Raw genomic sequence first — 57671 nt, 5'->3', positions numbered from 1 at the left:
CTTGGCCATGCCCCCCGACCCCCGTAGCAGCATCGACCAACTGGGGTCGAGCCGGCTCCCGGCGATGAGCTGGGCGATCGCGGTGTAGTCCGTGTTGTACGCGGTGAGGACGCCGCCGTCGTTGACGACCGTGTTCACCGATTCAATGGCAGCGGCCGAGGGATCCATCGCATCCACCAAGGCGATGACGCGCTCCTTGTACGGCATCGAGACCGCGCACCCACGGATCCCCAGTCCCCGCACTCCGGCGATCGCCTGCTCGAGGTCGGTGGGCGCGAAGGCCTTGTAGATCCAGTTGAGCCCGAGCGCCTCGTAGAGGAAGTTGTGGAACCGCGTCCCGTTGTTGCTCGGGCGCGCCGAGAGCGAGATGCACAGGGTCATGTCTTTGTTGAGGATCGGCACGACCCAAGGCTACCGGGGTGTCCGAGGCCGGGCCCGGAGCCGAACCAGCCGCACCGGCTATGGCCCGCGGGATCATGCCGGTGTCCAATGGTCGCATGCCGGACACAGTGGCGAACCAGGTGCCGCCCCGCGTGGGGATCGACGAGTTCTCGACGAACAGCGCGCTCGTCGACGGCGTTCGTCGGTACGGCGCCGGGTGGGCTGGGGGCGCCCTCGCTTCGATCGGCCGGCTCGTCGGATCTGCCGAGTTCCAGGAGAATGCGCGGCTCGCGAACCTGCACGCCCCCATCCTGCACGCGCTCGACCGCTACGGGGAACGGCTCGACGAGGTCGAATACCACCCCGCCTACCATCGCATCCTCGGAGATGCCGTGGCCCACGGCGCCCACACGTCCGCCTGGGCGGACCCCCGCGCCGGCGCGCACGTCGCGCGAGCCGCCGCGTTCATGCTGTTCGCCCAGATCGAGCCGGGCCACGCGTGCCCGGTCTCGATGACGCACGCCGCCGTTCCCACGCTCTCCCGGGAACCCGCCGTCGCCCGCTCGTGGCTTCCGCTCCTCTACGGCACCGGCTACGAGCCGCATCTGGTTCCGGCCTCCGCCAAGCCGGGGGCCTTGGTCGGCATGGCGATGACAGAGCGCCAAGGCGGTTCCGACGTGCGCGCGAGCACGACCACCGCCGTCGACGACGGCAACGGGACCGCCCGCATCACGGGCCGGAAATGGTTCTGTTCGGCTCCCATGAGCGACGCGTTCCTCGTGCTCGCGCAGGAACCTCCCGGGCTCTCATGCTTCCTGGTCCCGCGCGTGCTCGACGACGGATCGCGGAATCCCCTCCACCTCATCCGACTCAAGTCCAAGCTGGGGAACCGGGCCAACGCGTCGGCCGAAGTCGAGTTCGAGAGGACGCTCGGCTGGCGGATCGGGGAGGCAGGCCGCGGGATCAGGACGATCCTCGACATGGTGCATGAAACCCGTCTGGACTGCGTGCTCGGGACCGCCGCAGGGATGCGGCAGAGCGTGGCCGAGGCGGTATGGCACGCGCGGCACCGGCGTGCCTTCGGCAAGCTCCTCATCGATCAGCCAGCGATGGCCGCGGTCCTCGCCGACCTGGCCCTCGAGGCGGAGGCATCCATCGCGCTCGGGCTACGCCTCGCAGCGGCGGACGACGCCGCGCGGCCGACGGGAGCGGGCGGCACCACGGGCGCGCGGGCCGACTCCGGCGTCCCGGGAGCCGATGCCGCCCGAGAGAGGGGCTTCGCCCGGATCGCGACCGCCGTGGCAAAGTTCTGGGTCTGCCAGCGTGGCCCGGCGCACGCGGCCGAAGCTCTCGAATGCTTGGGCGGCAACGGCTACACCGAGGACTTCCCCCTCGCGATGCGGTACCGCGAGCAGCCGGTGATGGCGATCTGGGAGGGCTCCGGGAACGTGGTCGCGCTCGACGTCCTCCGGGCACTCTCCCGCGAGCCGGACTCCGCCGAGGCCCTCGCGGACGAGCTCGAGCTGCAGCGCGGAGTCGATCCGCTGCTGGACCGGCAGCTGAACCGGGCCCTCTCGCTCATGTGGGACGCGAGACGCGAGCCAGAGGCGGCGCAGGGGTGGGCGCGACGGCTCGGGGAAGAGCTCGCACTCGCTCTCGAGGGCGCGCTCCTCGTCGGCCACGCGCCGTCGTCCGTCGCCGAAGCGTTTCTCGGAGCGCGTCTGGGCGACGAACGGAGCCTCGGCTTCGGCTGCCTTCCCGACGCGGCCCGGACGGCGGAGATCCTCGACCGGGTACAGTGAGAGCCTCTCGGACTCTGGGGAGGGCGCGGCTGCCCTAGACTGGGCACGTTCTGTATCTGGACGCTGCGGCCCTGCCGGAGCCTGAGCTCGGAAGCGGGGGCGGACCATGCACATCGACTTCGCGCCCTCGAAGCAGTCCACGATCGGCATGGAATGGGAACTCGCGCTCGTGGACCGGCACGGGGGCGAGCTCGTCTCGGCGGCCCCCGACGTCCTGCGCGGCGTTTTCGCGGAGCACCCCGAACTCAACGCAGACTGCCCACGCGTCCACCAGGAGCTCCTGCTCAACACGGTCGAGATCGTGACCGACGTCCACAACACCGTCGGCGGAGCGAAAGACGACCTCGCAACCACCATGGATGCCGTCCGCAGCGTCACCGACCGTCTCGGCGTCGAACTGTTCTCCGCGGGAAGCCATCCGTTCAGCCCGCCGCGCCTCCAGCCCGTGACGGACAAGGACCGCTACGCGAAGCTCATCGACAGGACCCAATGGTGGGGCCGGCAGATGGTCATCTACGGCGTTCACATCCACGTGGGCCTCGACCGGTGCGACAAGGCCATGCCCGTCCTCGACGCGCTGGTGAACTACTTCCCGCACTTCCAGGCACTCTCTGCCTCGAGCCCTTACTGGGGCGGAGAGGACACGGGGTATGCGTCGCAGCGAGCGCTCATGTTCCAGCAGCTCCCCACGGCGGGCCTCCCGTTCCAGTTCTCGGACTGGAACGGCTTCGAGGGCTATGTCCAGGACATGCTCACGACCGGCGTGATCGACGTCATCAGCGAGATCCGCTGGGACATCCGCCCAGTCCCTCGGCTCGGCACCATCGAGATGCGGGTGTGCGACGGTCTCTCGACCCTCGAGGAGGTCGGCGCGATCGGCGCGCTCACGCAGTGCCTCGTCGAAGAGGCCTCGCGAACCCTCGACAGCGGCGGCACCATCCCGACCATGCCGCCGTGGCATGTGCAGGAGAACAAGTGGCGTTCCGCCCGGTACGGTCTCGACGCGATCATCATCCTCGACGCTGCCGGGCGCGAGCAGCTCGTCACGGAACACCTCGCTGAGACCCTCGATCGGCTCGAGCCCATTGCCCGCGACCTCGGCTGCGAGAAGGAGCTCCGCGACGTCGAGGGCATCGTGCGCCGGGGCGCGGGCTACCAGCGGCAGCGGCGCACTGCCGCAGCCCACGGCGGGGATCTCCGCGCCGTGGTCCTGGAGGAGGCGCGTCTCATGCGGGAGGGCCACCAGGGGTGAACGAGCCCCCAGCACGGCGGCGCCGCTCGCCGGGGCGAGTCCTGTTCGTCGCTGCCGTGCTTGCTGTGGTCCTTGCTGTCACGTCTCACACACAGGCCGCGCTGCTGGTCGTTGTCGGGGGCTTGGTCTATGGAGGGGTCGAAGCCGCCTTGGCTTGGCGGCGGCGGTAGCGTTCGACACAATTCAGGCGCGCTTGAATCGCTTTTCGGCTCGGTTTGCCTTCGAGTTGTGGCGAATCGAACCGTTAGCGGCATCTGCCACGACTTCGCTCACCCAAGCCCTCTGGAACATGATGTGCTCCCAGCTGAACCGCAGGACGACCCACCCGTCGCGGACTAGTTCGTTGTAGCGGGTGCAGTCGCGGTGCAGAGCTTCGCGGCCGCCATGCCACTCGAAGCTGTCGGCCTCCGCAACCAGCCGGTGGACGACCGAAGCATGGTCCACCACGAAGGTGCCGCCTCGGGTCACGATCCGGAGCTGCGGGACAACCGTCACCGCGGCTTCGATGCAGGCCGCTCTGAGCCCGGATTCGAAGGCATTCGCCGCCCGGCCGTCCATGTGGGCAAGCACCCGCTGCTGGCGAAGCCTGTTTCGCCCGATCCATCCCTGGGCTGCCGCGAGCAGTTCGCTGTGCCCGACGAGACCGAGACGCAGGGCAGAGTCGGCAATGGCCAGGCCTTCGGCGAACCCGAGGTGTGCGGCACAGTCCAGAACGGTGCGGACGGGCGCAGTTGCCCTGACTGCGCCCATGCGAACGAGGTCCTCCCCGGGAAGGAGGCGCGTGACGATGCTCGCCCTCGGATGAGACCGGATCTTCGTGCCCCTCGGCACGGCGACCTCGACCTGACGCGGCCGGTGCAGAACCCCCATACCGTGGGCCAAAGCGGCGGACCGGCCGTAGAGCACTCCGCGGCACTCGAGGGCCGTGTGATGGGCTTCCGCCAACGACCGCAGCGCATACACGCCTTTCCGTGGGCGGACGAGGTCCCCGGATTCAACGGCCCGCATGAGCTGCTTCTGGCTGAAGTAACGCCGCAGCTCGCAGGCCGCGGCACTGCCCCCAAGGCTTGGCAAGAGCAGCGCTGGACCGTCCACAGCACCAGCCTGCCGCGCCTCGGAGCCACGGCGCGGCCGAGACGGCCCGAATGTGGAAAAGATGCAGGTGCCAAAAGCCACAACTCGCAGGCAATTCAGCCTCTTGCTGAGGCACACTGCCCGCCAGTTGTGGCGAATCGAACCTATGGGATCAGGCGGACACCGTCGTCACGGGCAGGGACGAGTCGGGTGCGAACGAGAGCTCGCTGGGCGAGCGGCCGTCCATGATGACCCGCGCCGCGAGGGCCGCGACCATCGCTCCGTTGTCCGTGCACAGCGAAAACGGCGGCACGGCGAGCGAGATCCCGGCGGCGGCACACCGCTCGGCAGTGAGCTCGCGCAGCCGAGAGTTCGCGGCTACGCCTCCGCCGAGCAGGAGGTTGCGCAGGCCGTGCTCACGGCACGCGAGGATCGCCTTGGAGGTCACGACGTCGACCACGGCCTCCTGGAACGAGGCCGCGATGTCCGCGACCGGCACCGGCTTCCCCGCCGCCTCATGCTGCTCCACGCACCGGGCCACCGCCGTCTTGAGCCCCGAGAAGGACCAGTCGTAGCGGTGCGGTCCGGGCGACTCAGGCGACCCCATGTACTTCGGCTGGGTCAGGCCGCGGGGGAACCGGAAGGCTCGGGGGTCGCCATCCTTGGCCAGCCGGTCGATGGCAGGGCCGCCGGGGTAGCCGAGGCCGAGGAGCCGAGCGACCTTGTCGTAGGCCTCGCCTGCGGCGTCGTCGATGGTTGACCCGAGCAGCTCGACGTCGGAGGCGATATTCCGCACGCGCAGGACCTCGGTGTGGCCCCCGGAGACGAGCAGCGCCCCGAGGTCCTCCGGGAGCTCTCCGCCGTAGACGCCGCCGTCGAGGAGGCCGACCCCGACGTGCGCGACGAGGTGGTTGATCGCGTAGAGGGGCTTGCCGGTCGCCACGGCGAGGGCCTTCGCGGCGCACACGCCCACCATGAGCGCGCCGGCCAGGCCGGGGCCGGATGTGACGGCGAGCGCGTCGACGTCCGCCAGGGTGACGCCGGCCGTTTCGAGGGCCTCCGCAAGAGTGGGCACCATGGCGTCGAGGTGGGCGCGGGACGCGATCTCCGGGATGACGCCACCGAAGCGGACGTGCTCGTCCATCGAGGACGAGACCGTGTTCGCGAGCAGTCTCGTGCCGCGCACGATCCCGACTCCCGTCTCATCGCACGACGACTCGATCCCGAGTACGAGCGGCTCCTTCACTGGTCCCTTCCCTCCGGCCGCCCGAGCGGCAGCTGCATGATGTGGGCATCGACCCCGTCGCGGTAGTAGCGGCGGCGCGTATGGATGTGGGTGAACCCGAAGCGGCGGTACAGCGCCTGTGCCCGGGGATTGTCGGCGCGCACCTCGAGCATGACGTCCTCCGCGCCACGCCGTCGGGCCTCGGCGATGAGCTCCGTGAGCACAGCGGCTCCGATCCCACGGCCCTCCCGCTCGGGCACGACCGCGATCGTCTGCACATCCGCGATCGGCGGTACGCACATGACACCGGCATAAGCGATGATCCGCGGCTCACCCTCGGGGGTCCGCTCCTCGGCGACGTAGTACCGCCTCGTCTCCGGCTGCGAGAGCTCGTCGCGGAACATCCGCTCGGGCCACGCGTCGACGGGGAACAGCGCCTTCTCGAGCGAGTGGACGGCAGGGACGTCGGCCTCGGTCATGTCGCGCAGGTGGACACCGTCGGGCAGCGACTGGGCGGTCACAGGGCCCTCTTCCGCGGCCCGGGCACCTTCGCGTCGGATTCCCGGAGGTAGCGCGGGGCTGTGTCGAGCAGTTCCTCGCCCCGGGCAAGGCGTTCGACGGCGGCGAGCCCCAGGGAAGCCGCTGTGGGCTGCGCGCTCTCGAACTCGCCCACGACGACGGCGTCGGCCGCCTCGAGCTTCTCCCGGTAGATCCCGCCGCCCGCGCCGTAGACCGGCAGGGCGGGGAGCGCGTCGGGATGGGCGACGTGCGGCCCCTCGAGGAGGACTCCCCGAGCGGAGTACCTGGCCCAGTACACCTCGCGCCGCCGCGCGTCAGTCGCGACGACGAACTCCGATGCGGGGGGCCTGGCTCCCGCAAGGACGTCCCATGCGATGGCGTCGAGGCTCATGAGCCCCGCGAGCGGTGTGCTCCACGCGAAGGCGAGGGCGCGGGCCGTGGCGATGCCGGAACGCAGGCCGGTGAACGGCCCCGGGCCCACACCGACCACGATCCGGTCGATGTCCGAGCCGCTCAGCTCCTGTTCGAGGAGCAGCGCGTCGATGCCGGGGGCGAGGACCTCGGCGTGCGACTTGGTGTCCTCGGTCGCGAACTGGGCGAGGACGGCGCCCCAGGGCTCGTCCTCGTGCCATCGGATGATGGCGGCGGAGGCGATGGCGGACGTGTCGATGACGAGGAGGATCACTCTGCACCCTCCACACCGTGGGCCGCGACCGCGCCGGGCAGGGCCGGAGGTTGGGTCCACCGGGGACCGAACCCGCGCACGACGACGAGCCGCGGCTCGTCGTCGTCGTATTCCTCGTCGACGCCCGCTTCGGCGCCCTCGGGATCGAAGTCGACTTCGGGGTCCGCCGCGCTCGCACTGGCCCCGGGGAAAGGCAGGGGACCCCGCTCGAGCTCGATGTCGAGCCAGGACTCGGCGAGTCCCTCGACGAGCCCGCGGCCCCACTCCACGACGGTCACCGAGGTGTCGGCCCAGTTCTCGAGATCCAGGTCCTCGACCTCGCCCTCCCCCTCGAGCCGGTAGGCGTCGACGTGCACGAGGTCGGGGCCGCCCGGGCGTGGGCCGTCCGGCACATTCGGGTGGATGCGTACGAGGACGAACGTGGGCGAGATGATTCCGCCGCGCACTCCGAGGCCAGCCCCCAGGCCTTGGGTGAACGTCGTCTTCCCCGCGCCGAGGGCGCCCGTGAGGACGACGAGGTCACCCGCGTCGAGGACGCGCCCGAGGGCCGCGCCCAGCGCTTGGGTCTCCTCCGCGGTCGTCGGCGTCGCCCTCAGTTCCCACGCCGCCCCGGAGGTCTGCCCAGCTGCGCTTCCAGCGCTCACGCCTGCCCTCCCACGGCGGTCGCGACGGCGCCCGGGGTCGCGCCGGCCACGGTCTCGCGGGCGGCCGAATCGACGTGGATGCGGGGGACCCGCGGGCTGATGCGGGTCACGATCTCGTAGTTGATGGTCCCGGCGGCGCGGGCCCAGTCGTCGGCGGTCGGGCCGCCGTCTTCGCCCGGCCCGAAGAGCACGGCCTCGCCGCCGGCGATCGCCTCGACATCGGCGTCGGGCCCGAGGTCCACCACCATCTGGTCCATGGCGACACGCCCGACCACCCGATACGTCGTACCCGAAATGCGCACGGGGCCGCCGTTGGACGTGCGAGGGACCCCGTCCGCGTACCCGAGCGGGATGAGCCCCAGTGCGCTCTCTCCCGGCGTCCGGTAGGTGAGCCCATAGCTCACGCCCTGCCCCGCGGGGACGCGCTTGGCCTGCGACACGAGCGTGCGCAGCGTCATCGCGGGACGCAGGCCGAGGTCGGACGAGGACTGCTCGGGGAACGGCGAGAGCCCGTAGATCGAAATCCCGGCGCGCACGAGGTCGAAGTGCGTGTCCGGGCGGGAGAAGATCGCGGGCGAATTTGCGATGTGGCGCACCTCGAGGTCGCATCCCGCGTCCTCGGCGAGCGCGACGGCATCGCGGAAGACCCCGAGCTGGACGTCTGTCTCAGGCCGGTCCGGCTCGTCGGCCACCGCGAGATGGCTGAAGACCCCGACAACGCGGAGCAGTCCTTGGTCCTGGTAGTCCGTGGCCTCGTCGAGGACGGCCTCCCAGCGGTCCGGCGTCACGCCGTTGCGTCCGAGCCCCGTGTCGATCTTGAGGTGCACGCGGGCAGGGCGCTGCTGCTCGCGCGCGGCGTCCGCGATCCGGCCGAGCTCCCAGCCGGAGCATCCGAGGTCGACGCCGGCGCCGACCGCCGCCGAGAAGTTGCTCTCAGCCGTGTGCAGCCACGCGAGGGTCGGCGCCTCGATCCCCGCGGCGCGGAGGGTGAGCGCCTCGCCGATGTGCGCAACCCCCAGCCACGCCGCGCCCGCCTCGAGTGCCGCGCGGGCGACGGGCACGGCGCCGTGACCGTAGGCATCCGCCTTCACGACGGCCATGACGCGCGCGGGCTCCGCGACGGTCCGCACGACGCGGACGTTGTGCCGGACAGCCTCGAGGTCGACGACGGCGGCGCGTTCGGGCAGGCGTTGTACTGCAGGGTCGGGCGTGGAAGTCACCCCCCGAGTCTACCGGCGGCGTTCGGAGCGGCCGGCTCGGATTCGCGCGCCCGGAGTCACAGCTGCGGGGCACTGCCGAGGAAACCGTAGCCTTGTAGCGTGCAGCACCAGGACCGCGTGGCGATGATCAGCCTCCACACGTCACCCCTCGAGCAGCCCGGAGCGGGCGACGCCGGCGGCATGAACGTGTACATCAGCCACCTCGCCCGCGCTCTCGCCGAGGACGGCCTCGGCGTCGACATCTACACGCGCGCGACCGACCCCCTGCAGCCCGACACGGTCGCCCTCGCCCGGGGCGTCAGGGTCCACCACGTCGAGGCGGGCCCCCGCCGACAGCTCGCGAAGGAGCAGATGCCGCCCATAGCGGACGAGTTCGCCGAGGGCGTGCTCCGGCGGATGCACGGCCTCCCCCGCCCGCGGGTGGTGCACAGCCACTATTGGGTGTCCGGCCTCGCAGGCCTCCACGCCGCGTCCGAATGGGACGTGCCGCTCGTCCACACCATGCACACCATGGCGCGGGTCAAGAACCGTCACCTCGCCGCGGGCGACCTGCCCGAGCCGACGTGGCGCGAGCGCGGGGAGCAGCTCATCGCCGACGGCGCGACGTGGCTCACCGCGAACACCGCGGCCGAGCGGGACGAGCTCGTGCGGCACTACGGCGTCGACGAGGACCGCATCGACATCGTGAACCCGGGCGTGGACCTGGGCATCTTCCGGCCGGCCTTCCGCTCACGCTCACGGGTCGCCTCGGGGGTGCCGGCGGCGACGTTCCACATCCTTTTCGCGGGCCGGCTCCAGCGGCTCAAAGGACCCCAGATCCTCGTCGCGGCGGCGGGCGAGCTCCGGCGTCGTCGTCCGGACATCCCCCTCGCGGTGACCGTCATCGGCGCCCCCAGCGGTTCCCTCGGCCTGGACCTCGACGAGCTTGCCCGGGAGGAGGGGCTCGACGGCGTCGTCCACCGCCGGCCCCCGGTCCCGGCCGCCGTCCTCGCGGAGTGGTTCAGGTCCGCCGACGTGGTCGCGATGCCGAGCTTCTCGGAATCGTTCGGGCTCGTGGCGCTCGAGGCGCAGGCCTGTGGGACGCCAGTCGTTGCGGCTCGCGTCGGCGGTCTCCCGAAGGCGGTGTGCGACGGGCGGACGGGATTCCTGGTGGGGGGCCACGATCCCGCGGTGTGGGCCGATGTCCTCGAGCAGCTCTACGACGACCCGTCCACGCGCGCGGATCTGGGCCGGGCGGCGTCGATCTATGCGCAGCGCTTCGGCTGGGAGCAGACGGCCGAGGGGACGCGCGCGGCGTACCGGCGGGCCGTCCGGGCCCACGCGACGGCACGTCCTGTAACCACCTGACCACGGGCCGGGCTAGCGGTAGGGTGAGGCTCATGAGCGCCACGGCCGCGATGCCCAGCGACCTCGAGATCGCGCGGGCCGCCACCCTCCGCCCCATCGGAGAGATCGCCGAGTCAGCCGGGATCCCAGAGGAGGCGGTCGAACCGTACGGCCGCTACAAGGCGAAGATCGACGTCGCGCAGCTCCCGCCGCCTGGAACGCTCGGCCAAGTGGTCCTCGTCTCGGCCATCTCGCCCACGCCCGCCGGCGAGGGCAAGTCGACGCTGACTGTAGGCCTCGCGGACGCCCTCGCAAGGGCGGGCAGGCGCACCATGATCGCCATCCGGGAACCCAGCCTCGGCCCCGTGCTCGGCATGAAGGGCGGAGCGACGGGCGGCGGACGGTCCCAAGTGCTGCCCATGGATGACATCAACCTCCACTTCACGGGCGACTTCCATGCGATCACCTCGGCCAACAACGCGCTGTGCGCGCTTGTCGACAACCACATCTTCCAGGGCAATGAGCTGGGCATCGACCCGCGCCGGATCACGTTCCGACGCGTCATGGACATGAACGACCGGAGCCTGCGCGAGATCGTCGTCGGGCTCGGAGGCCCGGGACAGGGCGTGCCACGGCAGGACGGCTTCGACATCACGGTGGCCTCCGAGGTCATGGCGGTCTTCTGCCTCGCCACGTCGCCTCGGGACCTCACCGAGCGGCTAGCGCGGATCACACTGGGCTACACGTACGACAGGCGCCCCATCACGGTCGCGGACCTCGGGGCGCAGGGCGTCATGGCGATGCTCCTCAAGGACGCGATCAAGCCGAATCTCGTCCAGACGATCGCCGGGACGCCTGCGCTCGTCCACGGCGGCCCGTTCGCGAACATCGCGCACGGGTGCAATTCGGTGATCGCCACCACGACGGCGCGCCGACTCGCCGAGATCGTCGTGACGGAGGCCGGGTTCGGGGCAGACCTCGGCGCGGAGAAGTTCGTGGACATCAAGGCGCGGTGCGCGGACGTGGCGCCTTCCGCCGTCGTCCTCGTCGCGACGGTGCGCGCCCTCAAGCACCATGGAGGCCTCCCCCTGGACCAGCTCTCCGAGCCGGACGTCGCCGCCCTCGAGCGGGGGATGCCCAACCTTGCCCGGCACATCGCGACCGTGCGGAAGTTCGGGCTCGAGCCCGTGGTCGCGGTGAACCGCTTCGTGTCGGACACGGACGAAGAGCTCGCCGCAGTGCTCGCATGGTGCCGCCAGGGCGGGGTGCGGGCGGCGGTCGCGGACGTCTGGGCCCGCGGCGGCGGGGACGACGGCGGCGACGACCTCGCGCAGGAGGTCCTAGGGGCACTCTCGGCGCCCGGGACCTGCCGGCAGCTCTACCCACTCGAACTGCCCGTGGAGGAGAAGATCCGCACGATCGTCCGCGAGGTCTACGGCGGTGCCGACGTCGAGTTCTCCGAGGCCGCGCGGCGCCAGCTCGCCCAGATCCGGGAGAACGGGTGGGACGCCCTGCCCGTGTGCATGGCGAAGACCCAGTATTCGCTCTCCGACGACCCCTCGCTCCTGGGCGCCCCCGAGGGGTTCACCGTCCACGTCCGCGAGCTCCGGCCCCGGACCGGCGCCGGGTTCATCGTTGCCGTGACCGGCACCGTCATGACCATGCCCGGACTTCCCAAGAGCCCCGGAGCCCTGCGCATGGGCCTCGACGGGCAAGGACGGCCCGAAGGCCTGTTCTGAGCCGCACCCTCGTTCCGAACGCGCCGAGGCGCGTCGCTCGGGCAGCGCAACGAAAGGCCCCCGGGGCAGTTTGCCTGCCTCGGGGGCCTTTCGTCAGGAGAGGGACGACGGCGCGCTCGGCTGAGGCGCCCGTCTCGTCTAGCGCTCGACGTCGCCGCGGATGAACGCCTCGACCTGGGCGCGCGCGATGTCGTCTGCGCGCTGCTCGGGCGGGGACTTCATGAAGTACGCGGACGGCGAGACGAGCGGCCCCCCGATGCCGCGGTCGAGGCCGATCTTCGCGGCGCGGACGGCGTCGATGATGACACCTGCCGAGTTCGGCGAGTCCCACACCTCGAGCTTGTACTCGAGCGACACGGGAGCATCGCCGAAGTTGCGGCCCTCGAGGCGCACGAAGGCCCACTTGCGGTCGTCGAGCCACTCGACGTAGTCGCTCGGCCCGATGTGGACGTCGCGCGGCGCCAGCTCGGCCTCGACGTTCGACGTCACGGCCTGCGTCTTCGAGATCTTCTTGGACTGGAGCCGCTCACGCTCGAGCATGTTCTTGAAGTCCATGTTCCCGCCGACGTTGAGCTGGTACGTGCGGTCCACGGTGACGCCGCGGTCCTCGAACAGCTTCGCGAGCACGCGGTGCGTGATCGTGGCGCCGATCTGGCTCTTGATGTCGTCGCCCACGACCGGCACCCCGGCCTCGGTGAACTTCTGCGCCCACTCGGGAACGCCGGCAATGAAGACCGGAAGGGCGTTGACGAACGCGACGTGGGCGTCGATCGCGCACTGCGCGTAGAACTTCGCCGCCTGGTCGGAGCCCACGGGGAGGTAGCACACCAGCACGTCGACCTTTGCCTCGCGCAGCGCAGCCACGACGTCCACGGGCTCGGCGTCCGACTCCTCGATCGTCTCTCGGTAGTACTTGCCGAGCCCGTCGAGAGTGTGGCCTCGCTGCACGGTGACGCCGGTCGGCGGAACGTCGGCGATCTTGATCGTGTTGTTCTCGCTCGCGCCGATCGCCTCGGCAAGATCGATGCCAACCTTCTTGCCATCGACGTCGAACGCGGCAACGAACTCGAGATCGCTCACGTGGTACGGCCCGAACTGGACGTGCATGAGGCCTGGGACGGTCTCCCCGGGGTCCGCATCGCGGTAGTAGTGCACTCCCTGGACGAGGGAGGCGGCGCAGTTGCCCACGCCGACAATGGCAACACGGATCGGGTTCTCAGACACGGTTCTCCTTGCAGATCAACTGGCACCGGCGAGGATGCATCCGACGCCGGAGAGCAAATTCATCCTACCCAACGCCTCATTGCGGCGTGTCAGTGCCGCCCGGTCAGTGCCCCTCGAGGATCCGGTCGATCTCCGCGAGCTCCTCGTCGAGGAACTCCGGCGCGTTCAGCGCTCCGAGCGAGTCCTCGAGCTGGCCCACCGAGGAGGCCCCGATGAGGGCCGAGGTCACGGGGGAAGCGCCGGAGGGCTGGGGCCGCAGCACCCACGCGATCGCCATCTGGGCGAGCGTCTGGCCGCGTTCGCGGGCCACCGCGTCGAGAGCGCGGACCATCTCGACCTTGTCCTCGGTGATCGACGAGGACTTGAGGAACTGCTCCTTCGCCGCGCGCGAGTCCTCAGGGATGCCGTGGAGGTAGCGGTTCGTCAGGAGCCCCTGCGCGAGGGGCGAGTAGACGATCGATCCGGCGCCCACCTCGTCCAGGGCCTGGTAGAGGTTCGGGCTGCCCTGCTCGGTCCAGCGGTCCGCCATCGAGTACCTGGGCTGGTGGATGAGCAGGGGCGTGCCGAGGTCGCGCAGGATCCGGGCGGCCTCGAGGGTCTGCTGCGGCGAGTAGGACGAGATGCCCGCGTACAGCGCCCGGCCCGAGCGGACGGCGTAGTCGAGCGCCCCCATCGTCTCCTCGAGCGGAGTGTCCGGGTCCGGGCGGTGGCTGTAGAAGATGTCGACGTACTCGAGGCCCATACGCTTGAGCGATTGGTCAAGGCTTGAGATCAGGTATTTCCGGGATCCCCATTCGCCGTAGGGCCCGTCCCACATGAAATAGCCGGCCTTGGTGGAGATGATCAGCTCGTCGCGGTATGGCCGGAAGTCTTCCCGCAGGTGGCGGGCGAAGTTTGACTCTGCGCTGCCCGGAGGCGGGCCATAGTTGTTCGCGAGGTCGAAATGTGTGACGCCGAGGTCAAAGGCGCGCCGGAGGATGGCGCGCTGCTCCTCGAAGTTCTTGTCGTCGCCGAAGTTGTGCCAAAGCCCGAGGGAGATGGCCGGCAGCCGAAGACCGCTTCGGCCAACTCGGTTGTACTGCATGGACTGATAACGGGTCGAATCTGCGATGTAGGTCACAGTGCACCAGTCTATAAAGATTCGGCATCGTCTCGATGGCAACGGTGACGGCCGTATACTCACGGTGTTAGAACAACTGAGTCAGCGGGGAATACGTAGTTCTACCGAACGCGCACCAGCAAAGGAGAATAACGTGGGGTTCATCGGATTTCTGATCCTCGGCCTGATCGCCGGGGCAATTGCAAAGGCCATCCTCCCCGGTCGGCAGGGAGGCGGCTGGATCGCAACTCTCATCCTCGGCGTCGTCGGCGCCTGGCTCGGAGGCCTCATCGGTGGCCTGATCTTCGGCTTCAACACGATCGGCACCTTCTTCGAGATCCGCACGTGGATTACCGCCATCGTCGGATCGATCATCGTCCTCCTCATCTGGGGCGCCATCATGAACCGTCGCAGGGCGTAGTGCCCTGACATACGAGAGGCCCCGTCCGGCGCTGCCGGACGGGGCCTCTCGCGTTCGGGGCGTCGGTCTCGCCCCCCCAGGTTGTCTAGTCCCCGAGCACGACGGCGCCCGGACCGGGGAAGGCAACGATGTCACCGTCCACGCGGATCGCCTCGTCCGTCGAGACGACAACGCGGCGGCCAGCACTGGCGGGCAGCTTGAACTCGGCGGAGCCGGGGCCGAGGCTGACCGCCACCGAAGCACCGGGGCGGGTCCATGCGATCCATCGGGCCCCGCCGCCACCGCCTGTCACGACCTCGGTCTCGTCAAAGCGGCCGGACCACAGCCCGGGAAGTTCCCGGCGCACGGCGATGAGCCGCCGGTACAGCTCGAGGAGCCGCGCGCCGTCGTCCGTCTCCGCCTCGCTCCAGTCGAGGATCGAGCGGCGGAGCGTCTCGGGGTCCTGCGGATCCGGGACGAGCGACGGATCCCAGCCCATCTTCTCGAACTCCTTGAGCCTGCCTTCGGCCGTTGCGCGGGCGAGTTCCGGCTCAGGATGGGAGGTGAAGAACTGCCAGGGTGTCCGGGCACCGTACTCCTCCCCCATGAACAGCATGGGGGTGAAGGGAGAGGCGAGGACGAGGACTGCCGCGACCGCGAGGTGGTCGTAGCCCAGGGTCTCGCTTGGGCGATCGCCGGCAGCGCGGTTGCCCACCTGGTCGTGGTTCTGGCTGCACACGACGAGCTGGGTGGGCACCACACGGTCGGCGTCGATCTGCCTTCCGTGCGAACGCTCCCGGAAGCTCGAGTACGTGCCGTCGTGGTAGAAGCCGCCGCGGAGGACCTTCGCAAGCGCCTCAGGGTCCGAGAAGTCGGAGTAGTACCCCTCGTCCTCGCCCGTGAGCGCGACGTGCACGGCGTGGTGGTAGTCGTCGCTCCACTGGCCATGCACGCCGAAGCCGCCGTGGTCCCGGGGCGCGATGATGCGAGGGTCGTTGAGGTCGGATTCCGCGAGGAGCACCTTGGCGCGGCCCGTCCGCTGCTCGACGTCCCCCGCGAGTACGGCGAGATCCTCGAGCAGATGGACCGCGCGCCTGTCGACGAACGCGTGCACGGCGTCGAGCCGCAGCCCGTCCACCCGGTAGTCCTCGAGCCATAGTCGGGCGTTGTCGAGGATGAATGAACGCACTTCGTCTGACTTCGGCCCGTCGAGGTTGACCGAGTCGCCCCACACCGTGCTCCCGCCCTCGAGCAGGTACGGGCCGAACTTCGGGAGATAGTTCCCGCTCGGTCCCAGATGGTTGTAGACGACGTCCTGGATGACGCCGATCCCCTGCGCGTGCGCGGCGTCGACGAAGCGCTGGTAGGCGGCGGGGCCGCCGTAGCCCTCGTGGACGGTCGACCACAGGACGCCGTCGTAGCCCCAGTTGTACGGCCCGTTGAATGCGTTGACGGGCAGCAGCTCGACGAAGCCGATGCCGAGGTCGGCGAGGTACGGAAGCCGCTCGGCAGCAGCGTCCAGGGTTCCCTCAGGTGTGAACGTGCCGATATGAAGCTCGTAGACGACCGACCCGGCTAAGTCGAGCCCACGCCAGCCGTCGTCGGACCATTCGTGCGCGGACGGATCGAAGCCGGCCGAGAGCTCGTGGACGCCCTCCGGCTGGCGGAGGGAGCGAGGGTCCGGGAATGGCCCCTCGCCATCGACGACGAATCCGTACCGCTCGCCGCGCGCCAACGCCGCACGCACACGCGCCCTCTCGGCTTCCGGCACGATCCGCCATCCGTCGTCCTGCTCGACGAGTTCAAGCCGATCGCCGCCGAGGACGAGCTCAACCTCTTTCGCTGCTGGCGCCCACACGTCGCCCGGCTCATGGGCCATGCGGCCTCCAGCCTGTCCCAGTTCCGTCATCAGTCCTCCTCCGGTACAAGCAGGGCAACGGGCAGCTCGGCCAGGACCTCGGCGAGCGGCAGCCGGCCGGCCTCGTGGACAGCACCCGTGAATGCATTGCGGGCGGGCCACGGAAGCACGACGGACGTGTCCCCCCAGCCGCCGCGCTGCTCGAGCCCCCGCGGAAGGCGGGTTGCGAGCACGACGGCCCCGCGCGCTCCCCGCCTGAATCCCACCGCATGCTCCGCCGCTGGCCCGGTCGCCTCGAGCGGGACGTACCCCTCGAAGAGCTCGGGGCGGTCCCGCCGAAGCCGGAGCGTCCGGGAGACGACGAGCAGCTTCGCCTCCTGCGCGGTCGGAGCCGGTACAGCCGCAGCGGCATCGAGTCCCGCCAGGGCGGCGTCCCGGGCTTCGAAGTCCACGGGCCGACGATTGTCGGGGTCCGTCAGGGAACGGTCCCAGAACTCGGTGCCCTGGTAGACGTCGGGTACTCCGGGGCCCGCGAGCTGCACCAGCTTGGCGGACAGTCCATTGGACGCGGCGTACGGTTCGATTCCTGCGACGAAATCCTCGACGAGATTCCGCGTCTCATCATCCGAGACTGCTGATCGGACGAGTGCCTCCAGCTGTCCCTCGAACTCTGAATTCGGGTCCGTCCAGGTCGTGTGGAGCGCGCCCTCGCGAGCGGCTTTGAGCGCGTAGCCCGTGAGCCGTTCGACGTCTGCGGGCCACGCTCCGACGATGGCCTGCCAGACGAGATTGGCGAGCGAACCGTCGGGAAGCTCGGCGCGCTCGAGGAGGCGCGGGAGAAGCTGCGACCACTCCTCGGCCACCTCGGCCAGGACGGAGATGCGCGCACGCGCGTCCTCGCTGCGCTTCGTGTCGTGCGTGGTGAGGGTGGTCATGGAGAGCGGGATCGATGCCTCCCGCTCGCCCATCCGCGCGTGGAACTCGTCGAGGCTCACCGCAAAGCGTCCCGGATCCGTTCCGACCTCGGTGAGGGTTCCGAGCCGTGAGAGGCGGTAGAACGCGGTGTCCTCGACACCCTTCGCCATGATCATTCCGGTGGTCTGCTGGAACCGGATGCAGAGTTCGGTGGCTGGGTCGGTGAGGAGCGATTCGAGGACCGTGATGGTCTCGGCAAGGTCCGGACGCTCATCCGCAGCTTCCTTGCAGGCCCCCCGCACAAGGTCCGCCTCGCCCGGAATGTGCGGCAGATACGTGCGGTACACCGGGTACGCGACGGCGATCTCCGCGATCGAGTCAGCCACCTCGTCCGGAGACGCAAGGGGAGCAGGCAGCGCTCCCGCCTCCACCAGTCCGTGCGCATCTGCTGCGGCAGGCACGAGGCGTGCGAGCCGCAGGATCTCCGCCCGGAGCGGCCCAGCGGTGATCATCCTCTTGGCGATCCGCGCCTGTGTGTCGACGTCGTAGCCCGCACCTCCTGCGTCGGCGCCCGCCCCTTCCGCGTCATTCCGACGGCGGAGGGCTGCGTCGAGCTCGTTGAGACGGCCCTCACCAGCGGGGTCCACGAAGAGCCGGTCGACGACGCCGAGTGCGTCGTATCCCGTGGTGCCTTCGCAGGGGAACACGGACGGGAGCCGCTCGTCCGCCTCGAGGATCTTCTCGATGACCGTGTACGAGTTCCCAGTCAGCTCGCGCAGGCGCCCGAGGTACTCGACGGGATCGGCGAGCCCGTCAGGATGGTCGATCCGGAGCCCATCCGCCAGACCCTCCTCGAACCAACGGCGCACCTCCGCATGGGCCGCGTGGAACACCCACGGCACCTCGACCCGGACGCCAGCAAGGCTCGTGACCGTGAAGAACCGCCGGTAGTTGAGCCGGGTCTCGCCCTCGCGCCACGGGATGAGCTCATAGTTCTGGCGTTCCGCGACGTCCCTCGGTGTGTCGCCCTCGCGCACGCTGCCTTCCGCGACGGGGAGCGCCATCTCGCCGAGGTACAGGCGGTCGCCCTCGAGCCGGAGGGTGTCGAGGTCTGCCTCCGAGCCCAGGAGCGGGAGGAGGACCTTTCCGTCCCCCGCCGCCCAGTCGACGTCGAAGGCCTCGGCGAACCTTGAGTTCCGTCCCTCCCGCAGGAGGGACCACCACCACGGGTTCTGCTCCGGCACATCGATGCCGAGATGGTTCGGAACGATGTCGACCAGAACGCCCATGTCCGCCTCGTGTGCCGCGGCGGCGAGCCGAGCGAGCCCCTCCTCCCCTCCCCTTTCGGGGTCCACTCGGGTCGGATCGGCGACGTCGTAGCCGTGCTCGGACCCTCGGACGGCCGCGAGGATCGGTGAGAGGTAGACCCAGCCCACGCCGAGGCGGCGCAGGTACGGCACGAGGCGCGCCGCGTCGTCGAGCGTGAAGCCTGGGCGGATCTGCAGTCGGTAGGTTGACGACGGGTAACGCATATCAGTCCTTGCCCCTCCGCGGGCCGGGGTTGGATCGCCTCTGCTTGGAGGGGCGCTCGGAGGCTTCCGGCACCGCCTCGGTCTCCTTCGCCGGGGCACCTTCCTCTGCCGATGCCGCCCCGCCATCCTCAGCCGGGGCCTCGTCAGCAGGCACCTCTTCAGCCGAAGCGGGCTCGGTCCCTGTCTCCTGCGGCTCCGTCTCCTCCGGCTCCGCATCCTCCGGCTCCGCATCCTCCGGAGACCGTCCCTCGCTCTCCGCGAGCGCCGCGAGCGACGCCGCGACGGAGTGGTCGGCCTCGGTGGCCGCGGGCTCGTGGGCGCGCAGCACGGCGAGGCTCTTGGCCGCGATCCCGATCTCGGCACCCGCAAGCACCTGCTTGCCGTGCGGAAGCGCACCTGACGTGTCGATGAGCACATCCCACCCCGGCGCGTACTTCCGGGAGGGAACCCGGAAGGTCACCTCGCCGTCGTGCGCGTTGAAGTACAGGAGGAAATGGGCATCGGTAATCGCCTGCCCGCGTCGGTCGACCCCGTTGATCCCGTTCCCGTTGAGGAACACGGCGACCGATCGTCCGAAGGCGGTGTCCCAGTCCTCGGGCACCATGGTCTCGCCGTCCGGCCGGAGCCACACGATGTCCGGCAGCCGGTCGCCCTCTTCCTGCCGCACGGGCTTGCCGATGAAGAACTTGCTGCGACGGAACGTGGGGTGCTCTGCCCGTAGGTGCGCCACGGCAGCCGTGAACTCGACGAGTGGACCGTCCATGGCCTCCCAGTTGATCCAGGTGAGTTCCGAGTCCTGGCAGTAGGCGTTGTTGTTGCCGTGCTGCGTGCGCCCGAGCTCGTCTCCGTGGCAGATCATGGGAACGCCCTGAGACAGGAACATCGTCGCGAGGAAGTTCCGCTGCTGGCGGGCGCGCAGTTCGAGGACCTTCTCGTCCTTCGTGGGGCCTTCCGCGCCGCAGTTCCACGAACGGTTGTGGGACTCGCCGTCGTTGTTGTCCTCCCCGTTGGCCTCATTGTGCTTCTCGTTGTAGGAGACGAGGTCACGGAGGGTGAAGCCGTCGTGAGCTGTGACGAAGTTGATGGATGCGACAGGCCGGCGCCCGTCACGCTCGTACAGGTCGGCCGATCCGGTGAGCCGCGAAGCAAACTCGCCGAGCGTGGCCGGCTCGCCGCGCCAGAAGTCGCGCACCGTGTCCCGATACTTGCCGTTCCATTCGGTCCATTGCGGCGGGAAGTTGCCCACCTGGTAGCCGCCGGGTCCCACATCCCACGGCTCGGCGATGAGCTTCACCTGGGAGACGACGGGGTCCTGCTGGATGAGTTCGAAGAAGCTCGAGAGGCGGTCCACGTCGTAGAACTCGCGGGCGAGCGTCGAGGCGAGGTCGAAGCGGAAGCCGTCCACATGCATCTCGGTGACCCAGTAGCGGAGCGAGTCCATGAGCAGCTGGAGGGAGTGGGGCTGCCGGGCGTTGAGCGAATTGCCTGTGCCGGTGTAGTCCATGTAGTACTGCGGGTCGTCTTCGACGAGGCGGTAGTAGCGCGCATTGTCGATGCCCTTGAGGGACAGGGTGGGGCCCATGTGGTTGCCCTCTGCCGTGTGGTTGTACACGACGTCGAGGATCACCTCGATGTCCGCCTCGTGCAGGGCGCGGACCATCGCCTTGAACTCCTGCACCTGGGAGCCGAGGTCGCCCGCCGAGCTGTATCCCGCATGCGGCGCGAAGAAGCCGATGCTGTTGTATCCCCAGTAGTTGTGCAGGCCCTTCTCCTGGAGCGTGCTGTCGTCCACGAACTGGTGGACGGGCATGAGCTCGAGCGCCGTCACACCGAGCTTCTTCAGGTGGGCGATGACGGCGGGGTGCGCGACGCCCGCGTACGTTCCGCGCTGGGTCTCGGGAACCTCGGGATGCAGCTTGGTGAGCCCCTTGACGTGGGCCTCGTAGATGATCGTGTCGTGGTACGGGATGCGCAGCTGGGCGTCCGCACCCCAGTCGAAGAACGGGTTGGTCACCACGCCGAGCATCATGTAGGGCGCGGAGTCCTCGTCGTTGCGGCTCGACGGATCGTCGAAGTTGTACGAGAAGAGGGGCTGGGACCACTCGGGCTGCCCATGCACGGCCTTCGCGTAGGGGTCGAGGAGGAGCTTGTTCGGATTGCAGCGCAGCCCCTTGCTGGGGTCGTACTCGCCGTGCACGCGGTAGCCATACAGCTGTCCGGGCTGAATGTCGGGGAGGTAGCAGTGCCACACGAACCCGTCCACCTCGGTGAGCTCGACCCGCGTCTCGTTCCGGTCGGCATCGAAGAGGCACAGCTCCACCTTGCTGGCGGCCTCGCTGAACAGGGCAAAGTTGGTCCCCGTTCCGTCGAACGTCGCGCCCAAGGGGTAGGGGGTGCCGGGCCAGATCTCCATGTAGCTCCTCTGTCTGTGATGGATCACACCGGTCTCGGTGCCTCGCATCATAGCGATGGGTGGTGACGACGCCGTTATCTTCCGCCGTTCACTCCGTGACGGCCTCGAGCACGACTGAACTGCGAGCGGGCACTGCGAAGCGCTCCCCCGCACCAGTCCTTTCCCCCACCAGCCCGGAACTACACGTCGTGAGCATGGTCGTCCATTTGTCGGGAAAGTGGCCGGCAGGGATGAGGTAGTCGACTTCGTTGTCGGAGGCGTTGAGGATCACGAGCATGTCCGAGTCGCGCGGCGCGCCGTTCACTCCGGGCACCGCATTGCCGTTGAGGAAGAACGCAAGGGACTTGGCCCAGTCCTCGTCCCAGTCGTCGCTGCCCATGGTGGTCCCATCGGCGTCCAGCCACACGATGTCGGGCAGTGGATAGCCCTCCGCGGGCGCGACAGGAGTCCCGTCGAAGAAGCTGCGGCGCCGGAAGACGGGGTGCTCTCGACGCAGGCGCACAAGGCGTCGCACGAAGTCGACGAGCTCGCCGTCGGCGTGCTCCCAATCGATCCACGTCGTCTCGTTGTCCTGGCAGTAGGCATTGTTGTTCCCGCCCTGCGTCCGCCCGAGCTCGTCTCCGTGGGAGAGCATGGGGACGCCTTGGGCCAGCATGAGGGTGAGGAGCAGGTTCCGCTGCTGGCGCGCGCGGAGCTCGAGGATGCGCGGGTCCTCCGTGGGGCCTTCGACGCCGCAGTTCCACGATCGGTTGTCGTCGGTCCCGTCGCGGTTGTCCTCGCCGTTGGCCTCGTTGTGCTTCTGGTTGTACGAGACGAGGTCACGGAGCGTGAAGCCGTCGTGGACGGTCACGAAGTTCACGGAGGCGGAGGGCCGACGCCCCTCCTCCTCGTAGAGGTCCGCCGAGCCTGAGAGCCGCGTCGCGAGCTCCCGCAGAGTCCCCGGCTCGCCTCGCCAGAAGTCGCGCACGCAGTCACGGAACTTCCCGTTCCACTCGACCCACTGGGGCGGGAAGTTGCCCACCTGATAGCCGCCGGGCCCCACGTCCCACGGTTCTGCGATGAGCTTGACCCGCGAGAGGACTGGGTCCGCGGCGACGAGTTCGAAGAACGGTGAGACCATGTCCACATCGCCGGCCTCCCTCGCGAGCGACGCCGCGAGGTCGAACCGGAATCCGTCCACGTGCATCTCGCTGACCCAGTACCGCAGCGATTCCACGACGAGACGGAGCGTCAGAGGGTGCCCCACGTTGAGCGTATTGCCCGTGCCGGTGTAGTCCATGTAGTGGGACTCGTCGCCCGGAACGAGGTGGTAGTAGGCGGCATTGTCGATGCCACGGAACGAGAGCGTGGGACCGAGGTCGTTTCCCTCACCCGTGTGGTTGTAGACGACGTCGAGGATCACCTCGATCCCGGCGCGATGGTAGGCCTTGACCAGGTCTTTGAACTCGGCGATCTGCTGGCACTGCTGCCCGTCTGACGAGTAGCCGTTGTGCGGCGCGAAGAAGCAGATGCTGTTGTACCCCCAGTAGTTCGAGAGCCCCTTCCCGGCAAGGACCGGGTCCTCGATGAACTGGTGGACCGGCATGAGCTCGAGGGCCGTGACGCCGAGGGAGACCAGATGGTCGACGACGGCCGGATGGGCCGCGCCCCGAAAGGTACCCCTGAGGTCCTCGGGAACCTCGGGATGCAGCTCGGTGAGGCCCTTCACGTGGGCTTCGTAGACCACGGTCTCGTGGTACGGGCGCCGTGGCGGGCGGTCGCCCTCCCAGTCGTAGTTGCGGTGGTCGCAGACAACGGAGAGCATGGCCCGTCCGAGCGAGTGCGAGGTGTCCTTCTTCTCCGCATCGCCGAGGTCGTGGCCGTGGAGCTCCTGCTCGCCCCCGAGGGTCCCCGCGGCGGAGAGCGCGTAGGGGTCCAGGAGCAGCTTTGCAGGGTTGAACCGCAGGCCCCGCTCGGGCTCCCAGGGGCCGTGCACGCGGTAGCCATAGAGCTGGCCTTCGCCGACTCCCGGGACGTCGCCCTCCCAGCGGACCGCGCCGTCGGCCTCGCCTAGCCGCGCCAAGTCCGCGCAGGTCTGCACGCCGTCGTCGCCGACCAGGCAGACCTCGACGCGCTCCGCCTCTGGCGCCGTCGCCAGCACAAAGCGCGTTCCCCCCTCGGCCAGATGCGCCCCGTAGGGCTCCTGTTCCATGGAGCGACACTATCCCACGGCACCGACGCTTGCGGGGCGAGCGGAAGCCGGTCCGTGCCGCAGGCCTTTCGCCTCCGCCGCGGCGCCGCCGCACGGGCCCGTCACATCCGTGAAGCTTCAGTAACAGCCATGACATTCCCTTTGCGCAACCGCTTACACTGGTGCTCATAACTCAGCGCGGATGCAAGCGGGGATGCAGTTGTTAGGGGTCACCATGGGCTTCCGGAGCCTCGCGCTTGGGGACAAGGTCACGTTCCGTGACACCGGTCCGAAACCCTTCAACGTCCGCGCCATCTCCCCCGATCAGCGGATCGTCATCCTGAGCCGTCCCGTGGAGGGGACGAACGCGGTCGAATACACGATGATCGACTGGGATCGGGACGCGCGCGGTCTGGACGGGACGTTCGGCCGCGGCCACGCGGTGGGGTCAGGGGTCCACCGCAACCTCTGGCGGTTCTTCCGCGGGGTTTCCACCGACGCGCCGACCACCACCCAGACCGTGATGGACTTCACGCGCTGGGTCTCGCTCTCGATCTCCGCGGTGAACGGACGCCCCTAGCCGTTTGCCTTCGTCCCTGCCTGCCAGAATGATGGAACCGTGGGGGGACTTGAGACACGAACGCATCCGCATCCGGATGCGCCGTTGGCCGATCTGCCGCTGGGCGACCGGATCCAGCTCGGCCACGCACTCGTCGAATGGCTCACGGCCGAAGCCGGGATCGACCTCCTGCACATCAAGGGCTACGCCGCCGAACCCGGCCTCTACCCCGCCGGGCGGGCGAGCACCGACGTCGACGTCCTCGTGCGGCCCGCGCACGCAGCCCGGCTCGCCGAAACGCTCGTGGCCCACGGGTGGGAGGTCACGACGACGTTCCGCAGCGGCTCGGTCTTCCACCACGCCATGACGCTCTGGAGCGAGCACTGGGGCCACGTCGACGTCCACCGCAGCTTTCCCGGCATCGGCATCGCCCCCGAGGTCTTCTTCGAACGCCTCTGGGACCGGCGCCGGGAGTGGGTCATCGCCGCCTGGCCCTGCCGGGTTCCGGCCCTCGACGACCAGGCCCTCCTGATCGTCCTCCACGCCGCCCGTGACCCGCTCCGAGGCAGCGCCGACGTCCAGTCGGTGCGCGAGGCGGTCGGTTCCGAGAAGTGGGAGGAGCTTGAGGGCGTGGCCCGCACGCTCGGCGCAGGTGTCAGCTGGGCCGCCGCCACGGGTCAGCTCGACGAGTGGCGGGGGCACCCCGAGCGCGGCGTCTGGGAAGTGATCTCGCGCGGCGGGTCCCGTGTCGAGCTCTTCCGGGCCCGCTGGCGCGCCTCGCGCGGCTCGGCAGAGCGCTGGGAACTCCTCCGCTCGCTCCTGTCCGTCAACCGGGACCACCTGCGGATGAAGCTCCTCCGCGAGCCGCGGACATACGACTACGCCCAAGAGCTCCGATCGAAGGCGGCCGACGTCGTGCGGTCCGTGCTGGGTCGTCGCCGGAGCGGCTAGGTTCCAGCGAGAGCGGCGACTTCGGCAGCGAGCCGTGTGCCGAACCGTTCCTCGGAGAACCGGCCGACGTGCTCCCGGATGGCCGAGGCGTCCCAGTCCCGCTCGCGGACGGCGACGACGCCGGCCCGGATGGCCTCCGCCGTCGGCCGCTCGATGAAGTGTCCGGTGACGCCCTCGGAGATCGTGTCGAGATAGCCGCCGGCGCGAAGCGCGATCGTGGGCTTCCCCCAAGCTCCCGCCTCGAGGGGCGTGATTCCGAAGTCCTCGTGGGACGGAGCGACGAGGGCCGTCGCGGAGGCGTACGCCCACCGGACCTGGGCGTCTGTGACGAGCCCCGCAAACCGGACATTCGGGGGCCGTGCGGCTTCGAGAGCCCGAGCGAGCGGCCCGCTGCCTACCACCAGCAGACGCTCGTCCAGTCCGCGGAAGGCCTCGACGGCCCGGTCGACGTTCTTGTACGGGAGGAGGCGCGACACGAGCAGGAAGTGGCCCCCGTCGCCCACGAAATCCTCGAGTTCGGGCACGGGATCCCGCGTAGCTGTCACATCGACGCTGTGTGGGGGGTGAAGGATGTCCGCTTCGACGCCGTAGACCCGGGCGATCCGCTCACGGACCACGCTCGAGTTCGCGAGGTAGCGGTCCGCACCCCATGCCGCCCGCCGATCCCAGCGCACGAGATGCGGCCTGAGGGCCGCGAGGGCAACCCCGCGCGCGCCCCGACTCGCCGCGCTGCCGAGGTACTGCTCGGCGAGATACAGCCAACGGGCTGGCGAATGGCAGTAGGCAAGAACGCGCCCCTCCGTGCGGAAGCCGTGCGCCCAGCCGCTCGTCGAGGCGATGACGACGTCGGCTGGCACGGTGAGCGCGCTGGCCGCGGGCGCGAGCAAGGGGAGGGCCGCCCGATGATGCCTCCGCAGCGCTCCGAAGCGATTGAGCCGGGACGTCACAATCCGGGCCGTGCGGAACTCCGGATACGTACCGTCCGGATCGTAGAGCGTCGTATAGATCGTCGCCTCAGGAAACGCCCTGTGAATCGCGAGCACGACGCGCTCGGCCCCGCCGCGCTGCGTGAGGTAGTCGTGGGCGATTGCCACGACAGGTCTGGTGTCCCCCAAAACGTATCTCCCCCATCGGCCAAAACGTGTCTCCCCCACCGGATCCTGCGATCGCCCCGAGGCGACGACCGGTGCTTGCTGCGGCGTTAGAAGCTCCCCCGCGCCCGCTCGGGATACCTGACGCCCGCGGTCCCGGCCGATTCGACGGCGAGCGCGATGAGCTTCTCCCCTACGCCCGCAGGCAGGGCGCGAACCGCCACGTCGGCGAGCGTCCCGTAGGCACGCAGCGTCCGCTCGGTGGCGACCGCGCTCGCGCCCCGAACGAGCCTGTCCCACAGGCTGCGGGAGGCCCGCGACCGACTGCCGTCGAACTCCCGAATGGCGGCCTCGCCGTGCACGGTCACGAACGTCTCGCGTGCGGCGCCTGAGTGCAGCGCTCGAACGGCGCGTGCCGCCGTCGTCGTCGAAGCGCCGTGGTGGACCGCCATGAGTTCGGGGGCGACTACAACCGGAAGGCCGGCTCGGTGCAGGCGATAGCCGAAGTCGACGTCTTCCCAGCCGTATCGGCGGTAGCGCCCGTCATAGCCGCGGAGCTGTCTGTGGAGGGAGGCAGGGACCGAGACGTTGGCTGACCAGAGCCGCCAGGTCCGGTGGGCAGGGAGCGCGAGCGCAGCGGCGATGGCTCGGGCATCGGCCTTGCGCCCGTACGCCCTCGCGTAGGGGGTGTCTGGGAAGGCATTGGTCGTCAGGCCCACCACACCGCACGCCTCTGCCGCGTGCCGGGCAAGGTGCCCCGAGATGAAGTTCGCGCGCGGTTCTAGGTCGTCGTCGCAGCGGACGAGGACGCGCCCGGCCGCCGCCTCGGCTCCTGCGTTGAGAGCGGCCGCGCGGCCGCGATTCTGCGGGAGCACGACCGGTTTCAAAGGCAGCTGCCCGGACCAGCGGCGGAGGACGTCCTCACTCCCATCGACGTCCCCGTCAACCACGGGGACCACCTCGAAGTCCTCCGTGTCCTGGGCCGCGAGCGCGGCGAGCAGGACCGGCAGCCGCCCGGCACCCCCGCGCGTCGGGATGATCACGGACGCCGCTGGCTTGTTCATGGTGTGCTCCCCGCTTGCTCGACCCGCTTCTCCTCGGGCGCGAGCCCGAGCGCGGACAGAAGGCTCCTGACCGACTCGCGACCCACCTCCGGTGAGAACAGCTCCACCCAGCGCCTGTGGGCGCGTTCGACGACGTCGTCCGCCGGCAGCGCGGTGGCCGCCGCAGCGATAACGTCTGCAAGGGAGTCGGCGTCGCCGGCGCGGGCGATCCAGGGGTGCTCGTGGCCTACTACCTCCGGCAGGGCGCCCGCATCGGTCACGACGACGGGAACACGCGCGGACATGGCCTCCGTGACCACAAGTCCGAACGACTCGTCGCGGACGGACGGCACCACCAGGATGTCGATCGTGCCGAAGAACTCGTCCGCGACCATCCATCCGAGTTCTTGGACTGAGCGCCCGAGGGACCGGATGCGGCCTTCGACCACGACCCGCTCTCGGGCGTCGACAAACCGCGGCTCACCGGCGATTCGGAGGAAGTAGCGGAGCGGAGCGCGGTGCCGGAGGCGCGCCATAGCGTCGGCCAGGACCGGGATGCCCTTCGCCTCGGACGGCCGCCCAAGGAAGCCGAGGCGGACGGGACCGTTCCCCCGCGGAACGAGCACCCGTTCGAGTTCCGGGGACCAGTTCGCGAGCACCCGCGCGCCTCGCACCTTCGAGGCCATGAATTGGGATGGAACGAGGGTCGCCAGAGCCCTGACGCGAGCAGCGGAAACGATGAGCTGCTGCGGCCCCAGCGGGAGCTGATGGAGGTGGACTATTCGCTGCGGCATCCCCGCGGTCGCCGCGGAAGGGATGAGTCCGTTGCACCAGAGGACCCCTTCGGGGTGCGCCTTCCGCCAGCGCCGGAGCGCCAGCATGTACTCGGCCCGCCCTCGGCACGGGAGCGCATCGACGTTGAAGCCGCGCTCTCGCGCAGCTGCAATGAGGCCTCCCGGGTGTTCCGGGCCGAGCACGAGCACGTCGACCCCGATTTCCCTGAGGACCTCGGCGATCCCGAGGAGCATGACCTCCCCTCCGCCAATCTCACCGTTGTTGGCCGCGAGAACGATGTGCGTCATGTCCCATTCCTCCTGAACGCTGAGTCTCTACCGAGGGAACGGCCGCCGGGCCGGACCGCGGAAATTGGGTGATAGCCGCATACTGCATCGAAATGCCCACCGCGACCGCGGACGACACGGTCATAAGCACCTCACCGAGATTGATCGCACACACCGCGATCCCGATGAGGCTCGCTTCGTACAGCGGGACACGCCGGGGACGGAGCCTGACGAGGACCGCGAACGTCGCGAGGAGAAGGCCGACGACGAGCATGAACGCGATCCATCCGCCTTCCGTCCGCACCGAGAGATAGGAGCTGTGGTAGAAGAACGAGAGCCCGTCGACGACGGCGCGGGCTGTCCCGGCACCGTGGCCGAACCATGGACTCGACTCCACGTCCGCGAGCGCGGCCTCGTCGATGCGGGCCCTCAGTGCGTCGGACCCAGCCCGTCCGGCGAAGGCGTCAGCTCCGAGGCCCTGACGCGTGGCATTGACGACCCAGAGCGTGCCGACCGCGAGGAAGCCCAAGGCAATCCACGGGTTGAAGCGCAGCCGGGCCATCACGATCCAGACGATCATGGCGCATGCGGCGAGGAGTGTGGTGCGCGAATCCGTGAGCAGGACCCCTGCAAGCGCGGCCCCGGCCACGACGAGTTTGCTCACTCCCCTGCGCAGCACCGGAAGAGCGAGGCCCGCGCACGTGACAATGATCAGCCCGGCCGTGTTCGGGTCGCCGAAGATCCCCGTGAGGCGATTGACGTAGGTGCTCTCCTTGAATGTCACCGTCCCCCAGGCCACCCCGACCACCATTCCGAACGCGAGGCCGCGCCCCAGGGCCGCGCGGTCGAGGCGGCCGGCTGCGACGACGACGATCGCGGCCGCGTCGAGGGCTAGATGGCTCAGCCGCCTGACATCCGGGCTGCCGAGCGCGATCGAGACTGCACCGATCCACAGGACGCCCGCGAAGGCTAGGACCGGCATCCACCGGGGAAGCGGTGCACCGTTCGGCCTGGAGCCGAGTCCCACGAGGACCGCCAGCCCTGTCGCGACGGAGTCGACGGGGAAGCCGAGCCCCGGCACCTCGAGCCCGCCCACGACGAAGCCGGCCGCACACAGGAACGCCAGAAACGTCGAGGTCCCGGTACCCGGCGTCCCGCTCTCGCCTGTTCGGCGGCGCCCTCTTCCGCCGACCGCCCGACACGGCGCAGGTCCGGGCAGCGCAGGGGCAGGCAGCGCAGGTCCGGGCAGCGCAGGTCCGGGCAGCGCAGGGGCAGGCAGCGCAGGTCCGGGCAGCGCAGGTCCGGGCAGCGCAGGTCCGGGCAGCGCAGGTCCGGGCAGCGCAGGGGCAGGCCATGAAGTCACGTCGCGCCACCCCGTCCGTAGGCTTCCACAATTCGGGCGGCCATCTCCTGCCTCGTCGGCCAGCCGAGGGGAAGGGACGGGCGGTCGTCGTCGTCCTTCTGCCGGACGATGGCCTCGGCCACGCCGTGAGGATCCTCGGCGGTGACAAGGCACCCCTCCGGGAGGATCTCCGGGTTGCCGCCTACGGGCGTGGCCACAACGCCCAGACCCGCCGTGACGGCGTCGAGAAGTGTGTAGGAGCAGTTCTCCCAGACCGAGAGCTGAACCAGCACGTCTGCCCTTGCCATGGCACTCACGGGTTCGAGGAAGCCCGGGAGGTCCACCGCATCCGTGAGGCCCATCGCGCGGACCGCCGCCTGAATGGGCGCCCGTTCAGGCCCCTCCCCGGCAAGCGTGAGCGTCGCGCGCGGATCGATGCGCCGGAGCTCGGCAAACGCCCGCAGGAGGTCTGGGAGGCGCTTCTCGCGCGAGAGGCGGGCCAGCGAGAGTACGCGCAGCCCGTCCCCCTCGGCCGTGGGCGCCGTGGAGGCCGCCGACGACACGGCCTGCCGGGCGCGGGCCGGTGTACCCATGGCTGGCCGGTCGACGCCATTCGGGATCACGGTGATCTCGGATCTCCCGGACCACTTCTCGAGCATTGTCGCCCGGGTCGCTTGGGACACAGCGATCGCAACGTCCGTGGCGGCGAACCGGCTTCCATGGACCATTGCCATTGCCTGGGAGCGCCATGCAGCCCGGTGATACACGCTGTCGTCCGCTGAGATCCCGTGTTCCGTCGTCGCAAGCAGCACTCCCGAGCCCCTTGTCGCCAGGGCAGCCGTGATGTCGGCATAGGCGAGGTGCGCGTGCACGATGTCCGGCCGGAGGGCGCGAATGGCACGGCGCAGAGCGGTCACTGAGGTGAGCAGCCCGGCCGAGGGACCGAAATCCGGGGCGTGTACGGCGGTCCCTGCACACCGCAAGCGCTCGGCGAGGGGACCCTCAGGGCACAGAACGACGAGCCGCCAGCCGGGCAGGCCAACCTCGGCTACATCGATGACGTGCCGAGCCACCCCGGCGAGGTCGGCGACCGGCACTACCCAGAGCGCCGTCGGGTGGTCGCCAAGGGGCGCCGACCGACTCCGCACGCTCAGAACCATCGCTCAAGCCTCTCGAGCGCAGTCCAGAACCCCTCGCCGCTGTTGACATGACCCTGCCAGATCTCGGGTATGAACCCGATTCCGGGCGCGAGCCGGTCGAGCTGTGCCGCGAGCGCCGCCCAGTCGACCTCACCTTCGCCGATCTGGACTCCCTCGCCGTCGACACCCTTCGCGTCGACGAGGTGGAGGTGGATCGTATGGGGGGCCAGGAGCTCGACAGTCTCGGAGAATGAGATGCCGAGATGGTTGGCGGCGAGCTTCGTATGTGAGACGTCGAGGCACAGTCCGGTTCCAGTCGCGGCCGCGAACTGGGCCGTGTCCATCGGATCGAGGAACAGGTTGTGGAATTGCTGGCCACCCATGAGCCACGGGTACGGAGGCAGGGTCTGTGCCGCGAGCCGCACGCCCGTGGTGTCGAGCCGGCCCAGCGCGTCGGCTATCCGCTCGTACATCCCCGCCCTTCGTTCGGAGGGGATGTGGCCGTCTCGCGTGAACCCGCCCATCGTGACCACGAGGATCGGCTCGTCCTCGCGGAACCACCTTGTGAGCAATCGCGTGACGCCGATGGTTCGCTGGACCTCCGCGATGGACCGCTCCCAGATGTCTCGGTCGGGCGATGCGAGGTCCACGAGGAAGTCCCCCGCGAAGAGATCGGGCAGATGGGTCGTGAAGCGCATGTCCAGTGGTTCGGCGAAGACGGACTCGACGTCGACTTCGAGGTCGTTGTAGGAGAGGTGGAACTCGAGGAAGTCGGGGGCGCAGTCGCGGGTGAGGTCTCTGTGATCGTGGTAGCGGACTGGGAGGCCCCAGGGGCGGCGGAAGCGGAAGTCGCGTCCGGTGGGCACGACGTCGTCGAGGTCGCCCCGGTAGAAGAAGTCGCCCTGCGCTACGTCCCGCCGGAGTGTCCGGCCGAGCAGGCGCGGGAGAACGTTGGGCTGGAGGCCGCGACCGGGGCTCTTGATGTCGACATCCGACTCCTGGACGATGTGGCCTGCGGAGAGTGGGCTGGCCGCCACGAGTGATTTCGCGAGATTCACCCGGTTCATGAGCTCGCCCGTCGAGACCTCCCGGGGGACGTTCTCCCCGATCGACTCTTCAGCATCCCTGATCCAACGGACCATCTCGGCGAATTCGTGCGGGAGGAGCGAGACCTTGTGGTCGTTGCCCTCCATCGAGACGTCGAGCGTGAAGTGCTTCTCGATGATCTTTGCTCCACGGGCCACAGCCGCAACCGGCACGTGATATCCGCGCTCATGGCCTGAGTAGCCGACGATGCACTGGCCTATCTCGGCGAGCCGATCCATATAGGCGAGGTTCACGTCCTTGAAGGGCGCCGGGTACGAGGACTGGCAGTGGAGCAGGGCGAAGCTCGCGCCAAGCCCGCGCACAAGGGAGGCGGACTCTCGGATCTCGTCTTCCCGGGACATTCCGGTGCTCAGCACAAGGGGCAGTCCCGACGACGCAGCGTCTCGTAGAAGCCCGTGGTTGGTCAGGTCGGCCGAGGCGATCTTGAGTGCCGGGATGCCGTAGTCCACGAGTGCGGTCACGCTCGGTGCGTCCCAGGGAGTGCACATGACGTCGACGCCGCGGTCGCGGCAGTGGTCGAAGACGTCGAACAGCTTCGGGGCAGGCAGCGAGAACCGTGAAAGGATGTCGAGGGTGTACTGGGCGCCGAGGTCTTCCCCCGCCTTCGAGCCACCGGCCTGACGGTAGAGCGCGTCGAGATCGCGCAGCTGGAACTTGACGGCGTCGGCTCCCGCTTCCGCGGCAAGGTCCACGAGGCGACAGGCGAGGTCGACGGACCCGTTGTGGTTGTTCCCGATTTCGGCAATCACAAAGGCCGGATGGCCAGCCCCGATCTCCCGCTTTCCGATCGTCAGGACGTCGGGGCGGTCCACAGCGATGGCCACGAGGCGGCCCCGTTCGTCGACGAGTGGGAGGTGGAGGATCTGCGGCCCCATGAGGGTGCCGAGGGCATTGATCGGAGTCCCGGCGGCGGCACTGCGCACTGCTGGGTTTGCTACGGCGATGGCCGCAACGTCCAGCTCTGCCGTCGGGTTCTCGACGATCCATCGGCGGAAGTCACCGTCGGAGAGGGAGCCTCGAAGCACCCCGTGCTCGTCGACGCAGAAGGCGATCCGCGCCTGATTGGCGGTGATCTTCGCCAGCGCTGACAGAATCGGGGCCTCCGCGAAGACGACATAGGGGGCGATGTTCCGCTCGATGATCACAGCTCTGGGTCCTTGCCGACGAGCGCGTCGCCGAGCCACTCGAGCTGGTGTCCGGCGATGAGCAGGTCCAACTCGGTGTCCACGTCGAGGCCTTCGCGCTCGTCCATGATGAAGAGGCCCGCATGGCCCCCGACGCGGTGGCCGCCCAGCTCGTAGATCCCGGTGCGGGTGAGGTATAGGGATCCGGTTTCGCGGTACACGTAGCCCGATGCGTCGAGCTCTTGCCTCCGGGGACGGTGGGCTGGGTCGTATGCCGCGAAAGGCACCTCGCCGGACAGCCAGAGAAAAGGCGGCTGCGGCACGACTCCGACCAGTGAGTCGACGCCGCTCGCCTCGAACTCCGCGACCGCGCGGTCCAAGGTCCCTGGGAAGCGCACGGGTGATGTCGCCTGGAGCAGCATGACGGCGTCAGGGCGTCGACCCTGCTGAGTACGGGCGGCTATAGCGTGCCGGACTACCGGCTCGGTCGGAGTCTCGTCCCGTGCCAGAGCCGCTGGTCGAATGAAGGGCACGTCGGCCCCTGCCTCGCGGGCGATCTGAGCGATCTCCTCGTCGTCCGTGGACACGAGGACGTCGAGGCGTGGGCGGGCGCGCAGGGCCTGTTCGATGGTCCAGACGACGAGCGGCTTGCCCGCGACGGCGCGGACGTTCTTTCGGCGGACGCCCTTCGAACCGCCTCGGGCCGGTATCACGCAGAGTATGGTCAACTTCTTCCCCCTGGATGCTGTGCTGTGGATGGCCCGTTCCCGGACGCGGGCCGGAGGCGGTCCCGTATGAACTGGTCGAGATGATCGGCGACGGCGGAGGCTGGTTCGCGTGGCGCCCTGGGCGGAGGCGCGGTGGGCGGCCCGCCCCAACGGCGCATCGAATAGCGGTCCCAGAATTCGATGAGCCAGCGAGGTGCTTCCGGGAAGACGACCCACGCGGGTATGCCTCTCGCCGCGGCCTCCAGCACTCCCGTCGAGAAGGCCGAGACGACTGGGTGTCCGAGCTCACGGAGCGGTCGTCCGGAACGGTCGACGATGATGCCGAGCCTCTCCCACCGCGCGTGCTGGGCGCGGGACGCGAGATCGGTCTCCGCAGGATGCGGCCGATACACCGCCCCCGTTGCGCGGCAGAAGTCCGCGGCAACTCGGCGTTTGATGCCGCGCGGAAGCTCCGCCCCATGAAGCTGCCCGAGGTACAACGGTCGCTGCCCTTCACACGGCATCGACCTCGACCGATCGTTCCCGGCCGTCCACAGGAGTTGGGAGCCGATGCTCGAATACACGACGTCGTCTCGTCCCGCAGCCGCGAACTCGCCGTCCTGGTCGGTGAAGGCGAGGAAACGCGATTCCGGCGGCAAGGGGGGTGCGTGCGGGGTGAGGAGACCGTGCTGGACGACGACCCTTTCCGCTCCCAGATGCCCCGCCCAGTGGTTGGCCAGGGCGCCGGCGCGCAAGAAGTGACCGACCGTCACCACCGCCCGGACAGAGCCCAAGACGGCTGGTGCTTCGCGCGCGTCAGCGCAGGCCGCGCCGCTGTCGGGCCTGCGGGTGGCGACCGAAGTCACCTCTAGCCAGCGCCAACCGCCTCCGGGGAGGACGCCCGGACGTCGTGCAGGCATGAGCACAGCCGCATCGAGATCGGGGAGCAGCGCAAGCGGACGAACGAGGGACGCCAATTGGGTTGGAGTCTCGGCGTCGAGGCCGATCAGGACCGCCGGAGCCGTCCCGCGAAGCGCGAGCCACAGGCTGGCCGGGGTCTGGCGGAAGAAGGCCGCACGGATGCCCTGAAGCCCGCGCTGGCGCCCCTGCCACGCGTGCCAAGCCTCGATGTCGCGCGGGAAGAGGAGTCCCTGCCCCGTCACGCCCACAGCGCATCCACCTCGGCGACCCGGTGGGCGAAAGTGTGCTTGGCGAGGCTTCGACGGCGCCCGGCCTCGCGGATGCGTTCGGACCAGACGCGGTCGCGCTGTGCGCGCGTGGCCAGTTCCACGAGCTCGGCGGCTGACTCGAAGACGAGGGTTTCCTTGCCTATGTCGTAGAACTCGCCGATGTCCGGACGGTCTGCGAGCTGAAGTCCGCCCATCCCCGGGACCTCGAACGTCCGCATGGCCAAGCCGGCTTGGGGGCCGTGAATATTCACAGCGGCCGCAGCCTCGGCTTGGACGGCGTAGGCGCGGTCGAGGGGAATGTCGCGTTCGGAGGGAACGGAGGGCCGCACGAGCTCCCACGTGCGCAGTCGGTCGAAAGGGTGATGGGACCACTGACGCCCGTACGCCCTCACCGGGACACCCGCCTCCGATAGCTGCGTGAGCAAGTCCACCCGATTGGGATAGCGGGCCCCGACAAACACAACCTCCCCATTGCGCCGGGGCGACGGCAAGGCGAGCTCAGGATCGAAGGCATTGGGCACGAACGTCGACGCGATGCCGCGCTCGGACAGTTGCCGAGCCTCGGCTCGGGCATACGTGACGACCGGCCCGACACCCCGGAGGAACGCTTCTGTGTAACGGTGGCGCGCCAGGTCGTCGTAGAGCCAGAGGATGCGGGGAATGCTGCGCCGGTCGAGTTCCTGCCAGAACTCAGCGCCAAGGGTGTCACCTTTTATCACCACGACGCGGTCGGGCCGCACCTCGCGAAGGACAGCAAGGGCGCGGCGCGTTGCCCATGCCTCGGCTTGGCCGCTTTCTTCACGTCCGAACCGAGCGGGGAGTTCGAAGCATGCCTTGTTGCGGAGCTTGTCGGCGAACGTTTCGAACGCGTCGTAGCAGTGGGTCACAACGTCGTAGGCCCGGCCTGCGAAGGCCCGGGCAATCGAACGGTGGTAGCCGTGGAATGCCGGGGTGACCAGAAGGAGCAGACGGCTTCTCATGCTTCCTTCCGAGCAAGATATGCGAGTTCGCGGCGAAGGGTGCCGAGTGCGCTCACATCCCGGCCCATGAGCTGTCGGACGGCGTTGGCCGCGGCATTGGCGACCGAGGCCACGGCAAGGGCCGCTTGGAGCCTGCGTTCACTACCCCACTTCCGGGCGTACATCTGGCGCCCGGCAACGAGCCACTGACGCCGGAGGGCTGGGTCGGAGGAAGCGCCGCCCGCGTGCAGGGCTGTGACGGTGCCGACGAACACCGACAGCACGCCCCGGGCGCGAAGGCGCCGCTGGAGGTCGACCTCCTCGGCGTTCATGAAGAAGGTCTCGTCGAATCCGCCAACTGCGCGGAACTCGTCAACCGGCAGCAGCATGGCTGCGCCGACAACCCAGTCGACGGGGACAACCGTGCCGTCCACACAGTTGGAGTTGTGCCCGACCGCTTCGTGGACGGCGGTGAAATGCCGGAAGCGGGCGAGAGGAGTGAGCCACTCTGCGGTCTGGTGGGCGACGGTCGGGAAATGGCGCCCGACCCATTGGGGGACGCCGCTGGGATCGTGCAGCTGTGGGCTGACGACGGCGGGCTGCCAGGGCATCGCGGCGGCGACGAGATCGTGCACGAAGGTGGGCCCCACAGTGAGGTCGCTGTTGAGCACGAGCGCCAACGGCGTCTCGACGAGTTCCATCCCCGAATTGACGGCGCTGCCGAAGCCTCCGTTCTTAGTGCGGCGGACAACCTCGACACCCGCGGTTGGAGGAAAGGGAGCCGGCGAGGCGTCGTCGCTCACGATGATCCGTTCCGGGCGCGTAGGCTCCTGAGCTCTCAGGGCTGCGACAAGCCGCAGGGTGGGTGCCGCCTCGCCGTAGTGGGGAATCACCACGGAGACCCGAGGGCCGTCGCGTCTCCCCTGTGGGCATGGAGTGTCTGTCCGGAGCGCTCCCGGACCCGTTGATGCCACCTTCACACCTGCCCCAAGGAGACGAGCTCCGAGAATTCCGGACTCAGCGCGCGCACTTCTTCGAAGGTGCCCTGTGCGGTGACAGAGCCAGAGGAGAGGAAGACGATCTTGTCGGCGTGGCGGACGGTAGAGAGCCGATGCGCAACCACGATGACCGTCATGGTCCCGCTCAGGCGTTCGACGGTTTCCGTGATCCGGTACTCCGTTGCGCCGTCCAATGCGGACGTCGCCTCGTCGAGGACCAGGACTTTGGGCCGCCGGTACAGGGCACGTGCAATCCCGACCCGCTGCCTCTGGCCTCCGGAGAGCCTCACGCCGCGTTCACCGAGGCGGGTTCCGAGTCCCTCCGGGAGATCCGCGATCACGGGGCCGAGCTGAGCGAGGCGGACGGCCTCGTCGAGCAGCTGGGAGTCCGTGTGACGCGCGCCGAGGGTGATGTTGGCTTCAAGCGTGTCGTCGAGGAGGAAGACCTCCTGCGGCACAACGCCCAGCCCCTTGTACCAGGCGTTGAGGTCGGCCCTCGTGTCAACGCCGCCGCACGTGATCAACCCGCTCGTCGGTGCCAAAAGCCCGAGGACGAGATCGAGAAGAGTGCTCTTCCCGGCGCCGCTCGCTCCGACGAAGGCCGTGGTCCGCCCATGCTCGATCGTGGTGGAGACGCTGCTGATCACTGGTGCGTCGGCGTCCGGGAAGGCGAACGTCACGCTCTCAAGGCGGATGTCGCCGTCGTACTCCCTGCCCGGCGGGGCCGATGGATGGCGGTCGGTGCGGTCCAGCTCTCGGACTTCGGCGGCCAGGACCACGAGGGCCTTCTCCCCGGAACGGATGAGCCCAGTCGTCGCGATGAGTCGGTTGACGGTAGGGAGGATGCGGGTTGCAGCCACCGCGAAGACGCCGATGGCAGAGGCCGCCTCTCCTGGTGTCTGAGTCGCAAAGAGCAGCGCGGCGACAGCACCGATGCCGAGCACGAAGGCCACTTCGAGAACGTATTTCGGAAGCTCCGAGATGAGGGACAGCTCGCGCTGAGCGTGCGCCCGCTCGCGCTTGGCCCGGGCGAGTCTCGCGAGGAAGAGTTCCGCAGCTCCTGCGAGCCGCACTTCGCGGAAGCCGTTGAGGGCAGGCATGAGGGCGGACCATGAATCGAGATCGACTCTGGCCATCGTTTCCCCGACTCTTCCGAACCGGGGACGCAGCGCCCGCTGGACGGCCCAGCCCGAGCCAGCGAAGACGACGGCGGCGAGCAGCGTCGCCAAGGGCGAGATGAAGAGGAGCACGACGACTAGCGCGAGCAGCGTGATCGCGTCCGTGATCCAGTTGAGCAGGCCTTGGACGACTTGCGAGAACGTCTGGGGCACGAAGGATTCGAGGCAACGACTGATCTCGCCCACGTTGCGGAGTCGGTGCTTCCCATAGGGCGATTGAACGTACCGGCGCATGAGCTCAACCGACGCCTCGGACTCTAGACGCGTCGTGAAGCCGAGCTGCCACCACCGGAAGCCGATGGTGACGAGGCTCTTGAGGACGAAGGCTCCTGCGATGAGGCTCGCCATCGTAGGGATCAGGACGGCCGGCTCAGCGGAACCGACAAGGCGAGCCGCCCAGCCGGCCCCGGCGGTCCCGGCGGTCCCGGATGAGGCTCCCGTGACGATCTGCATGAGCGGCAGCACGGCCGCGACGCCGAGCATGTCGAGCACCGCCACGAGACAGGAACCGGCAATCGAGAAGACCGTTCGCCCGGCAACTGGGCCTGGCACGAGCCCCCGGACGGTCTTCAGCTTTTCGATCACAGTGCCTCCGCCGTCGCCGGACGCACTGTCGGGCGGCCGCGGCTCACCGTCGGACCCACCGCCCGGACCATGGACGGACGCATAATTCCCCCATAAAACGCATATTTCCCCCATGGATCAATGTGCTCGGAACAGCGTAGCCGCGGGACACAGTCCGCTCGGAATTCCCCGAGCATCCAGCCAATCCGGCTGCGCATTCGCCGAGGGCTCGGACTGCGCCTGGAATGGTCCGACTTGATCGCCGGCTTTGGGCCTCGGATATGCTCGCGGCGGCGCAGCTCAGACGGGCTCGAACACACATGTCGGCTGCATTCATGGGGGCAGGATGAGCAAGAGTGCTGCAGAGACTGGCCTCTTATTCAGGGGACGGGACAATAGCGATCGTGACAAAGTCACGAATGTGACGGATTGGGAGAGTGCGCGGAACAAATGACACCAGCGCTATTCGCAGATGTGACGGGTCGAATTAAGCCTCCGGACAATGTCGCACCGAATCCGGACACAAATGTGACCGCAACGGCTGTGACCGGAACGGCTGAGGCCGACCAGACCAGCACGGCGACCAGAGCCCGCAGCCGCCGCGCCGCGCACCTCGCACTGGCCGACCTCGCGAGCGTGGGCGTCGCTATGGCGGGGGCACAGCTGCTCCGCTTCGGCCCGGAGGGGTCCTCCGCCGACCTCGGCCAAGGATCCATCCCGTACGGGCTCGTCAGCCTCGTGCTCGGCCTTTCGTGGTGGGCGGCCCTCGGGCTCTCGGGTTCCCGGGACGTGCGGGTCCTCGGCTATGGTCCTGAGGAGTACAAGCGAGTCACTTCGGCGTCACTCTGGCTCTTCGGCGGCATAGCGGTCCTCTCCTACGTCCTGCAGCTCGAGACCGCGCGCGGCTACGTCGCGGTCGCCCTGCCTCTCGGCCTGGCCTGCCTGCTCTTCGGTCGTCGGCTGCTGCGCAGCGCCCTCATCCGGGACCGGCAGTCGGGGAACGCGCTCCGACGGGTCCTGCTCGTTGGAGCATCGAAGAGCGTGCGGCACCTGCACGTTCAGTTGGGCCGGCATCCAGAGGCCGGGTACCGCCCCGTCGCTGCCTACGTCACGGATCCCGACACCGCTGGGGAAGGCGAGGGTACGGGGGGCGCGCAGCACGGCTTGAGCATGCCCGTCGCCCGCCGGAGTCCGGACCTCGACGGCGTTCTCGCCGCCGTGGAGGCTTCAGGTGCGGACACCGTCGTCGTCTCGGGCGGCGCGAGCCTCGACCCGTCAGCCCTGCGGCAGCTCGGCTGGGCCCTCGCCACGCGCGACGTGGGCTTGGTCATGGCACCGGCGCTCACGGACGTCGCAGGGCCTCGCATCCACACCCAGCCAGTCGCGGGGCTCCCGCTCATTCACGTCACCACCCCACGGCTCGACGGTCCGAAGGGCCTCGCGAAGCGGGGCTTCGACATCATCGCGGCCGTCGTCCTCCTCGCTCTGCTGGCCGTGCCCATGCTCCTGATCGCCATCTGGGTGAAGCTCGACAGCCCAGGTCCGGTGATCTTTCGCCAGACCCGGATCGGGCGCGCCGGTGAGCCGTTCCGAATGCTGAAGTTCCGCTCCATGGTGGTCGGGGCGGAAAGGCAGCTCACTGGGCTCCACGACAAAAATGAAGGAAGCGGACCCCTCTTCAAACTCCGCGCGGACCCGCGCGTCACGCGATTCGGGCGGTTTATCCGGCGTCATTCGCTGGATGAACTACCGCAGCTTTTCAACGTGCTGGGGGGCAGCATGAGCCTCATCGGTCCGAGACCGCCGCTCCCCCAAGAGGTCGAACGGTACGACAAGTTCGCGCACCGCCGGCTGCTCATCAAACCGGGAATCACGGGGCTGTGGCAGGTGAGCGGCAGGAGTGACCTTTCATGGGACGATGCCATCAAATTGGACCTCTACTATGTTGAGAATTGGTCCATGATTCAGGACGTCATCATCCTGTTTCGCACCGTGGGAGCCGTCGCCGCCAAGAATGGTGCATACTGACGTGCGAATTCTGGTCACCGGCGGCGCCGGCTATCTCGGATCCCACACTGTCCTGACGCTTCTGGAAACCGGGCATGAGGTCACCGTGCTGGACAACTTCCAGAACTCGTCTCCTGTGGCGATAAGACGTATCGAGGAGCTCTCAGGCATGCCTGTCCCCTGCCTCGCCGCCGACCTTTCGGACTCCATCGCCGTCAGGCGCGCTCTGGCCGCCACCGCTCCGGACGCCGTCGTGCATTTCGCGGGCCTCAAGTCCGTCGGCGACTCGACCATGGACCCGCTGCCCTACTTCCTCGGAAACGTAGGTGGCGCGCTCAACCTCCTCGAGGCGATGGAGGAAGGCGGCGCAAGGCGCCTCCTGTTCTCGTCTTCAGCGACCGTGTACGGCGCCCCGCGCACCATACCCGTCCCCGAGGACGAACCACTCTCCGCTACGAATCCGTACGGTCGCACGAAACTCATGATCGAGCAGATGCTCGGCGATCTCGCGGCCGCCGACGACCGATGGTCTATAGGCATCCTGCGCTACTTCAACCCCGTCGGGGCGCATCCATCCGGTCGGCTCGGTGAAGATCCGCGGGGCACCCCGACGAACCTCATTCCGCTCGTGGGGCAGGTGGCCGTCGGCCTGCGCCCCTTCGTCCGAATCTTCGGGTCTGACTACGACACACCCGACGGGACCGGGATCCGGGACTTCATCCACGTGCTCGATCTCGCCAAAGGCCATGTCGCGGCCCTCGACTGGATCGTCTCGAAGACGGGAGCCCGTGCATGGAATCTTGGAACCGGGCGCGGGTACAGCGTCCTCGAGGTGCTGAGCGCCTACTCCGAAGCTGTCGGCCGGGACATCCCCTACCGCTTCGTCGAGCGGCGCCCCGGAGACATTCCGGCTTCGTTCGCCGACACCTCCAAGGCCGAGCAGGAGCTCGGCTGGAAGGCGCGTCATGGGCTCCCCGAGATGGTCGCCGACCATTGGCGCTGGCAGCGCCTCAATCCGGGCGGCTACGGAGTGTAGCCGCCCGGATCGATCAACCCGCCGTCAGAGGCAGACCACTGAACTGACCCCGAGGTTAATCTGGGCGAGAACCGACAGCGAGGCCGAGTTGGGCGCCGCCGTCGTTGGGCTCGAGGGGTGGTCATTCCCGTTGAGCTGGAGCGTGTACGTATAGACGAGCCCGACGGTCACGAGCTGACCTAGCAGGTTGATGCCCACGGAGCTTCCCTGCACGAGCGGCGAGGTGAGAGTCAGAAGCGCTGACGAGCCGCTCAGCAGTGAGATCGAGAGGAGCCCGTTCGGGCTCGCCCCGAGGGCCGCGACGTTGAGCAGCGCGCTCGACGAGAGCGTGAAGGCTGTCCCTGCCGGGATCGTCCCCTGCACTGCGGTGATCATGAAGTCCAGGCGCGACTGCCCAAGGATTCCGAGGAGTCCGGTCGAACACCTCCCCGTAATCCCGACATCCCAGAACCCTTGCGACGCCGCCGCCATCGGCACGGTGACTGCAGCGGCGATCACCGGCGCGGCCCACGCCGCCGTCTTGACCACCTGACGTCGCTCGATTTCGGGCAGCACTTCGCTGCCCCTTGTTTTTTCCATTGGTCCCCCGACCTTCCTGAAGTAGTGAGCATGCTGCTGCATGCCCGCCCCCAGTTCTACCGGCGGGCCGGCCGCGGGTCTATCGAAGCCCCGAGGGAGGCTCTGTGAAGCCTCCTTGGAACGCCGCAACCGCTTGCCGTACGGCCGGCGCAAGTTGACCGGCGCCGAACGGACCGCTCTCGGCTGCGATTCGCCCTGCTCTCCCGTGGATCATCGCCGCAGCGGCGGCCGCGTGCACCGGCCGCACGTCGGAGGTCGTTGCGAGGAGGGCTCCCACGATTCCCGTCAAGGTGTCACCGGAACCCGCGGTCGCGAGGTACGGATGTGCCACGGCCTGAATGCACACCGTGCCGTCGGGCGCCGCACACACGGTCGCGGGCCCCTTGAGCAGTACCGTCGCGCCGACCCGCTCTGCGGCGCGACGGGCCCACACCACTGGTCGTTCCTCGACCTCTGGGCGTCCTACCTCGACACCGAGCCGAGACAGGATGCGGGCCAGCTCACCTGCATGCGGAGTGAGGACGGCACGGCCGTCGAACCTCGGCCCCGGGACCCGATCGAGTCCCGAGGCGTCGACGACAATCGGAAGTCCCGAGTCCAGGGCAACCTCGAAGGCCCGGTGCTGGGCGGCGTCGTCGCCGATGCCCGGACCGACCGCCCAGGCCTGCACCCGCCCCTCAGGAGTGCCGGACGCGACCACCTCGGGATGTGCAGCGAGGACCGCACGGCGCACGCTCTCAGGCGCGATGTGGCGGACCATCCCGACGCCGGTCGCGAGGGCCGCGGCAGTAGTGAGGACGGCCGCTCCGGGATACTCGTCAGAGCCGGCGATGACGCCCAGGACTCCGCGCGTGTACTTCTGCCAGTCGTCGCGGGGCTCCGGAAGGACCGCCCTGACGTCCTCCGCCTCGAGGACGTAGGCGTCCGGGCGCGGCAGGTATTCCCCGAGTCCGATGTCGACGACTTCGACACGGCCTGCGAGCTCGCGGCCGCGCCCCGCGAGGAGCCCGGTCTTGAGCGCCCCGAACGTCACGGTCACATCAGCCCGCCACACCTCCTGCGACGCACTCCCGGAGTCCGCGTCCACGCCCGAGGGGAGGTCACAGGCGACGACGGTCGCTGCAGGCCGTGGGAAGGGCGGGCGGTAGTCCCCGCTCGAGCCCGTGCCGAGGACGGCGTCGACGACGACGTCCGCCTCCCCGAGCGTCCGCTCCACCACGCCCCCGGCCGCCTCGAACGCGGCAAGGCCAGCGGGATGGGCCGCACCCGAGGTGAGGACCGCCGTCGTCCGCACCCCGCGACCGGCAAGCTCAGCGAGCGCGAAGAGCGCGTCACCGCCGTTGTTGCCCTTGCCGACGACGGCGGTGACCCGGCCCCCGTAGAGGGCGCCCCGAAGGCGGCGCACTTCTGCGACGAGCGACCGGTACAGACCGTGGGCGGCACGGGCCATGAGTTCGGGGCCCAGGCCCCGCTCGAGAAGGGGGCGCTCGGCCTCACGGATCTGGCTGCCGGTGAACGCCGTGAGCATTCGCTCAGCCTTCTGCGACGACCATCGCGGTGGCGATCCCGCCGTCGTGCGACATGCTGAGGTGCCAGGTGCGGACCCCCCGGTCCTTCGCGACGGCGAGCACCGTGCCCTTGATCTGGATCGTCGGGCCGGAGGCGTCGAGCCCGATCCAGCAGTCCTGCCAGTTCATGCCGGCTGGAGCGCCAAGCACCTTCGCGACAGCCTCCTTCGCGGCGAACCGGGCGGCAAGCGAGCGGGCGTTGAGCTCGCGCTCGGCAGGGACGAAGAGCCGATCCCTCAGGCCGGGAGTGCGCTCGAGCTGCCGCTCGAACCGGTCGATGTCCACGACGTCCACGCCGATGCCGATGATAGCCATGGGCCTACTGTATCGTTCACATGCCCTCCACCTGGGCGGCCGGCCGGGGCTAGGGTGGCCCCATGACAGCGGAGCAGAACTGGGCGATCAGCATCCTCGAAGATGGCTTCGGCAGGGTCCGCGAGAGCGTCGAACGCGTCGTGTTCGGCCTCTCGTCGGAGCGGCTCGTCGAGCAGCCCTCGCCCGAGACGAACTCGGCCGGGTGGATCCTATGGCACCTCACCCGGATCATTGACGACCATTTCGCGGCGCTCGCCGATGTTCTCGGCGGAGCGGAAGCGGCAGCGAGGCGGGAACACCCCATGCCGCCGGGGCAGCTCTGGACGGAATGGCGCCGGCGCCTCGGCACGCCGTACCCGGAGCAGAGCACGGGCTATGGGCACGGCCCGGAGGACGTCGCGGCCTTCCCGCAGATCGAGCCGCAGCTCCTTGCGGACTATCACGACGCTGTCCACGAGCGGGCGGTCGAGGTCCTCCGCGGACTCTCGGCTGAGGACCTCGGGAAGGTCGTGGACCGGCGGTGGAACCCGCCCGTCACCGCTGCTGTGCGGCTCGTGAGCATCCTCAACGACTCGACCCAGCACGTCGGGCAGGCCGCCTACGTGAAGGGGCTGCTCGCCTCCCGCTGACCCCCCGACTCGGGTACACCAACTCCCACCCCGAACCCGTCTCGGGTACACCAACTCCACCCTGCCGGGCCGGAGGTCGAGTTGCTGTACCCGAAACGCCAGAAGGGCGCGAGTTGCCGTACCCGAAACGCCAGAAGGGCGCGATTAGCCGTACCCGAAACGGGTGGTGGGGGTGGGGGGCGGCTACTCTACCGTGACCGACTTGGCGAGGTTGCGCGGCTGGTCCACGTCGTAGCCCTTCGCGGCCGCGAGCTCGGCGGCGAAGATCTGCAGCGGGACGGTCGTGAGCAGCGGCATGAGCAGCGGCGGCGTCTCGGGCACGTAGACCACGTGCTCGGCGTACTCGCGCACCGCCTCGTCGCCCTCCTCCGCGATCACAAGCGTGCGCGCCCCGCGGGCCCGCACCTCCTGGATGTTGGAGACGACCTTCGAGTGCAGGGAGTCGCGGCCACGCGGCGAGGGCACGACGACGAACACGGGCTGGCCTTCGTCGATCAGCGCGATCGGACCGTGCTTGAGCTCGCCCGCGGCGAACCCCTCGGCGTGCAGGTAGGCGATCTCCTTGAGCTTGAGCGCGCCCTCGAGCGCGACCGGGTAGCCGACGTTGCGACCGAGGAAGAGCACGGACGTCTCGTCCTTCATGCTCCGGGCGAGCTCGCGGAGCGGACCCGTCGTGTCGAGGACCTGCTGGATCTTCTCGGGGATCTTGTTGAGGTCGGCAAGGACGTCCTTGATCTGGCCGGAGAAGATGTTGCCTCGCAGCTGGGCCAGGTAGAGGCCGAGCAGGTAGGCCGCGGTGATCTGGGCGAGGAACGCCTTCGTCGAGGCGACGGCGATCTCGGGCCCGGCGTGCGTGTACAGCACAGCGTCGGACTCGCGGGGGATCGTCGAGCCGTTTGTGTTGCAGATGGAGACCGTCTTGGCCCCCTGCTCGCGGGCGTACCTGACGGCCATGAGCGTGTCCATCGTCTCGCCGGACTGGCTGATCGAGACGACGAGGGTGTTCTTGTCCACGATCGGGTCCCGGTAGCGGAACTCGTGCGCGAGCTCGACCTCGGTGGGGATCCGGCACCAGTTCTCGATCGCGTACTTCGCCACCATGCCGGCGTACGACGCCGTTCCACACGCGAGCACGATGATCTTGTTGACCTGCTTGAGCTCGGCCGGGTCGATGCGGAGCTCGTCGAGGATGAGACGGCCTCGGGTGTCGGAACGGCCGAGGAGCGTGTCGTGCACGGCGGCCGGCTGGTCGTGGATCTCCTTCTCCATGAAGGAGGGGAAGCCGCCCTTCTCGGCCGACGCGGCGTCCCACGAGACCTCGAACTCCTTGCCTTGGGCGGGACGGCCGTAGAAGTCGGTGATCACGAAGGAATCGGGGGTGATCGTCACGATCTGGTCCTGGCCCAGCTCGACGGCCCGGCGCGTGTGGTCGATGAAGCCCGAGACGTCCGAGCCGAGGAAGTTCTCCCCCTCGCCGAGTCCGACGACGAGCGGCGAGTTCCGGCGCGCGGCAACGACGACGCCGGGCTGCTCCGCGTGCACGGCGAGGAGCGTGAACGCTCCCTCGAGCCGCTGGGCGGCGAGCTGCATCGCCTTGGTGATGTCGCCGTCGGCCGCTCCGCGGTAGTAGTCGCCGATGAGCGCTGCCGCGACCTCGGTGTCGGTCTCCGACTCGAAGGTCACGCCCTTCGCGATGAGCTCATGCTTGAGCTCGGCGTAGTTCTCGATGATGCCGTTGTGGATGACGGCGAGGCGCCCCTGATCGGCGAGGTGCGGGTGGGCGTTCGCGTCCGTGGGGCCCCCATGGGTGGCCCAGCGCGTGTGGCCGATGCCCGTGACGCTCGTGGGCAGCGGGTGCACTTCGAGTTCGCCGATGAGGTTGGCTAGCTTGCCGGCCTTCTTCCGAGACTCCACGGCGCCGTCGGCCACGACGGCGACGCCCGCGGAGTCGTAGCCCCGGTACTCGAGGCGGCGCAGTCCCTCGATCACGACGTCAAGGGCGCTGTAGTCTCCGTTTCGGCGCGCAGTTGCACTACCGACGTAGCCGACGATTCCACACATGCCGATCATCCTACCGGGGTCTCATTTCAGGGCGTATTTCGCTCCGGGCGGCGGCGTTGGCAGAATCACCTGAGTGAGTCTGGACAGGAACGAGTTCGACGGCGACGGCGCCACCCCCTTCGTCGAGCTCGACCGCGCCCGCTGGTCCCAGCTCGCGAACCGAATGGAGCAGCCGCTCAACCAGGAGGACATCGACCGGCTCCGCGGCCTCGGCGACCCTCTGGACCTCCGCGAGATCCGCGAGGTCTACCTCCCGCTCAGCCGGCTGCTCTCCCTCTATGTCGAAGCTTCGGGCCAGCTGCACCGGGCGACCCAGACGTTCCTCGGCGAGAAGACGCAGCGCACGCCGTTCGTGATTGGCGTGGCAGGCTCGGTCGCGGTCGGGAAGTCCACGATTGCCCGAGTGCTGCGCGAGATGCTGCGCCGCTGGCCCTCGACCCCGGACGTCCAGCTCATCACGACCGACGGCTTCCTCTACCCCCTCGCCGAGCTCACCCGCCGCGGGCTCCTCGAGCGCAAGGGCTTCCCCGAATCGTATGACCGCCGCGCGCTCCTGCGGTTTGTCGCCGAGATCAAGTCGGGGGCGGAGGAAGTGCGCGCGCCCTGGTACTCGCACCTCACGTACGACATCGTGCCGGGCCGCGAGGTCGTGGTGCACCGGCCTGACGTGCTCATCGTCGAGGGCCTCAACGTCCTCGCCCCCGCGCGCCCGCGCCTCGACGGCACCACCGGCCTGGCCCTCAGCGACTTCTTCGACTTCTCGATCTACGTCGACGCGAAGACGAGCTCGATCGAGGAGTGGTACGTGCAGCGGTTCCTCAAGCTCCGTTCCGGCGCGTTCGCACAGCCCGAGAGCTACTTCCACCGCTACGCCTCGCTCTCCGACCAGGAGGCGATCACGACGGCGCGTCGCATCTGGAAGTCGATCAACGAGCCGAACCTCATCCAGAACGTCCTGCCGACCCGCGGCCGGGCCCAGCTCGTGCTGAGCAAGGATGCGGATCACTCCATCCGACGGATGCTCCTGCGCAAGGTCTGACACGCGCGGCTCGTCACCCGCAGTTCACATAACATCCGCTATGCCCACGCTACCCTTGGGGCCATGCTCAACGGATTCAAAGCCTTCATCATGAAGGGCAACGTCCTCGACCTTGCCGTTGCCGTCATCATCGGGGCCGCGTTCAACGCGGTCGTGACCGCTCTCGTCCAGAACGTCCTCATGCCCGTCATCTCGCTCATCGTCGGGCAGCCGAACTTCGACAGCTTCCTCGTCTTCGGGCCCGTGAAGATCGGAGTGTTCCTCACCGCCGTTGTGAATTTCCTCATCGTCGCCGCAGCGATCTACTTCCTGGTGGTCATGCCCATGAACCACCTGATCGAGCGTCGCAATCGCCGCCTCGGCATCCGCGACCATGCGGCGGAGGAGCCCGTCGACCCCCAGATTGCCCTGCTCACCGAGATCCGCGACTCCCTCAGGGCACGTGAGGGCTAGGCCGCTCCGCCCGGCCTGACGCACGACGCCGGCCGCCCACCTCCCGAGGTGGGCGGCCGTTTGCATTGAGGTTCGTCGCCTAGACTGACCCGACCCGCCCTCTCCATGGGACCACCTCGCTAACCTCAGGAGCCCGCTCACCATGGACTATCAGGCCGACACGACGCCTCTGCCACCTCCCCGCCTCCATGGGCGCGGGGTCACCCCGTTGGGCCCGGTGGACGCCGAGCCCTCCGCGCCGCCACCGCAGGGGTGGAGGGACCGCCGTCGCCCGCCGGCCCTGACTCCGCCCGATCAGGAGGACCGGGCGCCCCGCGAGCGGCGTCCGCGAGGCCGCCTCCCCCGCCTCCCGCGGCCGCCGAAGCGCAGGAGGGGCAAGGACAGGAAGCCTCGGGGACGCTTCCGGCGAGCCCTGCGGATCACGGCGATCATCAGCGTCGTCGCGATCATCGCGAGCCTCGTCACATCGATCGCCTACAACTGGATCACCCCTCCGCGCACCGCGTTCATGCTCGAGGCTGGCGGGCCGACCGTTTACCAATATGTCTCGCTGGACCACATCAGCCGCTACACGATCGCGTCGGTCATCGCGCACGAGGACGAGGAGCTCGGAACGCGCGTGGGCGCGTTCTCCGTGAACGACTTCACAGCCCGCGCGCAGGCCTTCGCGTCGGGGCAGCCCGATCCGAGCGGCTCGACCGTCCCCCAGCAGCTCGTGAAGAACATCTTCCTGTGGCCGAGCCAGGACCCGCTGCGGAAGGGCATCGAGGCCGGGCTCTCCGAGGAGTTCGACTTCCTCATGCCGAAGACCCGGATCATGGAGCTGTACCTCAACTACGCGCAGTTCGGGCCGAAGCTGTTCGGGATCTGTGCGGCGAGCTGGTACTACTTCAACGCGCCCCCGTCGCAGCTCAACCAGTACAAGTCGGAACAGCTCATGGGCGTGCTCCCGGACCCGGACAACGTGCGGCGCGCGCCCGGCGGTGGCCTCGACATCAGCGCGAGCGCGAATCCGGAGGCGGTCGACCTCATCAACGGTGCGGCGAACGTGTGGGTCCCGCGGCAGCTCGCGGGGATGGGCGGCTGGCAGGCCGCCGTCAAGACCATCGGGATCACGGATACCGCGGCAGACCACGCGGCGACCGAGGGCAATCCGGACGGCTGTTCGACGATGCCGCAGGACGTCGCCAAGCGGCTGCAGTCCGAGGGCGTCGGCTAGGCCTCACACAGCGACGAGTTCGACGATTCCATAGGCGCCCGTGTCGATGACGCGGCCGGGCGCGAACCCGGCTCCTGCGGCGAGGGCGGCGAACTCGGCCGCCGAACGCTGCCTGCCCTCGGTCTGCGCGAGCATCATGATGTCCGAGATCGAGACGGGGAACTCGGCGCGGTTCGGCTCCTGCAGCCACTCGAGCACGAGCAGCCGGGCCCCCGACGGTGCGGCGGCGCGGACTGTGCGCAGGATCTGAGCGCACTGGTCGTCGTCCCAGTCGTGCAGGACATCCTTGAGGAGGTAGACGTCCGCGGCCGCGGAGAAGCCCTTGAACAGGTCGCCCTCGACGGCTGTCACGCGCGCTTCCACGCCTCGCGATGCGAGGTACTCCCCTGCACCCGCGAGCGGTCCGGCCTGGTCGACGAGCACGCCTGAGAGCTTCGGCCGAGCACGGAGGACCTCCGCGAGCATCGAGCCCACCCCGCCGCCCACGTCGCAGACCGTCCCCTCCTCGGGCCACGGATAGGCGGCGACGATGAGCGGTGCGGCCATGAGCGTCAGTTCGCGCATGGTCCGGGCGAAGCCCTCCTCCTCGTCGGGATGCTGCGCGAGGTGCTCCCAGATGGTGGTGCCCGTCGCCGCGTTGAACGCGGGAAGCCCGTCGTGGAGCGACTCGGGAAGCCGGGACCACCCCTCGATGACCATGGGCGAGGTCATGTAGCGGATCCAGCCGGCCATTGTGTGCTGATGGTCGTCGAGGAGCAGGCGCCCGGTGGACGTGAGCGAGAACCGGCCGCTCCGGTCGAGGCGCGCCAGCCCGTACACGGCCAGCCCGCGGAGCACCCTATGGACGGTGTCTGCGTGGAGGCCCAGCCGCCCCGCGATCGCCTCGGCGGTGAGCGGCCCCTGCGCGAGCGGCTCGACGAGGCGGGTCTGCACGACCGCTCGCATGAGCATGATCGGGGCGACCCCTCCAGTCAGCTGAAGGAACCGCGCCTGGGGCGGTTGAAGCGCGCTGCCCGCGCGTCCGAGGGCTGCACTCAACCGCTGGACGGCCCGGACGAGGCTGGGACGGAGAAGGGCCTGACGGACGACGGCGGGCGGCAGCTGGCGCATGCACCCAGCCTAGGCCGGGCGGACCGATCCGGAGTTGTCGAGCGCGAGGGAGAGCCGGCGTTCGACGACGGCGGCGAGCCGCTGGGCGATCGCCTGCGCCGTGTCCTCGTCGGCGGCCTCGACCATGACCCGAACGACGGGCTCCGTGCCCGACGGGCGAAGGAGGACGCGTCCTGTCTCCCCGAGCTCAGCCTCGGCCTCGGCCACGGCGAGGTTCACGCCGTCGTCCTCCCGGACGCGCGACTTGTCCACGCCCTTCACGTTGATGAGCACCTGCGGAAGCCGGGTCATGACGGAGGCCAGCTCCTTGAGCGGCTTGCCCGTCTTCGCGATCTGGGCTGCGAGCTGGAGGCCCGTGAGGACGCCGTCGCCCGTCGTCGCGTAGTCGAGGAAGATGACGTGGCCGCTCTGCTCGCCCCCGAGCGAGTAGCCGTGCGCCCGCATCTCCTCGAGGACGTAGCGGTCGCCGACGGCTGTCTCGCGGACCGTGATGCCGGCCTCGCGCAGCGCGATCTTGAGGCCGAGGTTGCTCATGACGGTGGCGACGAGCACGTCGTCGCGCAGGCGGCCGTCCTGCTTGAGCGCGATCCCGAGGATGGCCATGATCTGGTCCCCGTCGACGATGCTGCCCTCGTGGTCCACGGCGAGGCAGCGGTCCGCGTCGCCGTCGTGCGCCACGCCCAGGTCGGCACCGTGGGCGACCACCGCGGCCTGAAGCGCCTCGAGGTGGGTGGAGCCGACACCTTCGTTGATGTTGATCCCATCCGGCTCGGCGCCGATCACGATCACGTTTGCCCCGGCATCCTTGAAGACCTGCGGTGAGCAGCCGGACGCGGCGCCGTGCGCGCAGTCGACGACGACGGTGAGCCCGTCGAGGCGATGCGGGAGGGTCGTGAGGAGGTGCACGACGTAGCGGTCCTCGGCGTCGGCGAAGCGGCGCACGCGGCCCACGCCGTCGCCTGTCGGCCGGACGGGCTCCTGGGCGAGCTCCGCCTCGATGGCGTCCTCGACCTCGTCGGGAAGCTTGTGGCCCCCGCGCGCGAAGAACTTGATGCCGTTGTCCGGGGCGGGATTGTGGGAGGCAGAGATCATGACGCCGAAGTCGGCCTTGAGATCCGCCACGAGATACGCCGCGGCCGGGGTCGGCAGGACTCCCGCATTGTAGACGTCCACACCTGCGCTCGCGAGGCCGGCTTCGACCGCCGCGCTCAGGAACTCACCGCTTGCACGAGGGTCCCGGGCGACGACGGCGCGGGGCCTCGCACCGTCGGGGACCTCTCGGTGCCCGAGCACCACGGCTGCCGCCTGGGACAGCCTGAGTGCGAGCTGCGCGTCCAGCAGGCCATTGGCCAGCCCACGGACGCCGTCCGTTCCGAAGAGCCTAGTCATCGGGACCAGTCTAAGGGGCACGGGCAAGGGAGTGGCGCCTCGGAGGTGTTCAGGCCTTCGCGGATCGGCTGGCCGTCACAGACGGGAGGGATGGCTGCCACACTCGGCAGCCATCCCTCCCGTGCAGACTCGCTCAGTGCGCGCGGTGCGCCTTCATGCCGCGCCGGGCAGCACCCTTCGGCGAGAAGAGCACCCACAGGAGCAGCAGGAGTCCCGACGCGAAGAACGTCGTCGAGACGGTGTAGTCGGCCGCGGGAGCCCCGACGCCGGTCTGCGCCGTCATGCTCACGGAGCCCTGACCGGCAGCCGCGCCAGCACCGGCAGCGCCGACACCTGCAGCACCGGCCCCGGCGCCACCGCCAGTGCCCACAGCTGCACCTTGGGCTACGACGACCGAGGACGTCGTGCCACCGGCTGCGGCGGCCCCGCTCGGAGTCGTCTTGGCCGAGGATGTCGGACCACCCGTCGCACCACCGACGCCGGGCTTCGGCGTCCCGCTGTGCGTCTCGCTCGGAGTCGGCGACGGCGTCCCGCTGTGCGTCTCGCTCGGAGTCGGCGACGGCGTCCCGCTGTGCGTCTCGCTCGGAGTCGGCGACGGCGTCCCGCTGTGCGTCTCGCTCGGAGTCGGCGACGGCGTCCCGGTCTCTGTGGAGGTCGGCGACGGGCTCGGCTGGCAGCCGCACTCTTCGGGCGTGCTGCTGGTCGGGACCGGAACCGGGATCGAGGGCGTCGGCACGGTGGGAACCGAAGTCGGGCCGCCCCCGCCCTGCTCGCAACCACAGCCGCCAGGCGTTCCGGTGTTGCCGGAGGTACCGCCAGGGAGACCGGGCATGTCGCTCGGGAGCCCGCCGCCAGCACCGCCGAGGCCGCCAGCACCGCCCAGGCCGCCCGTGAGCGAGCCGAGGTCGATGCCCCCGCCCAGCCCGGCGCCAAGATCAGTGGAGCCTCCAACACCGCCAGCACCGCCGAGGCCGCCGGCACCGCCCACGCCACCGGTGCCACCGAGGCCGCCAGCGCCGCCCACACCACCGGCGCCGCCCAGGCCGCCCGTGAGCGAGCCGAGGTCAACGCCCGCGCCCAGCCCGGCGCCGAGGTTCGTTGAGCCACCTGCGCCCAGCCCGGCGCCGAGGTTCGTTGAGCCACCCGCGCCGCTGCCGGGCACGCCGGACATCGTCGAAGGCAATGTGCTTGTTCCAGTGTCGGGCAATCCACCGACATTGCCCGAGCCGGCCCAAGCCGGGCTCGTGGCGACGCCCGCGCTCATGAGAGCACAGGCAGTGAACGTGAAGACCATCCTCACGCCCTTCTTACGGGGCTTCGAGATTAGCGGCATGCTGGCCGCCTCCTTTCAACGCGGGCGCTCGGCGCCCTCAACGAGGTGACAAGGAGAACTGGCCTGGCATTCAGGTGCACTGTCCGCATCGGAATGTCAGGAGTACGACCTGGCCGTCGGGATTCTCGAAATTGCACGAGAACACCACGACGTCGCAGGGATCGTTGGCGAACGAGAAGGCCTTGGACTTGTCCACGAGCTTCCGGTCCGCAAGGGTGCAGGGCGCCGTCATCCCGCGGGAATCCGTCACGGTCGCCTGCTGCCCAACCGCCCAGCCGGAATAGCTGAGCATGTTGAAGGGGAATGTCGAGTCGTTGCACAGGGGCACCGATTGGTGGCAGGCGTGAGCGGCGATGACGGCCGGTCGGATCGCTCCTGTTCCGCCGGTGCCTTCAAGCCAATGGGCCACCGGGTCGAATCCGTTGCCGTCGAGCGGCGGGTCGACCGTCTCCCCCGGAGTCCAGGCGAGGGGGACGACGTTCACGGACAGTCCCGCCGCGGGCCAGCTGAACTTGGTCAACGGCATCGTGAGGCTCGTGTGCGCGGGAGCCTTGGCAGCCGGTGTCCCGGGCGCCGTGGCACCCTTGGGGCTCGCTGCTGCCGAAGGCGTGCTCAGCGAGCCCCCGAGGGCGGCAGAGAGTGCGCTCGGCTGGGCCGACGAGGCTGAAGCGGCGGGGGTCGGCGAAGCTGGCGAGGAAGCGGTGCTCGCCAGCTGCTGCGCCTCAGCCTCGCGGCTCTGCTGCCGCGCCTCCGCGTCCAGTTGGAAGCCTCCGCCGGCGAGCGCCATGCCCGCAGCGAGGGCGAGGATGATGACGCGTGAACGGCGCCAGCGCTGGCTCGCTACTCGCTTTCCCACGTGTTCTCCCCCTCGCCGTGGCGTCCCTGAGGACCCGGATTCCCAGTGGCGGCCGCCGTCGTCCCCCTCCAGCCGCTCCTGCTTTAGCTGCCGGACGGCAGGAAGGCGACGACGGCGGTACCGGCGTTAGCGCTGCGAGACGACGATGCTCTGAAGCGCGGCGCTGTTGGCGCTCGAGCAGATCGTCGCCGCGTTGACCGCGTAGGAGACGTTCGTCGCATTGATGAGCGCCGCGTTGAAGTTGAAGAAGAGCGTGTCGCGGCTCGGCAGCAGTTCGACGGACTCGGCGGCGAGGTCTGCGATGGTCAGCTTGGTCATGAGACTCAACTCCTTGGTGGAAATGATTGGACGGCCCCATTTGCGGGCCGGTGAAAGCAGTCAAGCGAAGCGCGTGTTATGCCGGTGTTATTCGCGCGTTACAGGCCGGAGCAGGGCGATGTACCTGGACATGGAAAAGCCCCGGGCCAGAATGCGAATCGTGCCCGGGGCCATTCCACCCGGATCAGTGCTGCAGGACGCCCACCCACTGGAGGACGTTCGCATTCGCCGTGGAACCGATGGTCGCCGCGTTGATGGCGAAGCCGAGGTTGACCGCAACGACCGGTGCGATGTTGATGTTGAAGAGCAGGGTGTCCCGCCGCGGAAGGAGTTCCGCGTGCTCTCCGCCGAGTTCTGCAATCGTGAGTGCGTTCATGATGATTTCCTCCTAGATATAGGCGTGCCCGGCCCGCCCAGACAGGGGCGGTGCCGGGCACGCTCCGCGGGATATATCCCGTACTCGGGAATCGGGTCCTAGTGCTGCGAGACCACGATCTGCTGGAGTGCGGCGCTGTTCGCCTGCGAACAGATGGTCGCGACATTGAGCGCGAGCGAGGAGTTCGTCGCACCCACGAGGGCTGCGTTGAAGTTCCAGAAGAGCGTCTCCCGGCGCGGGAGCAGCTCAACGTCTTCGGCGCCCAGTTCGGCCAGGGTGAGCTTCTGCATGATGGTCACCTCCTTCCAAGAGGCTCGTCGTTTCCTCTCAGCTGAGAGCGGTCTAATGGGCCGGCGTGTGGCGCCGGCTGGCCCGGATGGCCTGGATGTGCCGCCGTGAAGGCGACGTCGCCACGTGGCGGGCCCGCGTCGTCGTCGTCCGCTTGTCGGCAGTGAGACGGCGGGTGACCGCCTTGCCCAAGCTCGTCGCGACCTGGCCGAGGATGAGGACCGAGCCGACGGCGGGGAGCGCGAGCAGCAGGATCCCGAGGAAGGAAACCAGCGCCTCGGGGATCTGCCCCGTGGCGAGCGCGGTGGAGAGGTTCTCGGCGTGGACCGTCACCGCGGCGGACGCCGACATCAGGACGTAGGGCAGGCTCACTGCCGCCCAGACGAGGACGCCTGCGAGGAAGGGCACGACGACGAGGACCCAGCCCTTGACGATCCGGCGGGAAAGCGGCTTGAGCTCGCTCACGCGGGGGTCTACGGGCCGCCCTGGAATGAGGCTCCTGAAGACGGGGCCGACGCGGCCGAACAGATCGGGGACGCCAGCCAGGTCCGCAAGGACGAAATAGCCGTCGAGACGGATGGTGGGCGGGAGCTGCTGGGCCATCTGGAGCTGGGTCACGATCACGGCAAGGAGCAGCAACGGGCTGCCTGTCAGGAGGTAGCCGATTCCGGCGGCGAGGACCCACCACACATGGAAGTACAGGCCGCCCAGGTCAGTCCGGATGCGTCCGGCTCGGCTGAGGCGGTAGGAATCGGTGACGTCCGTGTAGAAGGCCGGGAAGACGACATAGAGGCCGACGCCGATCACCCCCGGCGTCGCCCCGCCATACCGGCACGCGGTGGCATGGCCAAGCTCGTGGAACAGGGCCCCGACCGTCATGAGCAGGAAGAGGGTGAGGAGCATCGTGGGCGTCATGAGGACGTCGTTGAGCGCCGCAGTGGGGTCTGAACCGAGGAAGAGTCGGACGTCGAGCGCCACGAGACCCAGGCAGGCGAGGATCACGACCGGGGTCGCGTAGAGGGGCTTGAAGATGAGCGACAGGCGCTCGACGGCGCTGCGCGGCACCACTGTCGCCTTCGCTCGCAATGCGAGAAGGGGCGTCGCGCTCGGCGCTTCCGTGACGGTCACCGTTCCTGGGACCTCGAGGAGGCCGAGCGGATGGAGCTTCGATTTCGCGAGGAGGTTCAGTCCCTCGACGTCCAGCTCACGGCCATACGCGTCGCTCACGCGCCGGGCAAGCTCGTCGGAAAGGAGGGGGCCCTCGGCGAAATAGACGATGTGGTGCAGGAGCTCGCTCAACTGGACCACCTGCCCATCCGCACGCCGGGCGAGGTAAGTGGTGTGGTTGAGGCCGGAGCCGGAGACCTGGCCGAGCAGTTCTACGCCGGCCGCCCGTTGCCACCCTGTCTCCGCGACTGCGAGGTCCTCCGTCATGGTGCCCTTCCTTCGACTCGGTCCCCGGTCCCGGCCGTGTCTGCGGGATGGGGGCTTTCCGGGGCGGCCGGCCCGGAAGGACCGGCCGCCCCGGAAGGGGATCAGGACAACTCAGTGCTGGTAGACCGAGACGCTCTGGAGAGCCGCGCTGTTGGCGACGGAGCCCCACGTGACGGCGTTCAGGGCGAGGGAGCTGTTCGAGGCCATGACCTGCGCGAAGTTGAAGTTGAGGAAGAGCGTGTCGCGGCTCGGGAGCAGCTCGACGGACTCGGTGGCGATTTCGGTGAGGGTCAGCTTCGTCATGAGACTCATCTCCTTGGTGAAGTGGGTTTTGGTTTCGCGGTCGAAAACCGATCGCTGAAGAGAGTCAAGCGAAGGCTGTGTTATTGAGGCGTTACGGCTGCGTTATGGCCGACTGGTTCCCTGCAGTTCCCCGGAGAACTCGACGCGTCGGGGGCTCGAGTGAGAGTCGTCTCGCGGATTCGAGTACAGACAAGTGTGGATTGCGAGTACGGGGGCTTGCCAAAGTGTAGGGAGAACGGCAGGACTCAGGAGGGCAGGGCAATGTTGGGCACCGAGGACGTGGTCCGAGTCTGGAACAGGGCAGGGAACCCGATGCCAGACAAACGTCTCGACCAGTACGCCCGGGCCCTAGCGTCCGGAAGTCGGATCGGGGCCTACCACGCGCTCGCCGACGACGAGGAAGACCGCGTCATCCTCGCCCTGTATCGAGTCGACCGGCCCCGGGCCACGTTCGCAGACCTGCATCAGGCGCCCCCGCTGGCCCTGGCCAGCTACCACCAACTGCTCCACGACCTCGCGCGCGAAGGACTCGGCCCTCTCTAGACGTCCCTGTCGCCTCGAGACTTGCCTAACGCCGGCCAAGTCCAGCCGGTCAGCCGCAGCCGTGCTGTGTCCCGCAGCCGTGCTGTCAGCCGCTCCAGACGTCGCCGGCCAGGATCCGTTCCGCCTCGGCCCGGGCTTGGTCCTCGCTGAGGCCAGCCTCCCTCAGGTTCCCGAGCAGATGCTCTCGCATGCGGGACGCCCCCTTGTCCCTGAGGCCCATCCGCGTCTGGGACGGCAGGTGTTCACCCAGACGACCGACTGGAGTCGCCGCATGCTCCCGCCGAAGGAATGCCCGCAAACTGTCATCAGCTCTGCTGCTCATCG

Annotated in this window: 51 protein-coding genes (1 of these 51 running past the window's edge); 14 read left to right on the top strand and 37 right to left on the bottom strand. The window is 69.0% G+C overall.

Annotation, left to right across the window (positions count from 1 at the left end):
* Positions 1 to 402, bottom strand: partial view of a shikimate 5-dehydrogenase gene (locus E6A21_RS01360; RefSeq protein WP_281281543.1) — the beginning only. The gene continues 417 nt to the left of window position 1, outside the view; 402 of the gene's 819 nt are visible here — the first part of the coding sequence; its start codon is at positions 400 to 402; the stop codon falls past the left edge of the window.
* A gap of 95 nt (positions 403 to 497) precedes the next feature.
* Here E6A21_RS01360 and E6A21_RS01355 point away from each other — a divergent pair, with 95 nt between their 5' ends.
* Together E6A21_RS01355 and E6A21_RS01350 are read left to right on the top strand one after the other, a co-directional pair.
* Complete coding sequence (locus tag E6A21_RS01355; protein WP_138442333.1) at positions 498 to 2183, top strand: acyl-CoA dehydrogenase family protein; 1686 nt, start codon at positions 498 to 500, stop codon at positions 2181 to 2183.
* Positions 2184 to 2289: 106 nt separating this feature from the next.
* Positions 2290 to 3435 (top strand): glutamate--cysteine ligase, encoded by a 1146-nt coding sequence (locus E6A21_RS01350; RefSeq protein WP_138442332.1) that lies wholly within the window; start codon positions 2290 to 2292, stop codon positions 3433 to 3435.
* A 183-nt stretch (positions 3436 to 3618) separates the two neighbouring features.
* Here E6A21_RS01350 and E6A21_RS01345 read toward each other — a convergent pair whose 3' ends face one another.
* The 6 genes from E6A21_RS01345 to alr all read right to left on the bottom strand — a co-directional run bounded on the left by E6A21_RS01345 (position 3619) and on the right by alr (position 8802).
* Positions 3619 to 4530 (bottom strand): DUF559 domain-containing protein, encoded by a 912-nt coding sequence (locus E6A21_RS01345; protein WP_138442331.1) that lies wholly within the window; start codon positions 4528 to 4530, stop codon positions 3619 to 3621.
* A 151-nt stretch (positions 4531 to 4681) separates the two neighbouring features.
* Positions 4682 to 5755: a tRNA (adenosine(37)-N6)-threonylcarbamoyltransferase complex transferase subunit TsaD gene (gene tsaD, locus E6A21_RS01340; RefSeq protein WP_138442330.1), complete on the bottom strand. Its 1074-nt coding sequence runs from the start codon at positions 5753 to 5755 to the stop codon at positions 4682 to 4684.
* Complete coding sequence (gene rimI, locus E6A21_RS01335) at positions 5752 to 6213, bottom strand: ribosomal protein S18-alanine N-acetyltransferase (protein WP_138442661.1); 462 nt, start codon at positions 6211 to 6213, stop codon at positions 5752 to 5754. Before rimI ends, tsaD begins: the two co-directional genes overlap by 4 nt.
* Before the next feature lie 38 nt (positions 6214 to 6251).
* Positions 6252 to 6938: a tRNA (adenosine(37)-N6)-threonylcarbamoyltransferase complex dimerization subunit type 1 TsaB gene (tsaB, locus tag E6A21_RS01330; protein ID WP_138442329.1), complete on the bottom strand. Its 687-nt coding sequence runs from the start codon at positions 6936 to 6938 to the stop codon at positions 6252 to 6254.
* Positions 6935 to 7582, bottom strand: coding sequence for a tRNA (adenosine(37)-N6)-threonylcarbamoyltransferase complex ATPase subunit type 1 TsaE (tsaE, locus tag E6A21_RS18070; RefSeq protein ID WP_425471492.1), 648 nt, complete (start codon positions 7580 to 7582; stop codon positions 6935 to 6937). Before tsaE ends, tsaB begins: the two co-directional genes overlap by 4 nt.
* Positions 7579 to 8802, bottom strand: a complete 1224-nt coding sequence (alr, locus tag E6A21_RS18065) for an alanine racemase (protein WP_246036119.1) — start codon at positions 8800 to 8802, stop codon at positions 7579 to 7581. Before alr ends, tsaE begins: the two co-directional genes overlap by 4 nt.
* A gap of 123 nt (positions 8803 to 8925) precedes the next feature.
* On the opposite strand from alr, the gene mshA reads away from it, so the two are divergent.
* Together mshA and E6A21_RS01310 are read left to right on the top strand one after the other, a co-directional pair.
* Positions 8926 to 10149 (top strand): D-inositol-3-phosphate glycosyltransferase, encoded by a 1224-nt coding sequence (gene mshA / locus E6A21_RS01315; protein ID WP_138442658.1) that lies wholly within the window; start codon positions 8926 to 8928, stop codon positions 10147 to 10149.
* 32 nt (positions 10150 to 10181) lie between these two features.
* Positions 10182 to 11867 carry a formate--tetrahydrofolate ligase gene (locus E6A21_RS01310; protein WP_138442328.1) on the top strand — a complete coding sequence of 562 codons (1686 nt, stop codon included), beginning with the start codon at positions 10182 to 10184 and terminating at the stop codon, positions 11865 to 11867.
* 138 nt (positions 11868 to 12005) lie between these two features.
* Here the strand turns inward: E6A21_RS01310 and E6A21_RS01305 are convergent, their stop codons facing one another.
* The gene (locus E6A21_RS01305) at positions 12006 to 13091 is read right to left on the bottom strand and encodes an inositol-3-phosphate synthase (RefSeq protein ID WP_138442327.1); all 1086 of its coding nucleotides are present in this window, start codon (positions 13089 to 13091) and stop codon (positions 12006 to 12008) included.
* A gap of 103 nt (positions 13092 to 13194) precedes the next feature.
* Positions 13195 to 14211, bottom strand: a complete 1017-nt coding sequence (gene mgrA / locus E6A21_RS01300; protein ID WP_138442326.1) for an L-glyceraldehyde 3-phosphate reductase — start codon at positions 14209 to 14211, stop codon at positions 13195 to 13197.
* 133 nt (positions 14212 to 14344) lie between these two features.
* On the opposite strand from mgrA, the gene E6A21_RS01295 reads away from it, so the two are divergent.
* Positions 14345 to 14611 carry a GlsB/YeaQ/YmgE family stress response membrane protein gene (locus tag E6A21_RS01295; protein WP_138442325.1) on the top strand — a complete coding sequence of 89 codons (267 nt, stop codon included), beginning with the start codon at positions 14345 to 14347 and terminating at the stop codon, positions 14609 to 14611.
* Between the two features lie 85 nt (positions 14612 to 14696).
* On the opposite strand, the gene treZ is transcribed toward E6A21_RS01295, so the two are convergent.
* The 4 genes from treZ to glgX (E6A21_RS01275) form a co-directional block, all read right to left on the bottom strand.
* Positions 14697 to 16499, bottom strand: coding sequence for a malto-oligosyltrehalose trehalohydrolase (gene treZ, locus E6A21_RS01290; RefSeq protein ID WP_138442324.1), 1803 nt, complete (start codon positions 16497 to 16499; stop codon positions 14697 to 14699).
* Positions 16499 to 18895 (bottom strand): malto-oligosyltrehalose synthase, encoded by a 2397-nt coding sequence (gene treY / locus E6A21_RS01285; RefSeq protein ID WP_138442323.1) that lies wholly within the window; start codon positions 18893 to 18895, stop codon positions 16499 to 16501. The genes treZ and treY overlap by 1 nt, the downstream gene beginning before the upstream one ends.
* Before the next feature lies 1 nt (position 18896).
* Entirely contained in the window at positions 18897 to 21308 is a 2412-nt protein-coding gene (gene glgX, locus E6A21_RS01280; RefSeq protein ID WP_138442322.1) for a glycogen debranching protein GlgX, read from the bottom strand.
* Positions 21309 to 21396: 88 nt separating this feature from the next.
* A complete protein-coding gene (glgX, locus tag E6A21_RS01275; protein WP_138442321.1) occupies positions 21397 to 23499 on the bottom strand; it encodes a glycogen debranching protein GlgX in 2103 nt (700 codons plus the stop codon).
* Positions 23500 to 23713: 214 nt separating this feature from the next.
* Between glgX (E6A21_RS01275) and E6A21_RS01270 the strand changes: the two genes are divergently transcribed.
* On the top strand, positions 23714 to 24058 hold the full coding sequence (locus E6A21_RS01270; RefSeq protein ID WP_138442320.1) for a hypothetical protein: 345 nt from the start codon (positions 23714 to 23716) through the stop codon (positions 24056 to 24058).
* A 39-nt stretch (positions 24059 to 24097) separates the two neighbouring features.
* On the top strand, positions 24098 to 24988 hold the full coding sequence (locus tag E6A21_RS01265) for a nucleotidyltransferase family protein (RefSeq protein ID WP_138442319.1): 891 nt from the start codon (positions 24098 to 24100) through the stop codon (positions 24986 to 24988).
* On the opposite strand, the gene E6A21_RS01260 is transcribed toward E6A21_RS01265, so the two are convergent.
* The 11 genes from E6A21_RS01260 to E6A21_RS01205 all read right to left on the bottom strand — a co-directional run bounded on the left by E6A21_RS01260 (position 24985) and on the right by E6A21_RS01205 (position 38512).
* Positions 24985 to 26082 carry a glycosyltransferase gene (locus E6A21_RS01260; RefSeq protein WP_246036118.1) on the bottom strand — a complete coding sequence of 366 codons (1098 nt, stop codon included), beginning with the start codon at positions 26080 to 26082 and terminating at the stop codon, positions 24985 to 24987. The genes E6A21_RS01265 and E6A21_RS01260 overlap by 4 nt on opposite strands.
* A 107-nt stretch (positions 26083 to 26189) precedes the next feature.
* The gene (locus E6A21_RS01255) at positions 26190 to 27143 is read right to left on the bottom strand and encodes a glycosyltransferase family 2 protein (RefSeq protein ID WP_138442317.1); all 954 of its coding nucleotides are present in this window, start codon (positions 27141 to 27143) and stop codon (positions 26190 to 26192) included.
* Positions 27140 to 28204: a glycosyltransferase family 4 protein gene (locus tag E6A21_RS01250; RefSeq protein ID WP_138442316.1), complete on the bottom strand. Its 1065-nt coding sequence runs from the start codon at positions 28202 to 28204 to the stop codon at positions 27140 to 27142. Before E6A21_RS01250 ends, E6A21_RS01255 begins: the two co-directional genes overlap by 4 nt.
* Complete coding sequence (locus tag E6A21_RS17730; RefSeq protein ID WP_212745855.1) at positions 28170 to 29279, bottom strand: O-antigen ligase family protein; 1110 nt, start codon at positions 29277 to 29279, stop codon at positions 28170 to 28172. The genes E6A21_RS01250 and E6A21_RS17730 overlap by 35 nt, the downstream gene beginning before the upstream one ends.
* A 263-nt stretch (positions 29280 to 29542) precedes the next feature.
* Entirely contained in the window at positions 29543 to 30685 is a 1143-nt protein-coding gene (locus E6A21_RS01235; RefSeq protein WP_138442314.1) for a glycosyltransferase family 4 protein, read from the bottom strand.
* On the bottom strand, positions 30676 to 32916 hold the full coding sequence (locus E6A21_RS01230; protein WP_138442313.1) for an N-acetylneuraminate synthase family protein: 2241 nt from the start codon (positions 32914 to 32916) through the stop codon (positions 30676 to 30678). The genes E6A21_RS01235 and E6A21_RS01230 overlap by 10 nt, the downstream gene beginning before the upstream one ends.
* Positions 32913 to 33608 (bottom strand): acylneuraminate cytidylyltransferase family protein, encoded by a 696-nt coding sequence (locus E6A21_RS01225; RefSeq protein WP_342777832.1) that lies wholly within the window; start codon positions 33606 to 33608, stop codon positions 32913 to 32915. Before E6A21_RS01225 ends, E6A21_RS01230 begins: the two co-directional genes overlap by 4 nt.
* A gap of 11 nt (positions 33609 to 33619) precedes the next feature.
* Entirely contained in the window at positions 33620 to 34765 is a 1146-nt protein-coding gene (locus E6A21_RS01220; RefSeq protein WP_138442311.1) for an RNA-binding protein, read from the bottom strand.
* Complete coding sequence (locus E6A21_RS01215; protein WP_138442310.1) at positions 34762 to 35772, bottom strand: CgeB family protein; 1011 nt, start codon at positions 35770 to 35772, stop codon at positions 34762 to 34764. Before E6A21_RS01215 ends, E6A21_RS01220 begins: the two co-directional genes overlap by 4 nt.
* Positions 35769 to 36644 (bottom strand): glycosyltransferase family 2 protein, encoded by an 876-nt coding sequence (locus E6A21_RS01210; RefSeq protein ID WP_246036117.1) that lies wholly within the window; start codon positions 36642 to 36644, stop codon positions 35769 to 35771. The genes E6A21_RS01215 and E6A21_RS01210 overlap by 4 nt, the downstream gene beginning before the upstream one ends.
* Positions 36645 to 36727: 83 nt before the next feature.
* Positions 36728 to 38512 (bottom strand): ABC transporter ATP-binding protein, encoded by a 1785-nt coding sequence (locus E6A21_RS01205; RefSeq protein WP_171041215.1) that lies wholly within the window; start codon positions 38510 to 38512, stop codon positions 36728 to 36730.
* A 507-nt stretch (positions 38513 to 39019) separates the two neighbouring features.
* Between E6A21_RS01205 and E6A21_RS01200 the strand changes: the two genes are divergently transcribed.
* Positions 39020 to 40519, top strand: a complete 1500-nt coding sequence (locus E6A21_RS01200) for a sugar transferase (RefSeq protein WP_246036116.1) — start codon at positions 39020 to 39022, stop codon at positions 40517 to 40519.
* Between the two features lies 1 nt (position 40520).
* A complete protein-coding gene (galE, locus tag E6A21_RS01195; RefSeq protein WP_138442306.1) occupies positions 40521 to 41534 on the top strand; it encodes a UDP-glucose 4-epimerase GalE in 1014 nt (337 codons plus the stop codon).
* A 24-nt stretch (positions 41535 to 41558) separates the two neighbouring features.
* Here galE and E6A21_RS01190 read toward each other — a convergent pair whose 3' ends face one another.
* From E6A21_RS01190 to E6A21_RS01180, 3 genes are all read right to left on the bottom strand, one after another.
* On the bottom strand, positions 41559 to 42089 hold the full coding sequence (locus E6A21_RS01190) for a hypothetical protein (RefSeq protein WP_138442305.1): 531 nt from the start codon (positions 42087 to 42089) through the stop codon (positions 41559 to 41561).
* Between the two features lie 103 nt (positions 42090 to 42192).
* Positions 42193 to 43641: an NAD(P)H-hydrate dehydratase gene (locus E6A21_RS01185; protein WP_138442304.1), complete on the bottom strand. Its 1449-nt coding sequence runs from the start codon at positions 43639 to 43641 to the stop codon at positions 42193 to 42195.
* Positions 43642 to 43645: 4 nt separating this feature from the next.
* Complete coding sequence (locus tag E6A21_RS01180) at positions 43646 to 43996, bottom strand: holo-ACP synthase (protein WP_138442303.1); 351 nt, start codon at positions 43994 to 43996, stop codon at positions 43646 to 43648.
* Positions 43997 to 44058: 62 nt separating this feature from the next.
* On the opposite strand from E6A21_RS01180, the gene E6A21_RS01175 reads away from it, so the two are divergent.
* Positions 44059 to 44625, top strand: a complete 567-nt coding sequence (locus E6A21_RS01175) for a mycothiol transferase (RefSeq protein ID WP_138442302.1) — start codon at positions 44059 to 44061, stop codon at positions 44623 to 44625.
* 183 nt (positions 44626 to 44808) lie between these two features.
* Here E6A21_RS01175 and glmS read toward each other — a convergent pair whose 3' ends face one another.
* On the bottom strand, positions 44809 to 46686 hold the full coding sequence (gene glmS, locus E6A21_RS01170; RefSeq protein WP_138442301.1) for a glutamine--fructose-6-phosphate transaminase (isomerizing): 1878 nt from the start codon (positions 46684 to 46686) through the stop codon (positions 44809 to 44811).
* Between the two features lie 73 nt (positions 46687 to 46759).
* Here glmS and coaA point away from each other — a divergent pair, with 73 nt between their 5' ends.
* The 3 genes from coaA (at position 46760) to E6A21_RS01155 (ending at position 49397) form a co-directional block, all read left to right on the top strand.
* The gene (gene coaA, locus E6A21_RS01165) at positions 46760 to 47725 is read left to right on the top strand and encodes a type I pantothenate kinase (RefSeq protein ID WP_138442300.1); all 966 of its coding nucleotides are present in this window, start codon (positions 46760 to 46762) and stop codon (positions 47723 to 47725) included.
* Positions 47726 to 47788: 63 nt separating this feature from the next.
* Positions 47789 to 48178, top strand: coding sequence for a large conductance mechanosensitive channel protein MscL (mscL, locus tag E6A21_RS01160; protein ID WP_138442299.1), 390 nt, complete (start codon positions 47789 to 47791; stop codon positions 48176 to 48178).
* Between the two features lie 142 nt (positions 48179 to 48320).
* On the top strand, positions 48321 to 49397 hold the full coding sequence (locus E6A21_RS01155) for a transglycosylase domain-containing protein (protein WP_138442298.1): 1077 nt from the start codon (positions 48321 to 48323) through the stop codon (positions 49395 to 49397).
* A 3-nt stretch (positions 49398 to 49400) separates the two neighbouring features.
* Here E6A21_RS01155 and E6A21_RS01150 read toward each other — a convergent pair whose 3' ends face one another.
* From E6A21_RS01150 to E6A21_RS01110, 9 genes are all read right to left on the bottom strand, one after another.
* A complete protein-coding gene (locus E6A21_RS01150; RefSeq protein WP_138442297.1) occupies positions 49401 to 50507 on the bottom strand; it encodes a methyltransferase in 1107 nt (368 codons plus the stop codon).
* A 9-nt stretch (positions 50508 to 50516) separates the two neighbouring features.
* The gene (gene glmM, locus E6A21_RS01145) at positions 50517 to 51896 is read right to left on the bottom strand and encodes a phosphoglucosamine mutase (RefSeq protein WP_138442296.1); all 1380 of its coding nucleotides are present in this window, start codon (positions 51894 to 51896) and stop codon (positions 50517 to 50519) included.
* Between the two features lie 133 nt (positions 51897 to 52029).
* Complete coding sequence (locus E6A21_RS01140; protein ID WP_138442295.1) at positions 52030 to 53058, bottom strand: hypothetical protein; 1029 nt, start codon at positions 53056 to 53058, stop codon at positions 52030 to 52032.
* 241 nt (positions 53059 to 53299) lie between these two features.
* Positions 53300 to 54085: a sortase family protein gene (locus E6A21_RS01135; protein WP_138442294.1), complete on the bottom strand. Its 786-nt coding sequence runs from the start codon at positions 54083 to 54085 to the stop codon at positions 53300 to 53302.
* A 126-nt stretch (positions 54086 to 54211) separates the two neighbouring features.
* Positions 54212 to 54403, bottom strand: a complete 192-nt coding sequence (locus tag E6A21_RS01130) for a hypothetical protein (RefSeq protein ID WP_138442293.1) — start codon at positions 54401 to 54403, stop codon at positions 54212 to 54214.
* Positions 54404 to 54587: 184 nt separating this feature from the next.
* Complete coding sequence (locus tag E6A21_RS01125) at positions 54588 to 54779, bottom strand: hypothetical protein (RefSeq protein WP_138442292.1); 192 nt, start codon at positions 54777 to 54779, stop codon at positions 54588 to 54590.
* 98 nt (positions 54780 to 54877) lie between these two features.
* Positions 54878 to 55069: a hypothetical protein gene (locus tag E6A21_RS01120; protein WP_138442291.1), complete on the bottom strand. Its 192-nt coding sequence runs from the start codon at positions 55067 to 55069 to the stop codon at positions 54878 to 54880.
* Between the two features lie 52 nt (positions 55070 to 55121).
* Complete coding sequence (locus tag E6A21_RS01115; RefSeq protein WP_138442290.1) at positions 55122 to 56501, bottom strand: hypothetical protein; 1380 nt, start codon at positions 56499 to 56501, stop codon at positions 55122 to 55124.
* Positions 56502 to 56612: 111 nt separating this feature from the next.
* Positions 56613 to 56804 (bottom strand): hypothetical protein, encoded by a 192-nt coding sequence (locus E6A21_RS01110; protein ID WP_138442289.1) that lies wholly within the window; start codon positions 56802 to 56804, stop codon positions 56613 to 56615.
* 312 nt (positions 56805 to 57116) lie between these two features.
* Here E6A21_RS01110 and E6A21_RS01105 point away from each other — a divergent pair, with 312 nt between their 5' ends.
* The gene (locus E6A21_RS01105) at positions 57117 to 57347 is read left to right on the top strand and encodes a hypothetical protein (protein ID WP_138442288.1); all 231 of its coding nucleotides are present in this window, start codon (positions 57117 to 57119) and stop codon (positions 57345 to 57347) included.
* Positions 57348 to 57671: the final 324 nt, after the last annotated feature.

It is taken from the genome of Sinomonas susongensis (genome assembly GCF_005877005.1).
Taxonomy (GTDB): Bacteria; Actinomycetota; Actinomycetes; order Actinomycetales; family Micrococcaceae; genus Sinomonas; species Sinomonas susongensis.
The sequence above is the reverse complement of the archived record's forward strand: the minus strand, read 5'-3'. Positions and strand labels throughout refer to the sequence as shown.

What these genes read in the sequence shown, in the direction of transcription:
- E6A21_RS01355 (WP_138442333.1), top strand. Translation starts at nt 498, where the DNA reads ATGCCGGACACAGTGGCGAACCAGGTGCCGCCCCGCGTGGGGATCGAC.
- E6A21_RS01350 (WP_138442332.1), top strand. Translation starts at nt 2,290, where the DNA reads ATGCACATCGACTTCGCGCCCTCGAAGCAGTCCACGATCGGCATGGAA.
- rimI (WP_138442661.1), bottom strand. Translation starts at nt 6,213, where the DNA reads ATGACCGAGGCCGACGTCCCTGCCGTCCACTCGCTCGAGAAGGCGCTG.
- mshA (WP_138442658.1), top strand. Translation starts at nt 8,926, where the DNA reads ATGATCAGCCTCCACACGTCACCCCTCGAGCAGCCCGGAGCGGGCGAC.
- E6A21_RS01310 (WP_138442328.1), top strand. Translation starts at nt 10,182, where the DNA reads ATGAGCGCCACGGCCGCGATGCCCAGCGACCTCGAGATCGCGCGGGCC.
- treZ (WP_138442324.1), bottom strand. Translation starts at nt 16,499, where the DNA reads ATGACGGAACTGGGACAGGCTGGAGGCCGCATGGCCCATGAGCCGGGC.
- treY (WP_138442323.1), bottom strand. Translation starts at nt 18,895, where the DNA reads ATGCGTTACCCGTCGTCAACCTACCGACTGCAGATCCGCCCAGGCTTC.
- glgX (WP_138442322.1), bottom strand. Translation starts at nt 21,308, where the DNA reads ATGGAGATCTGGCCCGGCACCCCCTACCCCTTGGGCGCGACGTTCGAC.
- glgX (WP_138442321.1), bottom strand. Translation starts at nt 23,499, where the DNA reads ATGGAACAGGAGCCCTACGGGGCGCATCTGGCCGAGGGGGGAACGCGC.
- E6A21_RS01270 (WP_138442320.1), top strand. Translation starts at nt 23,714, where the DNA reads ATGGGCTTCCGGAGCCTCGCGCTTGGGGACAAGGTCACGTTCCGTGAC.
- E6A21_RS01255 (WP_138442317.1), bottom strand. Translation starts at nt 27,143, where the DNA reads ATGAACAAGCCAGCGGCGTCCGTGATCATCCCGACGCGCGGGGGTGCC.
- E6A21_RS01250 (WP_138442316.1), bottom strand. Translation starts at nt 28,204, where the DNA reads ATGACGCACATCGTTCTCGCGGCCAACAACGGTGAGATTGGCGGAGGG.
- E6A21_RS01235 (WP_138442314.1), bottom strand. Translation starts at nt 30,685, where the DNA reads ATGGTTCTGAGCGTGCGGAGTCGGTCGGCGCCCCTTGGCGACCACCCG.
- E6A21_RS01215 (WP_138442310.1), bottom strand. Translation starts at nt 35,772, where the DNA reads ATGAGAAGCCGTCTGCTCCTTCTGGTCACCCCGGCATTCCACGGCTAC.
- E6A21_RS01185 (WP_138442304.1), bottom strand. Translation starts at nt 43,641, where the DNA reads ATGCTCACGGCGTTCACCGGCAGCCAGATCCGTGAGGCCGAGCGCCCC.
- E6A21_RS01180 (WP_138442303.1), bottom strand. Translation starts at nt 43,996, where the DNA reads ATGGCTATCATCGGCATCGGCGTGGACGTCGTGGACATCGACCGGTTC.
- E6A21_RS01175 (WP_138442302.1), top strand. Translation starts at nt 44,059, where the DNA reads ATGACAGCGGAGCAGAACTGGGCGATCAGCATCCTCGAAGATGGCTTC.
- glmS (WP_138442301.1), bottom strand. Translation starts at nt 46,686, where the DNA reads ATGTGTGGAATCGTCGGCTACGTCGGTAGTGCAACTGCGCGCCGAAAC.
- mscL (WP_138442299.1), top strand. Translation starts at nt 47,789, where the DNA reads ATGCTCAACGGATTCAAAGCCTTCATCATGAAGGGCAACGTCCTCGAC.
- E6A21_RS01155 (WP_138442298.1), top strand. Translation starts at nt 48,321, where the DNA reads ATGGACTATCAGGCCGACACGACGCCTCTGCCACCTCCCCGCCTCCAT.
- E6A21_RS01150 (WP_138442297.1), bottom strand. Translation starts at nt 50,507, where the DNA reads ATGCGCCAGCTGCCGCCCGCCGTCGTCCGTCAGGCCCTTCTCCGTCCC.
- glmM (WP_138442296.1), bottom strand. Translation starts at nt 51,896, where the DNA reads ATGACTAGGCTCTTCGGAACGGACGGCGTCCGTGGGCTGGCCAATGGC.
- E6A21_RS01130 (WP_138442293.1), bottom strand. Translation starts at nt 54,403, where the DNA reads ATGACCAAGCTGACCATCGCAGACCTCGCCGCCGAGTCCGTCGAACTG.
- E6A21_RS01125 (WP_138442292.1), bottom strand. Translation starts at nt 54,779, where the DNA reads ATGAACGCACTCACGATTGCAGAACTCGGCGGAGAGCACGCGGAACTC.
- E6A21_RS01120 (WP_138442291.1), bottom strand. Translation starts at nt 55,069, where the DNA reads ATGCAGAAGCTCACCCTGGCCGAACTGGGCGCCGAAGACGTTGAGCTG.
- E6A21_RS01115 (WP_138442290.1), bottom strand. Translation starts at nt 56,501, where the DNA reads ATGACGGAGGACCTCGCAGTCGCGGAGACAGGGTGGCAACGGGCGGCC.
- E6A21_RS01110 (WP_138442289.1), bottom strand. Translation starts at nt 56,804, where the DNA reads ATGACGAAGCTGACCCTCACCGAAATCGCCACCGAGTCCGTCGAGCTG.
- E6A21_RS01105 (WP_138442288.1), top strand. Translation starts at nt 57,117, where the DNA reads ATGCCAGACAAACGTCTCGACCAGTACGCCCGGGCCCTAGCGTCCGGA.